Source organism: Aliivibrio sp. EL58, assembly GCF_900312675.1.
In the GTDB taxonomy this organism is placed as follows: domain Bacteria; phylum Pseudomonadota; class Gammaproteobacteria; order Enterobacterales; family Vibrionaceae; genus Aliivibrio.
The window spans coordinates 1-57,164 of record NZ_OMPC01000005.1 but is presented as its reverse complement, the minus strand read 5'-3'; the positions used below and the strand labels follow the sequence as shown (position 1 = coordinate 57,164).

Here is a 57,164-nt window from a genome sequence, read left to right as displayed (position 1 = left end):
AAGGCCTCTGATCTAATAGGCATTAGTGCAAAAACGCTTCGTGAAAAAGCAAACGCTGGAGTCTACCCTACAACAATTATCAAAAAGGTAGGCGGTTCTTGGATGGTAGACTCAGAGGAATGGGACAGATGGCATCGAATTCAATAAATAAACTACCACGAGGCGTTGAGCTTCACGGTAAGTATCTTCGAATTTCGTTTACTTACAAAGGTTCTAGACGGAGAGAATCATTAAAGCTTGAGCCTACTAAGCAAAATATTAAGTTTGCAAAAAGTAAGCTCGGTGCTATCAAGTACGAAGTGTTAGCTGGAAGTTTTAACTACTCTCATCACTTCCCTGATTCAAATGTTACTATTGGTAAGCCTTCTCATAAACCTATTGTTAGCTTAATTAATCAATATCTTAAAGTTAAAGAACAACAAATTCGTCGTTCTACTTTTGATAAGTATGTTTCAATGCTAAATATCTTCTCTGAGCTTTATGGAAAAGAACGTAGCAGTGAAACAATTAACCCTCGTAGCATTTCAGAGGTTAGGACGTTATTGATTCAAGGTCGTACAGCTAAAACTGCTAATACTTATTTAAGTACAGTACGAACGTTCTTTACCTGGTTACACGCAATGGAATATCTAGACCGTAATTATCTGGAGTTTTTGTCTAATGTAAAAGTTCCTGAGCGTGAAATTGAACCGTTTACGATTGCTGAATTTAAGATGGCAATTGATGCGTGCCTTCAAGATCAACATAAAAATATTATTACTCTGCTTGCTTATTCTGGCTTACGAACTGGTGAGATGTGTGCGCTTTCTTGGGAGGATATTAATTTTGAAGAACGTACAATGCTTATTCGTCGCTCTACTTTTGATAAACGAGGCTTAAAGACGACTAAAACAGATAAAGAAAGAACGGTTGATATTCTACCCCCTGCTTTTGATGCTCTTGAAGCTCAATTTAAATTAACCGGGCATTATGAAGCGAAAGAACATCCAGTAGAGTTAGCGGATAAGACAAATCGAATAGAGTCATTAAGGTTTGTGTTTAGTCCTCATGCGATTACAGGCATTTACTCAAATCGTCCGTATGATTACTTGGGTAAGACTGTTACTAATAAAATGTGGCAAAGTATTTCTCTTCGTGCCGGTATTAAGTACAGAACCGTTTACCAGTTCCGTCATACTTACGCTTCATGGATGCTTTCAGCTGGAGTAAACATGGCCTATCTAGCAGAACAGATGGGCCATGCTAATTTTCTTATGATCGCTCAGGTTTATGGTAAGTGGATGAATAATCCGAACCAGAAAGAGAGCGATAAAGCTTGGAAGGCTTTAGAGAAGAGGCATAAGTAATTTTTAATTCTATTAAATATGCCTTTATTTATTCTATCTTTGCATTAAACCCAAATATTATTTATTGATTTGTTCTAACTTAGATTGAATGTCACTTAATTGATTTTTAATCACAGTTAAATCATCATCTGTATTTGGGTGAGACTCTTCAGAGAGACCATTAGATAGAATTGCTATTACCATATTAAGAAAAGCAAATGCTGTAAGAAAAATAAAGATAATAAAGTATAACCACCCAATACTATAAACCTCCATAACTTCATACATCACATCAGTCCAATCTTCAAATGTCATAACTCTAAATAGGGTTAACATACTAATACCAATATTACCCCATAGCTCTTCATTGATTTGACTAAAGTAATGACTACCAAAAGCTGCAAAAACATAGAAAATAATAAACATCATTACCCCAACATACGACAATTGAGGAATAGATTTTGTTAATGACGAAAACAAAACTCTTAACTTTGGTATAATTACGAGTAAGCGCAGCACTCTGAATACCCGAATAATTCTAAATATCAATATGTTACCCATAGCACTTGATGGTAATAAACAAAAAGCAATTATTACAGCATCAATGCAATTCCAGGGACTTCTGAAAAAATCTAACTTATTTTCAAAGCTAAATATTCTGATTATCATCTCAAGTACAAACCAAATAATAATTACATTATCGATTAAAATAATTGATGTATATATATCTATAGGTAAATCGTAAGTTTGCGCACCATCAATAATCGCTGTAGCTAATATAGACATTACAACCATTATATTAAATATTTTTGAACATTTAAGTTTATCGAAAACTTTTTCCATAATTATATTCTTATTTTGTATTTGATAGATAATTCAGTTAATCACTAAACAATATTTAATTTACATCATCATGAAATCATCTAGTTCTGATGTAGATTTAATTATCAATTCTTCTGGTACATTATGCTCACGAGCAAGTTGTACACTCAAGTTTAGTAATGTTTCATTATTTTCAAAATTGAAAGCTGCTGTTGTTATATTGGCTAAATGAATATATCTAGTTTCTATCTCATGAAGCATCTTCTTTTCTTGAGCATTCAAATTATCCGTAAACTCGTTTATTCTTTTATTGAATGCATCAAGCACCTTTTTATCGGATGATTTCAATAAATCAATACAGAACTTACCTGTCATTGAACCAATTAAAGAACCAACAATTGGAATTGGGATGAGTGTTTGACCAATCATAGATGCTAAGCCAACTGTTGCTGATTCACCACAGCTAACGAAGCTTAAATCAATAAATTCATCAAGTGTAAGTTTTCCCTCTTTATACTGAAGAGATAAACTAGCCATACTTTTTGCGGCAGTTACAACAGCACCGGCGAAAGGTGCCGCCATGCCAGCATAATTAGTTAAACCATAAAGAACACCACCAGACACACCTCCAATTAGAGCTGCTTTTCCAGTATCTATACCAAGTTCTTTCCAATCAGATTTGGTAAATTCCCCTTTAAATAAGTTCTTACCATTCTTATGTTTCTGATAAACACAAGATACAAAACTGATTCCAGCCCCAACAGCTGCACCCGCCAAGGCAGCTTTCCCTGCCTCTTCTAAACTAGCTTTATAAGAGTCATCAGCTTTAATATCTTCAAGCTTATCTTGATTGTCTGATTTTAATTCCTCGGAGTGTTCATCAAGCGTCCCATCCGCTTTATATAATTGAACTTCATCGTATGTTGACTCACCAGCTTGTACTACATCGGTGAAAGGTTTACCTGATAATTCTTCTATTTGTCGAACTTTTTCTTTTACGGCCTCAATTGTTGATGACTTTATGCCTTCAACTGATTCACCATCAATAATTTTTTGTATTTGCTCATGTGTATCTTTTGGTATGTGGTAATAAGAACCATCTCTACCAAATTGATCATATTTTTCCATATGATCAAGTACATGTTTTAGATTATTGTTTATTCCGTTAATGAATTTCGATTGAACTTCGATTCCGTCAATAAGGTAATCTTCTGGAGCTGTTCTACCTACACCATCAAAAGTAGCACTAAAATCAGTTGCAGATGTTACATCTTGGTTTAGTGCCTCTCTTGCATTTCGAATCGCAATTTCTATTTTTTCAGCAACTTCTCCATGCTTCGTGTCCATTCGGCCTAGAAAGTTTGTTGGATCTTTTAATTCTTCTTTTACTGCTTCAATTTGCTCAAGAGCCAACGCTAATGCTTTGTCTTGGTCATTCAGTGCGCTATTCATAGCTTGCAGACGGACATCTTCCATCTGCTGTGTAAGTGCAGCTAATACCTGGTCCTGTACTGCACTATTTTTATTATTAACAGCCATTAAATACGATCTTTAATCATTGTTGATAACGCAGTTATATGATTTATCAGAGCGCCAAGCTTCTGTTTATGTTCATTATTAAATTCAAGATAATTGCTAGGGGCCTCTTTTCTCAATAAACAGCAAAGTTCTAAACAACCTAACGAATGCTGCTCTGTTAGCTTTGTACAAGCATCAACTTTTGCGTTTAATGTTTTAAGTTTCGATATTTCTGAACGTATCTTTTTGATTTCTTTTTCAGCTTTATCTGCAATTTCTTGGTTTTTACTACGTTTAAATAAACTGGCACCAGCTAAGCTAACTGCACCAATTCCCCAACCAATTGGTCCCGCTAATGCTAGTAAAGTATTTCCAGCAGCCATACCTCCGCCACCAGCAACAAGTGCACCGCCACCTAACCATGCAAGTGCAGCGTTTGTTGCCGCAGCTCCACCAAGTGCTGATATAGCAGTTCCTGTTGAAGCTGTACCGAATGTAGTTGCTACTGCCATAGCCGCAGTAGGAGCAAAAGCTGCTACACCTGCGCCTGCCATTGCACCACCAGCTCCTGCTTTACCTATATTTGATTTCTCATATTCAGCATTTAATTCAATGATTTTATTTTTAAATTCTTTAATATCTGCTTGGAATATGTAGAAGGCCTTATCGAATTCTTTAGGTGAGTTAGCTAATGTGTTTATATAGTTTTCAACAGCAACTAATGTATCAGTACTGCTTTGTTGGCGAGTTTCATATAATTTAACTGAGTTAGTTTCTAGCTGTTTAGCATGAGGTTTGTACTGTTTTTCTGCTGATTCTAGTTTTGCTAATGCTTCTTTACGTAAATCATTTTTTAACATGCTGATAACTCACTCTAATATGAACAATATTTAATTTATAGAATACCATATTAGAACGACGTATTGTAGCTTTTACTCATTAAATGTCCCATTTATGCCCCATACTAAAAATACATCAGACTAACTATATGAAATTAAAGCTTTTATATACATATTTACAGAACACTCTAGATATGATGTACGTTGAAGAAGACGTTAAAGAATGGGCTGAGAAAGCACTTCTTTCTGACGGCGAAAAACCACGTGACATCAACGGCGTTGAACTTAAAAAAGGCGACGACGTAACGGTTACTAAAGACCTTCCAGTTAAAGGTACTAACCAAGTAATTAAACAAGGCACCGTTATCCGTGGCATCAGCCTTGGCGACGATCCTCGTCTAGTTTCTGGTAAAGCTAACGGCGGTCAATCTATGTATGTAATCGCAGAGTTCTGTCGTAAAAAGTAATTCGTTACTTAATAATCTACAGACTAAAAAAGACGCTTAATTGCGTCTTTTTTTATGTCTGAACGTTTTTGGTATTCACTATTTTGAGTAAGAATGCAAAAATTAAATTATAATCCCGAAGATTTTCTAACTACTGTGATTATTTATTCACATAAAGCTTAAGTTATTACTCGCTTTCTTCAAACGTTCAAATCCACGCTTATCGTATTTTTGTGTGGTAATGATACTAGCGTGCCCCATCGCATCTTTTACGGTAGAGATATCCTCGCCATTATCTAACAACATAGAAGCAAAAGTTCTTCGGCAATCATGCGGAGAAAATGCATTTACCCCAGCCTGTTTTCGTCTTTCATTCAGTATATGCAAGATAGCTTGTGAGGTCAGTTTATCATCGGTTACTGCATCAAAACGTCTTATACGGGTAAACAGAGCTCGCTCATTATCGCCACTGACGGTGGTTAGCCATAAATCTAATAACGTTAAAGACTGTTGAGGTAAATAGCACATACGCTCTTTATTACCTTTTCCGAGTACTCGCAATGACCCTTCTTCTGCATTAAAGCTACCAACAGAACAATCCACAATTTCTGAACGTCTTAAACCACAGCCTAATAACACACCTAAAATAGCACTATCTCTAATGCCTTTTATGGTTTGGTCATTACAAGAAGAAAACAACAATTGGATCTCATTGCTGGATAAAGCGCGGCCTTTAGCTAATCGAGAGCCTTTCATTTGTTTAATGTGCTTTATTAATTGGTAGTTTTCAGTCGTGATTTTTTTCGATAACCATAGTTCTTGAGCCACACCTTTGATTGCCGCTATGTACGTATTGATGGTTGCCGATTCTAATTTTTCAGATTTTAATGCCTCAATAACACCAAGTACGTAATCACGATTTATCTGATGCCATGGGCAGTTGTTTAAATTAAAAGATCCAAGAAGATGCGCGATCTTATTTAAATTTGATCTCATCGTTGATCGGCTATTTTCAGAGTTTAGAGATAACAAATATGCCTGAGCTGCATTTAAGCTACTCACTTTAGGCATGGTTAGTCCTACTGAAATATCATTACTTAAAAGTGTTACGCCGTCACTACTCATTGATTTACAACTTATTTATTACTCTGTCCCTAGTATATGATCATTCTCTACTTTTCCAAAGGTACATTTTAATAAGTAGAGATCCATTTTGGATCCTTTAAGTGGATATTGATGATAAATACACCATGAAGATCTGTTTTATGCTGATTGTTGTCACTGTCTAAAATAAGAGTTAGTAGATTATATATAACAAAGAAGAGATTTTAAGAAGACTGTAATCAGTATTACTACTATTGGAAAATAGATGAAAAAAAACCGAGTACTAAATACTCGGTTTAATCTATTTAATAAACACGTTTAACTAAAGATGTTTACTGATCTCAACACATGTTTCTTTAGCGTCACCAAAAAGCATTTCAGTGTTTTCTTTAAAGAACAATGGGTTTTGAACACCAGCATAACCTGTGTTCATAGAGCGTTTAAATACGATTACGTTTTTCGCATTCCAGACTTCAAGAACTGGCATACCTGCGATTGGACTATTTGGATCTTCCATCGCTGCAGGGTTAACTGTATCGTTTGCACCAATCACTAGAACCGTATCTGTTTCAGATAAGTCATCATTAATTTCGTCCATTTCAAGAACGATATCATACGGTACTTTTGCTTCAGCAAGCAGTACGTTCATGTGGCCTGGTAGACGACCCGCAACTGGGTGAATACCAAAACGAACGTTAATGCCCTGTGCTCGCAGTTTTTCAGTAATTTCGTAAACTGGATATTGAGCTTGAGCTACTGCCATGCCGTACCCTGGAGTGATAACTACTGACTTAGAGTCTTTAAGCATTTCTGCTACTTCTTCAGCCGTTGTTTCACGGTGTTCACCTTGCTCTTCATCACCAGATGATGCAACAACATCTTGACCGAAACCACCAGCAATAACACTGATGAAAGAACGGTTCATTGCTTTACACATGATGTAAGAAAGGATCGCGCCTGAAGAACCAACTAACGCACCAGTCACAATCAGAAGATCATTTGATAGCATGAAACCTGCTGCTGCTGCTGCCCAACCAGAATATGAATTCAACATTGAAACAACCACTGGCATATCAGCGCCACCGATTGAAGCAACCAAATGGTAACCAAATGCGAAAGCAATTAGTGTTACTAAGATAATTGCAAACATGCTGCCTTCAACACTAACAAAATAGTAAAGAAGAGCGGCAGAAGCAACTAACGCTAATAGGTTTAGCTTGTGGCGATGTGGTAATTGAAGTGCTGATGAACTAATCACACCACGCAATTTACCAAACGCAACAAGTGAACCCGTAAATGTAACGGCACCAATGAAGACACCCAAGAACACTTCTACTAAATGGATATTTAGTAGCGCGCCAGTTAATTCACCGTGATCGATATAGCTGTTATAACCAACTAATACTGCTGCCATACCAACAAAGCTGTGAAGAATTGCCACAAGTTCAGGCATTTCAGTCATTTCAACTTTCTTTGCATAGAAGATACCAATTGCAGCACCGATTGCCATAGCAACGATGATCCAACTTGTACCTGCAGAGTCAGGACCAAAGATGGTCGCGATCAGTGCGATGGCCATACCTGTCATTCCGTAGTAGTTACCAGAACGAGCGGTTTCTTGTTTAGACAAACCGGCTAAACTCATAATAAATAAAACGGCAGATACAATATATGCTGCTTGAACTAATCCTGCTGACATTATCCTACCCCTTACTTATCTTTACGGAACATTTCAAGCATACGCTTAGTTACAGCAAAACCGCCAAATATATTAATACTCGCGATTAGAACTGCAATAAATGCTAAAAATGAAACAATGGCACTACCCTGTCCAACTTGCAGCAATGCACCCACAATGATGATCCCTGAAATGGCATTCGTTACTGACATTAACGGAGTATGTAATGAATGACTTACATTCCATACCACATAATAACCAACAACACAGGCAAGAACGAAAACAGTAAAGTGTGCTAAGAATTCAGCAGGAGCAACAGATGCCACCCAACCAAAAGCGGCAATACCAGCACCGATCATTCCGAACTTTTTAACTGGAGACATAGGCTCTTCAACTTTCGGAGCGACCTTAGCTTTTGGTGCTGCTTTTGCTTGAGGTTGAGCTGAAACTTGAATTGGTGGCGCAGGCCATGTGACTTCACCTTCTTTAACAACGGTTACACCGCGAAGAACAACGTCTTCAAAATCGATGTTTATGTTGCCGTCTTTCTCTTTGCATAGAAGCTTAAGAAGGTTAACTAAGTTTGTGCCGTAAAGTTGTGATGATTGAGTTGGAAGACGACCAACCATATCTGTATAACCCACAATTTTTACGCCATTGTCTGTTGTGATAACTTGATCTTTTACTGTGTATTCACAGTTACCGCCATTAGCAGCCGCCAAATCAACAATCACACTACCCGCTTGCATGCTATCAACCATTGCTTTAGTAATCAGCTTTGGTGCAGGACGACCAGGGATAAGTGCAGTTGTAATAATGATATCAACATCTTTAGCTTGAGCAGCATACAACTCTTCTGCTTTTTTGTTGAACTCATCAGACATTTCTTTTGCGTAGCCATCACCAGAACCAGAGTTTTCTTTGAAATCAACTTCAAGGAATTCTGCACCCATTGATTGGACTTGTTCTTTTACTTCTGGACGAACATCGAATGCACGAACAATAGCACCAAGGCTACCCGCGGCACCAATAGCAGCAAGACCAGCAACACCCGCACCCGCAACAAGTACTTTCGCTGGTGGAACTTTACCCGCAGCCGTAATTTGACCTGTGAAGAAACGACCAAATTCATGGGCCGCTTCTACAACAGCACGATAACCTGCAATGTTTGCCATTGAGCTTAATGCATCTAATGCTTGGGCGCGTGAAATACGAGGAACAGAATCCATCGCCAGAACATTGATATTTTTTGTGGCTAATTTAGCTAGTAATTCTTCATTTTGAGCTGGCCAAATAAAGCTAACTAAACTTGCGCCATCTTGAAGCAGCTCAAATTCATCAACACCGGTTTCGGCGTTAACTTGAGGCGCATTTACTTTGAGGATAAGTTCTGATTTCCAAACATCATCGGCAGAAACAATGGTAGCGCCTGCTTTTTCAAATGCGGAGTCATCAAAACTGGCTAAGATACCGGCTTTAGATTCTACAGCGACGGTAAAACCGAGTTTTAATAGCTGCTCAACTGTTTTTGGAGTGGCAGCAACACGGGTCTCTCCCGCGAGTACTTCTCTAGGTACACCAACTTGCATAGTTATTCCTTTACTATTGGCTTGAATTGATACCTTTGTTGTATCGAACATAAGATACTAATTCAAGTATTTTGTAATAAAACGACATCATTTTATTACAAAAAATAAATGTCAGCTTATTCTCACCCCTATTTGGTAAATAAACAACATAATGATGATTATAAAATAGAGGTCAAACCACTTAGCGTTACTGATTGATTTTAAACAATAAGTATAGAGCGTAAAACCAATGCTGCCGTAATCTATATCAATTAATTTACATTTATTTAAAAATTGATTCAGCCATTTGATCAATCAACATTTTTGATTTTCTTACCATCAATTCGTCAGCATCACTCTTCAATGAAATAACATCAGATCGAATAAAGCGATGCTCTTTGAGTTCGCCATTAATCTCTTTTGTTATTTTACCTGCGATACGAAACTGACTTCCATCTCGCTCAGAGTTTGGGTAGATAAGAAAGGATTTGTATTCGATTGGTTCGATGACTGGTTCTTGTTTAGGGGAAGAGCCAAATAGACGTGAAAAAAGTCCCATTTCATTTTCCTTTTTGAAATAAGACTAATTATACCTCAAAAGCCCTATCGTGAAGTAGTGACTCTTGAGATTGTGCAACCGGTTTAGTATCACCAAGAGCACAAAGGGGAATTAATATTCTATTTTCGTTTACTTATAAATAAACATAAGCCGTATATTAAGCATAAGCCATAAAGCCCTAGCATATTAGATAAGACCCTGTTTAATTCTGCGCCTTGCTGATTCAATGTAAGAAAACCATTAATAGCAAAACCACTTGGCAGTAAATGCATAACATCGGTAAGTACCGTTGGAATAAGTTCGGTTGGCCAGATAAAACCAGCACTAAAAACAATTGGCATTGAACTAAATAAAACGACTAACAAAATGCTTTCAGGGGTTGGAAACCATCGAGCTAATAACATGCCGAGTAAGATCACCGCAGATATAAAAGGAACGAGTAAGGTGATTAAATCAATAGGATTTGAGAAGCGTCCTATGTGATAAAAATCAAAAACATAACCAAAATAGAAACAGGCCAACACTAATTCTGATAGTAAGAATATTCCAAATCGCACCACTAGCTGAGTTGCTGAATTTTCGCTTATTTTAGTTGCTTTTTGTCTCACCCCGACAGCCATTAACAACGTTTGTTGTAAGATAAGCACAAAGACGGCAGGCACGACATATTGCACGTAACCCATATTGTGATTAAACACTGGAATGTAATTTGACTTAAACGGCTGAAATGTATTTATCGCTGCATTAATAGGTACTCCATCTATGGCCATATGAGCGATACGATATTGCGCTGCAATGGTGCCACCCGCCTTCATTAAGCCTTCAACAATAGTGCCGTAAATTAAGAAATAAGAGGCATCACCTGCGTATGCAACTGTTGGTGCTTGTCCAAGTTGTAGGTTTTTTGAAAATTGATATGGGATAACCAGAAATCCACTAACGGTGTTATCAAGGAACTGCTGCTTAGCTTCAGTTACACTCTCTGCTTGTTCAACTACATCGACTTGCTGTGATGCGTTAACCATACGAATAAAACGACGACTTAAATCAGATTTATTTAGATCAACAACCGTAATTTTTTGCTCTTCAGGACTTTGCTGTAGATAAGGAAGTGGATATAAAAAGGCGTAAAATAATACACCTCCTATCATCGCCATTAAAATAGTGCTGTTAGTAAAAATAGCCTTTGCTTCATTTTTTATGATAGATATTAATGACATTAGCTACTTCCTTAAACGGGCCATAAGCAACAATAATGGTAATGTAAATAACAATAACGCACCTAAATTTGGTGTGGTTTGTATAAAAGTATAACCATAATTAGCTTGTTCTATTTGAGATCGTACAAAATGGCTTGCTGGTAAAATAGAGTGCCAGAATGTGGCAAGGCCATTCATATCAGAAACAGGAAAAGTCACACCAAGAAAGGCAAAACTTGGCGCCGTGTAAGCACCTGAAATACTCATTGCTCTGACAATATCATTCGTCGCATAGCCTATTGCACAACCTAAGCTGATGCATGCGAGTACCATCACGCTCATCGTTAATAAAAAGGATGAAATTTGGCCATCGAATGGGAAGCGTAAAATACCATATAAAAAGTAAAAAAGCAGACAACCTAATACCATCGCCACCACAAAATAAACTGAGATAAATTGAAGTATTTGCTTGATGCTTTGTGAATCAAACCATGTTCTTAAATCGTGATTATTTGAGCGAACCATTTCATTCTTCATTGCCCAGATCATGCCAACAATGATCGCCATTTGCCAAATTGCAGGTAAAACAGCAGAAACCAAGAATTGATTGTAATTACTACCAAGATTAAACAAGGGAGTGATCTGAACGTTAATAGGCACTGCAGAGTTAATTGCTTGAGTCCATGCGGTCTCTTTAGTGCTCAGTGCTTTTACGGTCGATAATTTAGCTTGAGTCGTCATATCTGTTTGCATTAACGCGGAGTTAATTTGTTTAGCAATTAGAATGAATTGTCCGTTATAAAAACCAGAGACTTGAGGGCTCTTACCAAGTAAGACATCGCGCTCAAAGTAACTTGGGATAACGATATAGCCATAGTTGTCACCACGTTTTAATGCTTGATTTGCAATCTCATTATTAGGTTGAATAAATCGTACAGCAAGCGTCGGCGTTGCATCATAATCACGAATGATCATTCTTGATAAACTAGACTGATCAAGATCCACCACATCAATAGGCAGTTCTCGCACGACAGAGGCTGAAAATACCCACCAAATAATGAGAGATAATACCAAAGGTAAAGCAAAGGTAACCGCTATTAACCAAGGATTTGAACAATAAGAGCGCCAAAACATTTTCATAACGATCCAACTATAGCCAAGTGATGTACATTATTTATCTATTCTTACTACGGCACTCATGCCTACGCGTAGATTCGGAATGTCGTTCACTGGATGAGCTTCAACCTCAAAGGTTTTTAGATCAAATCCCTGACTGTTATCGGTTGCTCGCCACGTTGCATAATCACCCATTACCGCAATATGCGTGATCGTAAATGGAACGGTTTGATCGAGTGCAGGCAAGTAAACATCAATTGTCTGATTTTTCTTATACGCTTTTAATTTATCTTCACGAACATGGAACACTGCCCACGCTTGTTTTATGTCTATTACGCTAACAACAGGAAAACCTTGAGGCGCAATTTCACCGGCATTAAGCATGACTTGTGATACTTCACCATTGTACCAACTATTGATTTTTGTATCGGCAACATAGGCTTCAACCTCAGCAACTGAGCCCATCGCCATTTTTACTTTTTCATTAGCAGCACGTTTGGTTTCTGAGCGAGCACCCTCTTTAGCCATTTGATACATTTGGTATGCAGCACTTTCAGTGTATTTCGCCGCTTGCCATTGAGTGTACGTCTCATCTTTTTTCTGCTCTGCAACAACGCCGTCTTTATAAAGGTTATTAACACGGGCATACGTTTTCTCAAGTAACTGACTGGCTGCTTTAGCTTTGCGCCATTGATCTTTTGCTGCGGCAACTTGTTGAGTTCGAGCACCTTGTTCTGCTTGATCGGCTAATGCACTTGCAGCAGCTTCTCCAGCTTTAGCTTGTGCTAGTTTAGCTTCTATCTCAGGACTATATAATGAAAAAACAGGTTGGCCTTTTTCTATTATATCCCCTTTTTTTACAAATACATTTTCAATACGTCCTGGAACCTTTGAGGATATATTATATTGTTCAGCCTCTATTTGACCTTGAAGTAATTCAGGGCGAGGTTGATACGCTGCCCAAAAACTATAACCAACCCAGCTAACCACACTAACAACGGCAAGAGAGCCGATAACTTTTTTTAACTGACTCATATTATTTTCCTTCTCTTGCTTGAAGTTGGTATTGAACAAACGTATCTGTTTGATCGCTTAATGCCAGTAATTTAACGAGTGAGATTACATAGTTAAAAGACGCTAAAGAACGTTGAGTTTTAATACTAGCCAAATACAACTCAGCATCGACCACATCTAATGATGTAGATAAACCTTGTTTAAACGCTTTTTCACGCAGTAATACATTCTCTGACGCGAGCTCTAGACTTGAAGCTAATCCTTCATATTCATCGATGGCTTGAAGCGCTTCTCGATACGTTTTTTCTACCAATAATGCGAGATCTTGTTGAGCTTGTTTTTTCAAATATTGAACTTGCTGAATCGCATTATGTGCAGCGACGACTTTATCTGAACGGCCTTTATTATCAATCAGAGGCACATTTACACCAATCCCCACCATCCAATCAGGGGCTATTTCTGCAGATAAACTGTCTCCCTCATATAGATTGTAGTTACCATATAAATAAACTTCAGGATAATAACGTCCTTTTTCTGCTTTAATTAAACTGCTTGCTTGGCGCTCTTTAGCGTCTAATAAATCAAGACCAGGGTAAGTATTTAATGTGTTATCTATGAAAGCACTTAGCTGAGGTAAAGAAGGATTAGTAAAAAGTTCAGTCTCAGGGGTAATGGTTTCTTTTGATTGCAACATACTCGCTAATGCAGCTTTCGCAATATCAGAATCTTGCTGCGCTTTACGTAAATCTACTCGTGCCTTATCGTACGATGCATCGGCTTGAAGGCGTTCAACTTTGGCGATCTGCCCTTGTTGCTGCAGTTTAATAGCATTGTCTCTGTGTTTTGCTAATCCTTGTTCTACTTCGCTATAGGTTTTAACTACTTCATTAGCGAGAACAACACTAAAATAGTATTTAGCTAGATCTTCATAAGAGGCTTGTTGTTTCATTTTCAGTTTACTGCGTGCTTCGTCTGTTTTTCCTTCAGCGGCATTTTCAGCAGCAGAAATTCGTCCACCTGTAAATATAGGCCAGATAGCACGAATTGAACTGGTAAAAATATCACGTTCGGTTAATGTAGAAGTTAAATTAGGTAGTGGTATCGGCAATGGTGGCAAAGATGCACCAGTACTATCTAATAGCTGACTAGCTGAAACCGTTACATCATCATCAAGATACGTATAATTTGCACTTAGTGTAACTGAAGGTAAATTAAGATCAGAAGTGCCTGAAGCTAATGACTCTTGACGTTGAACATTCATACGCTCAGCGGCAATACCATTATGATTATTGAGTACATTTTTCCATGCACTATCGAAATCTACTGATTTAGCGCAAACAGACAGAGACATAAATGTGGTTAATAAAGCAGATAGACGTGTAATTTTTAGCATAACCCCTCCAATAGCTAGAGTATAAGCTCTAATTGGTTTTGAATGCAAAAAAAAAGCTTATCGATAGTAATACCGATAAGCTTTCATACTAAATAATATAATTACTTAGACATACGAATTAGAGAAAGGCCAATTAGCCATTCAAGATCTTTACGGCTTTCTTCGCCATATAGGTCTTCAACCATTCCGTATAAACGCTCAATGCCATTATGAGCAAATTCATGTGCATTTGCAGAAGTAACGATATGGTGGAATAAAAGACGTAGAATTGCACGGAATTGCTCGTCTTCTAAAGAAGAAATCCAGCTATCAATAAATGCTTGTTTATCACCTTGCATTTCAAGACGTTCAGCAAATAGACGGAAAATACGACCATCTAAAGCAGCAGTAAAGTCAGTTTTCTTTGGAAAGTGGTGGCTGATACCTGTTCTAGATACACCAGTCTGTTGGCTTAATGTCGTGTATGACATTTTGTCATAGCCTAAGCGTAATAGTTGATCAATAACCGCATCCATGATCTTCTGGATGGTGATTTCAGTATCTTCTTTACTTCTTTTTGGCATAATAAAACTCTTCTAATGTAGTTAGTCCATTAAGAAATTAATCGTAAAAATTAACTAAATGATTTAATTAAGCTAATTTATAGGATTCAAGTCCATTTGTATAATTTTTTTATGATATTTTGCACGTTAAACATATTATCGCAATCTAGCCGTTAAAGCATTCTCAAGTATAAGAATCACATTTTTAACGAAATATCTGTTTGCTGCTTAACCCTGCCCTATGTTCAGTCAGTATTCTGTATTATACAGTACGGAATTACAATACACTGCTCTGAATTCTGACAAAGATTTGTCATAAAGGTTCATATTTTGAGGTCTTAGTCCCAAGTTGTAATACTGTTGTGGAATTCTTAATAATTTGTTACTACGGAAAGTTTTTGCATATGCCTGTTATAAATACTAGTTTTCTAATATGAACAAGCATAGTATACCCCATAGATAACTATTATGAGGAAACAAACGATGACTTCTGAAGTTGAGCAAAATGTACCATGTGATTCATGTGGCTGTAGTGCAGAAATGGGTTTTGTGATTAAAGAAGGTGATGATGTTGCTGAAGTAAGCATCTTCGCTAATAATAAAGCACAGTTAGAAGCAGAATTTGCTAATTACCTATCTCTAGCAAAAGAAGTATGCGAAGACGTTGAGCACAATATTGAGCTGGCTAACGATGAAAAAGAACTTCATGCACGCTTAAAATTCTCTTGTAGTGCAGAAAAACTGATTTACGAATTAAAGACCCGCTCTCTTAGAAAATAATCAGTTATAGATAACAAAGAAAAAAGGCTCTCACATTGAGAGCCTTTTTATTAATATTCTTGGTACTAAGCAGCTTGGATATTGCTTGCTTGAGGGCCTTTAGGACCTTGCTCAACATCAAAAGTTACTGCTTGGCCTTCTTTCAACGTTTTGAAACCGTCTGATTGAATCGCGCTGAAGTGAGCAAACACGTCAGGTCCGTTTTCTTGTGCGATGAAACCAAAACCTTTCTCTTCGTTAAACCATTTTACAGTACCAGTCGCTTTAGACATTACGTCTCCTTAATGTTTGAATTACTCGCGATTCTATTTATCGCTGCGGTATTTGAATACCGGATTTCACTATACCAAATGTGTTTTAATAAAAAAAACTGAAAAACAAGACTTATATCACTGATTTGAAATTAAACATATTTCATTTATAGTCGATAACAAAGTAAGTCACTAACTTTATGTTGTCTATATTATGTCTAAATCGCACATTTCTTTGGCCTTACTAATGGTAGCAAGCCTTACTTCTTCACCTTTAATGGCTGAAATGCTTAATAAACATCGCTTAATAAATCATATTGATAGCTATGGAAATATCAATTTACGACATACAAATTACACAGAGCTCCCTGATAATCTTGAACTTAAAGGCAATGTAAATCTTGCCAACAGTTACATCAAAAAGTTACCCAAGGGCTTAATCGTCAATGGTGATCTCAATTTAGCTAATACGAAGATTAAGAACATTCCCAGAGGGACGCAAGTAAAAGGCTATTTAAATCTGGCTGGAACAACCCAACTCAAGCGATATACTCGTGGTATTAAAGTGGCAGGTTTTATCAATTTTGCAGGTTCAGGCTTAACAGAGCTTCCTCAACGATTAACGGTAAATGGCGATTTAAGTGTTATTCGAACCCCTTTAGCTAATTTGCCAAAACAATTAGTCGTAAAAGGGAACCTTTATCTTGGTTACTCTCAAATCACTACCCTACCCACTGACTTAGTCGTCAAGGGGAATATCTATCTTGGTGGACAACAAATCACTGAATTTCCAGAAACCATAAAAGTTGATGGTTATATTTTTAAGTAGCATTACAATAGAAGACTGTTTTTTCTTTAGGTTTGATAATGTTAGATAATCTGCATCAAATGGTAATCTTTGCTACGGTAGCCAATGAGTTAAACTTTACACGTGCTGCTGAAAAGTTAGGTATCTCTAAATCTCATGTATCCAAACAGATAAAAGCCTTAGAAACTCGCTTAGACTGCCAGTTAGTCCAGCGTAATAATCGATCTGTTTCGATCACTGAGCTAGGTCAGCAATACGCCGAATACAGCCAAAAGCTCATTGATATTGCTTATGAAGCTGATGCCTTGTTAGATGCACACCACGGTAGGATATCTGGCGTATTTAAGGTTGGTATTGCACAATCCTTTGGTAATCGTCATATCATTCATGCCCTTGCTGAGTTTCAAGCGCAATTTCCTGACGTTGATCTGGAAGTCACCCTATTCGATCATAAACCAAAGCTGTTAGAGGATGGCCTTGATTGCTGGATAGCCATACATGATGATTTACCCGAAGGCATGGTAGCGAGAAAAATTGCCGACTGCCGTTTTATCGTTGCAGCTGCACCAAGTTATATTAAAGAAAATGGGTTGCCTTCTCGACCGGCTGATTTAAGTAAACATAAATGTATTGCTTATCATAGTAATGAGCGCAAGTTTAATGAATGGGAATTTACTCGTGATGGCGTCCATCAAGTTGTTAAAGTGCAGAGTATTTTTAAAATAGACAATGCATCAGCGATTTTAGATGCAACTAAAGCCGGAGCCGGTATATCGTATTTGGCGAGCTACTTACTTGAAGATGAATTTGAAAATGGCACTTTGGTACGTTTATTAACGGAATGGCAAGCAGACATGGTATTACCGATTTATGCAGTCTATCCAAGACGCCAGCACTTACCTCCAAAGGTTAGAACCTTTATTGACTTTTTATCCCAACAAGTGGGTAATCCACCACATTGGGATAAAAAGCTATTCAATTAAACTTAAAGAATCAGAACTATTGTGCGTTCTTTACTGGATTAGCGTAAAGCGCACGCAGATAAGGCTGTTCTTGTAATGACAACTGCTCCAGCTTAGTCTCTAACTCTTGTTTTACTTCTTCTGTCACGGTATCAGAGTCAACATTCGCTGCTGCATAATTGATTGGGAACAGATGGTAATTTTTTGTTATCTGTTGATCCATCTCTTGTGCTAATAGATCAGCAGATTCCGGTGCAGAAGTGACAACGTCACCAAAGTGAATGTGAATGCGTTTCTTATTACCAATGATCCCTTTGATAATACTGTCGATGTCTTCAAATTCACCTTTCTCGTATGAACCTAATGTTGCTACGGCATTCAATTCTTTAGCTTTTTGAACATCTAATGGATCATTCTCATAAGAGATAGATACAGGAACTATCTTTAAGCTATTCATGTAATCAGGAAAGCTCTCTTTACGTTTACGTCCTTCAACATGAAACATCTTTAAAATTGCAGGATCGGTAAAGTCGTTACCATCCTTTGCTCGACCTTCTTTTTGCGCGATCCAAATAGAGTTATTGGTTTCTAAAGAATGCTTAATATAAGCAGACAACTGCCCTAACGCTTTAAGCATTTGACGAGGCGCTTTTGCTGAACGTTTTACAATGAAACTTTTGTTCAGCTTCATTAATTCTGTACTGCAGGCCTTTTTCAATAAGTTATCACCTATCGCGATTCTAACTGTTTGCATCTTATTATTGTATAAAACCCAATTCATTAACGCAGGGTCCATAGCAATATCACGGTGATTAGAAACAAATAAATACGCTTGATTAGGATCTAACTTATCCAATCCAGTATAGGTAATACCATTGGTTGTCTTTTTAACCGTCTTATTCAAATACGTCGCCACATTCAACTGCACATCTTCTATTGTGGTGATCTTAGATAATGAGCGACGTAACTTACAACGCAACAATGGCGCTAATAGCCAAAATAAAAACTTAGAGGCAGAAGGAAACTTGTAATGCAGAATAGCGGTAATGAATTCATCATCAGAAATTAAACGCTCAATAGCAGCAGGAACTTCATCATCATTATATGGGCGAATTTCTTGATAGATATCTTGTGTGGTCATTTTTAGACTTCTGGTTACCAAAAAGGAAATGAGGCCATATTCTACTTGATTTTACTTCACTTGTACGTGAACAATTACAGTGGTCGTACCATTTGTGAGTAAATATTACTTTTACGATAGAGAATCCGTTGATTTTTAGGTAAAAACCAGTAAAGTTACGAACTCAAATTTAGAGGTACCTATGAAAAACGCAATCACTTTTCACTCAGAGACACATTCCCATCTTTTTTATACAGCGAGAAAGAAAAAGAACCATTATGAATTCGTATCTGTTCTTACTGGTGCTGCGCTTATTCGTTTAGGTAAATGGGAATATTTGGTTCTGCCTGGAGAAGGGTTTTGGCTTCCGTTTGATGCTTTATCTTCAATCACTATTGTTCCGAACTCGAGTATCTCTACTGTTAAATTTTCGGTAAGAACTCGCGAGTTATTACAATCTCATGGTGGTTATGTTGAGATGAGTCCTTTATTACTTGCGGGATTACAAAAGCTGCAATCAAGTAATTTAACAGAACTTGCTGAACAGCGTTTATTGCAGGTAATGCAAGATGAGTTACTTACGGCCTCTTTGCATACAGAATTGTCTGTAGAATCAAAGAGTATTAATAGCTACTTATCCTCATTAACTGACGCTAAAGAGACGGTAGATTGCCAAGTGTCCCCAGACATGATGATGGCATTGAAAGTAAGAGAAGCGGATAAAATGCGTAAATCTGGCGCGAAAGATGAGATGATTGCGAAGCGTTATTTTTCAGGCAATGTACAACTACTTCAACAAGTATTTTCTTTACTAAAGTAAGCTAGCGTCATCACGATGATGCTCGATTTTTCGTTATTGGAAAGGGATTTCAAACTGCATAAACACCTGATCATCAGCGCGTTCATGCCAGCGATAATCAATACGAAAACGGGCATTTCTTCCCTGTTTTTCTCCACCAAACGCTAAGCTCAACTGTAAACCATGACTTTCAAGCCATTCGCCGTATGATTCAAATTCTTCTATTTTTTTGTCGTAATATTCTTCAGGTTGCCACACAGTAAAACCCACCGCACTGTCACTAAGGTAACCAGTTAATAATGGGTCATCTCCAGTAGTGTAAGCCCACTTATCCCAAAAGCTTTCTTCAAAAACTTCTTCTTCAATATTTTTTGTTATTTCAGTTAATTGTGAAATAAACTGATTAACTTCAAATAAAGGCACTAAACAGTGGTTGTTTGACGAATAAATTTCACGTGAATAGCTATCGTAGCTTTCTTGCAAACAAGTCGACCTCTCTTCTGCACTTGCGTACATAGATATTGCCATCGTTAAACTGATTAAGCCAACTTGTATTTTCATAGATTATTACTCGTATAATTGATGCCTAGAAATGTATTCTTGGACACCCTTTGTTGTTAAGTGGGAGATATCCTCACCACGTTGTATCGTATTTCTTATATCGGTACTTCTAATAGGTACTGTTTCTGGACAAGCCATAACACTCCAACGTTTTATTATCTCATCAGCTTTGAAAAACTTGTCAAACTTAAGGAAGTTATCTGGCCCAATGATAAAAGTAATATCGGCATTACAGTGTAATTCTTGAAGTTTTTTTAAGAGAGAAAAAGTGGTGACGCTTTGTTCTGGAATGTGGATCTCTTTTTCCAAGGTAGATAACTCAACGTTACTCAACGCTAAGTCAGAAATAAATGCATTAATCATATTAAGTCGAGTTTCATAAGGCAGCATCGCTTTACCCCATGCGTGTGAAATACTTGGTACCAGTAACACTTTGTCAAAATGCCCAAGACGTTCAATCACGCTCTTGTGACCAAATGATGGTGGATTAAAGGCGCTACCAAATACTGCAATCTTCATTTTTAATCTCGTTATTGTTGATATTATTAATCAGCATAAGTGAAATTTATGTCGATGGCTATGTGAGAACACTATTAGGCTGTTATTAATTCATTTAATTCAGTATGATTATTCTACTTAAGTGTTAATAGCCCCTCAATAAAGGGTAAAGGAATCGCAATGCAACAGCAGATTGTTGAAGAAATGAAAGTAAAAGAATCAATTGACCCCGTTCAAGAAATTACAACTCGTGTCGATTTTATTAAATCAAAACTAATTCAATCTCATTGCAAATCGCTAATCCTTGGGATCAGCGGTGGTGTCGACTCAACAACTTGCGGGCGATTAGCTCAAATTGCAATTAATGAATTAAACCAAGAGCTTGAAACGGATAAATACCAATTTATCGCGGTACGCTTACCTTATGGTATCCAAAAGGATGAAGATGAAGCTCAATTAGCCTTATCTTTTATTCAACCTTCTCAATCAATCAGCATAAACATTAAAGACGGTGTTGATGGCTTACACAAAGCGAATCATATTGCTCTTGAGCATACAGGCCTACTTCCTAGCGATTCTGCAAAGGTAGATTTTGTGAAAGGCAATGTAAAAGCACGCGCACGAATGATAGCTCAATATGAAGTTGCAGGTTATGTTGGCGGTTTAGTATTAGGAACCGATCACTCTGCCGAAAACATTACTGGGTTTTACACTAAGTTTGGTGATGGTGCGTGTGATTTGGCTCCCCTATTTGGCTTAAACAAGCGTCAGGTAAGAGAGGTTGCTGCGGCGTTAGGTGCTCCTGAGCAGCTAGTGAAAAAAGTGCCAACGGCTGATCTAGAAGAACTTGCTCCTCAAAAAGCAGATGAAGATGCACTGTCGGTTACTTACGACCAAATAGATGACTTTTTAGAAGGTAAGAAAATTGATGCTGAAGCAGAAGCTAGATTAATTACTATCTACCAACTGTCCCAGCATAAACGCCAACCGATCCCGACTATCTACGATTAGTAATTCAGAGATCAGTCAAGGCTAGGTAAACTACCTGTTTGATTGACCAAGGCTTCTTTTGAGGCCTTGGTCATTTTTTTTATACGATACTCATATTTTAACGCGTGTGATTTTGACTCTACATTGTGTGACCACACTAAAGTTAAAGGCCCTTTTCCTCGTAAATACTTCGCCCCTTTACCTGCTTTATGCATTTCTAAGCGACGTGGCAAATTATTAGTGATGCCACAATATAAACTGTTAGATCGGGTTCGTATCAAATAGAGAGTCCAGTCAGATTTAAGCTCTGTCATGTCACTAAGAGAGAACCTCATTAACCAATTGTTTTAATTCATTCAGCTCGGTACGTAACTGAGAAACTTCAATTTCTAATTGTTCAATTCGCTCATTTTTTTCGGTATTTTGTGTCGGTGCTTCTTGAATACAAGAATCAGCGACGCTGTCACTCAGCTCACCGCAAAATAAGTGCCCATATCGAGCTTCACGTTTGCCTGGTTCTTTTGATAGCTTAACGACTTTAGGAGAGAGTTCATCAGCGGCTAATTTATTTAAAACGGCCTCAACCTGCGCAACATTTTCAAATTCACATAAACGTTGCGTTCTCGTTCTTAGCTCACCCGGCGTTTGAGGCCCACGTAGAAAAAGCACACATAAAATAGCAATCTCTTGCGAAGACAATTTAAGGCTGCCAAATTCGGTATTACAAAAACGGTGTTGATATTTAGCGACTCTTGAGTTTCCGCGAGTTTCATCAGTCACTAATCGGTCTTTAATCAGTGCATTAAGCGCATCTAATACGTTTGAATCTGTCATTGAAGTGACAGGGTCACGATTACTTTTTTGATTGCATGCGTTCGTTAGTGCATTTAATGTTAATGGGTAATGTTCTGGTGTGGTGATTTCTTTTTCTATTAAACAGCCAATAACACGTATTTCTGCCTGGGTGATAATTCTCATTCTTATGATTCCTTTTACTTTATTCGATAATGCATACGATAAAAGTGTGAGCTCTGTTACTAAATACTACTGTTGACTCTATAAATAGTAGTTATCCCCTGTTCTATCCATGATAGTATTCTTTCGTTAGTTTAATATCAATTGGAGAAATACACATGGGCCTTTTTAGTAGTCGGTCTACCTCAGCCTCTTTATCTATCATTGCCAAAGGTTGCCGAGTTATAGGTAACATTGAATCTGAGCATAGCATTCAAATCGATGGTTTTGTTCAAGGTAATATCTCAACGGAAGCTGAAGTCATTATTACTCCTTCTGGTCGTGTCCAAGGTGACATTAAAGCAGGATTGGTACTGATTAATGGTTTAGTTGAAGGTACATGCCAAGGTGGTGAAGTAAATATCCAGCCTAAAGGCAAATTCAAAGGTACAATGCAAACTCAACAATTGACCATCGAGAAAGGTGGTTTACTGATCGGTGAAAATCGTGAAGTGGTTGATATTGAAAAAGTAACTAAAATTACAGAAACTAAACCTAATACAGAGAAAGAGAAGATAGCGGTTTAACTGCGTCTTAATTTATTTTTTTAGCACTGTATTGATCTTGTTATTGTTTTCAACGCTGCATTTATGATTTAATCAAGAGAGTAGCTATTAAATATTATAGGATATAAAAATGAACAACGTTTTTGAAATCATCAACCAAGCTCGTCGTAAGAATAAACTAAAACGTGAATTACAAGATAACCAAAAGAAAATTCGTGATAACCAGAAGCGTGTGACTCTTTTAGAAAACATGTTGGATTATATTCACCCAACAATGTCTACTGACGAAATCATTGCTGTTGTACAAAACATGAAAGCTGATTACGAAGACCGTGTTGATGACCACATCATCAAAAGTGCTGAAATCTCTAAATCTCGTCGTGATATCAGCCGTAAAATCCGTGATTTAACAGAAGCGGACAAAAAAGCGAATAAATAATCATCGCGCTTAGATACAAAAATGGAGGCCTATTCGCCTCCATTTTTTTATCCTACTTTTCAATTTTATATATTTGCTAACTCAGCTAATGCTTCAGTAGTCACATCTTCAACAGCTAAAAACATTGATTTAATTTCCCCTGTTGTACTTCTCATAGGATTTAACGTGACATTTTGGTACATAAATTCACTTTGCTGAGTGATTGGTCGAACATTACGGCAACGAAATAAATAAGGCCTTTGTCGCCAGATAACAAAACTGCGCGTTCCTAAATCAAACACTGGTTTTGATTTTGCTTTAAACCAAGCATCATTAATCTCAGGGAATATATCAAATAAAGATTTACCCATCACATCATGAGCTTGTTTACCACTGTGGTGCGTCATAAACCCATTCCAAAGATGAATATTAAATTCTTTATCCACAACAATTAAGCCTACATCAACATTTTGTACCATGTCGACCATCCAGTGAAACTGTTCAAACTCCGCAGGGATCCCGTTCATTATTCATCATCCAGTAAGTAAGCTAGTTTGTTATCTAAAATTGGCAGGGATTCATCTACAATCATCAATAGCATATCGCATTTAATGTCTGTTCCATCGATGTTATAACTGACTTCAAATGCCATCAAACGATTAAATGAACCATTAGTAGATTCAATTACACTATCTACAGAGATATGTTGGCCCAGTAAGACCGGAGCGCTTTGGAAAAAACGAACTTCGGCTTGTTCGCCGATTCCTTTTAAAAAAGCACCCACTAGAATATTAGAAACATCCATTAAAAGCTCTAATTCTAGACTTGCATCATCAGATTCAGGGTAATCCATTAATTTGATTAAGTCAGAGACACTTGAGTCACTCAATAATACGAGAGCTTCCCCTGCGATTCCCTCACCGCTAAAGCCCTGACAAACACCCGACATCTCTTGGTTATTTGCTAAATGGCGCAATGTCATCTGTAATTCGCTCATTTCAAACAGATTAACGTTAGGCAAAGGCATATGAACAAACACATCAAAGTGACGCGCTAATGAATCAGCGGCACGACCAATAGCGACATTGGCAACTTCTAAATAAACATCACGGCGACGCAGCTGGATCGGGGCTATCGATTGTGGCGTATAAGTCTGCTGACGTTCTGGTTGAATGCCAATAGAAATAAGGGTTGAGATTAATGTCTCTTTATCAACAGGCTTTTTAATAAATGCTTTTGCACCAAGCGCCAATACTCGTTGTTGAGCTTTTGGTTGAATATCACCAGAAACAACAACGACTTGTGTGGATATATTACGTGCATTTATCTGCTCCAATGTACCATAGCCATCTAGCTCTGGCATCGTTAAATCGAGAAACAGAAGATCATATGACGTAGCTTCAAGCTTACCAATAGCATCCCAACCATGATGAGCAAAATCTATCGTTGTCCCCCATGAAGATGGGATCACTCGCGCTAATTGTTTGCGCGCTAAAGCTGAATCGTCACAAATTAAGATGGAAATTGCCATCTAAAAACCCTTATTAACTAAAACTATCAATACTATATCAAGTAACCTTTCGCATAGATACAGTACAGCATTGTACAAAAACAAAAAAAAGGAGCTAAAAAGCTCCTTCTTATCTTTTATAAAAGTGATTCTATTACATGAGATCAGCTTTTCTATTTAGCAGAGGCTCTGAAATTTTACGATCCTTAATTTTAAACCATAGGTATGTTGCTACGATTGAAAAGAAAAGATACGAGACAGCAAAAATAAATGGAGAAGTAATCAGTTCCGCATCTACCGCCATCATAACACCGACAATGGTTACAGCCATTTTTGAGAATAAGCCAAGCATTAAAAGTAATAGCGCCATTTGTGGGTAACGGGTCGTTCTAAATGCAAACCAATGACAGCAGCCTACTGCTAAGCTCGCTATACTTAAACCTAAAAGAAAAGAATGAAAGTGCTCGGCAGCGGCAACACCACCTAGAGTTGAAACTAAAAAGATTAGTAGTAATTTCATAATATAAGACCTCGAAAATAAATTGAGAGCATCCTTTCAATTTTGGAATCTTTGTTTTCGCTGTATTCTATCGCTTTTTTATCAAATTTCAACTAGGTGAAGAATTGCAATATGTTGCGGTTTTGTTGCAAACAAATGACGTTATTTCTGATAAAATAGCTAGATTTAGTCTTTATCTTTTTATGTCTTATAGTTAATACATGCAATGTTAAAAAACAGTTACAATACACATAATACGCGAAGAATAATTATTTTTATAATTTTTGATCTGATACAAAAAAGCACTCAAAAATGAGTGCTTTTATACTAATTAATTTCATACTTAGATTATGCTTGCGACGCCGCTACATAATTTTCTAACTCTTCAACTTGTACTGTAGTGATGTAATTACCATCAAGGTAGAAAGCAACGCTGTCATCCGTTTTCTCACCGCGAAGTACTTGTTGAGTACCATCTAGTAGCGCTACGTGCATCTCTAGCGTATTCGCATCGATTTGCTCAACTGATGTGCTTTTCACATTGTTATTTACTTGAAGTGGAGCAATTGGTGCCTTCGTCATCGAAGAGTCAATTTTATCATTTACTTTAAATACTGCACCGCCAACATCTTTATCGACAAGAGCTGGACTTTTACCAGTAATGATATTTTTACCAGTCCAAAACTCAATTGAGTTAAAAATAAATAAATCCGCTGCAGCAGTGATACCGTAAACAGGAGCTAATAGGATATAAAGTCCAGCACGACCATAACGGTTATCTACTGCTTTTAAGTTACCAAAAGTCACTAATTGAGTAACCCCCATTTGGCCCATACAACCAGTAAGAGTTGTAATGCCTAATGTTACTGCCACTGCGATTTTAACTTTTTTAAAGTTCATAATTTTCTCATATTTATTAGTTATGTTTTTACCGCGGCAGATATTATCAAGCAATTAATTGTAAAAATAGACCGAAGATCATGATTTTACATAAAACTGACAATATACTGTCGCCACCAGCCAATATATTGACACTGTCAAATATGCAATGTTAGATTGAAAAAATGTGGTGTAATTTTCATACAAGCTATTCCAATACATATAAAGTGCTGATAAACTCCGCGCAGATTAACGTGACGTCTGTCATGTTTCTAAGAATCAATTATAAAAAACATACATTTAATTGTAATAAACTTTCAACTCACTGAGATTGCGATGAAAAATATCGATAAAGCAATGCGTATCCTGCTTGCAGGCTTCTGTATTAACCTATGTTTGGGAATTCTTTACGCATGGAGCGTATTCAACAAAGCTCTTGTTACTGATATGGGCTGGACGGCGTCACAAGCGTCTCAACCTTATGCAACTGCAACAATCACTTTTTCTATCTGTCTTCTTGTTGCTGGCATCCTTCAAGATCGCATGGGCCCACGCCTAATCTTGATCTTCGGTACAATCTTAGTTGGCTTAGGCATGATCGCATCAAGCTTCGCTGACACTGTTTTCATGCTGAACTTAACGTTTGGTGTTATGACAGGTGCTGGTATTGGTTTTGGTTACGCTTGTCTTGCTCCATCAGCGATGAAGTGGTTCCACCCATCTAAAAAAGGCATGGTTAATGGTTTAATTGCTGCAGGTTTTGGTCTTGCTGCTATCTACCTAGCTCCTGTTACATCGGCGCTAATCTCTATGTACGGTATTCAAACAAGCTTCTTAGTGCTTGGTGTGGCAATCCTTGCTATCGCAGTACCATTAGCAACGACAATTACTAACCCACCTGAAGGTTACACGCCAGAGCTACCAAAAGTAAAAGCGGGTAAAGCCCCTATTTCTACTCGCCAACCACTTGATCTTAACTGGAAAGCAATGCTTAAAACGCCACAATTCTACTCGTTATGGATTATGTACGCGTTTGCTGCTTCTGCAGGTCTTATGATCATCGGTAACATTACAACGATTGCAAGCATGCAAGCTAATCTGCCTAACGCGGTTTACCTAGCTTCAATCCTAGCTGTATTCAATTCAGGCGGTCGTGTTGCTGCTGGTATGCTTTCAGACAAAATTGGTGGCGTTAAGACACTGCTTATCGCGTTTGTTTTACAAGCTGCAAACATGGCTATGTTCGGTACATTTGATAGCGAAGTTATGCTAATCGTTGGTACTGCAATCGCTGCTGTTGGTTACGGTACTCTACTTGCTGTATTCCCATCGTTAACTGCTGAGTTTTACGGTCTGAAAAACTACGGCACTAACTATGGTGTACTTTACACATCATGGGGTATTGGTGGTGCTATCGGTGCTGCTGTTGTTGGTTACTCAATGACTCAAGGCGGTGACTATGTACTGGCTTACACTATCTCTGCAGTAATGGTTGGTGTTGCAATTGTTCTAGCTCTTGTTACCAAACCTATTTCTGAAGAAAAAGCACAGCAACTAAGCCCTGCTACTGTTTAATATATTCTTAATAAAATCAAGCCCGTTTACTGAAAAGTAAGCGGGCTTTTTTGTTTTTCTTTTCATTTATTATTATAATCAAAGTTCTTTTTCTTCATGGATGCGCTTATGTTTTCTAACCGCTCATTACTTATTCTTCTTGTTGTCATCTTTTCCGGCTGTGCGACCTACGCCACTTATAATTACGACCAACTTTTTGGTAAACAATCTGTACAACAACGACTTAATGAATATAACACTCCTGACAGTTTACAATATCTTAATGAGGTTAAGCCTTTAATCGATAAGCGCTGTGTCGTTTGTCATGCCTGTTATGATGCACCTTGCCAACTTAAAATGTCATCTGCTGAAGGAATGGATCGCGGCGCTCACAAATCCCCTATTTACCAAGGAACGAGGCTAGTCGCAGCAAACCCTACTCGTTTATTTGAAGACGCTCAAACCACTCAAGAGTGGCGTGATATTGGTTTCACCCCTATTTTTAATGAACGTGAACAAACACCAATAGCCAATACTGAAGCCAGTGTGATGGCTCGTATGCTAACGTTAAAACAAAATAATCCACTGGCAGACGAAAAACAATTAACCGGTTATGACTTTGCTGTCGATAGAGACCAACAATGCCCTACGATTGAGGAAATGTCTGATTATGAATCTCAATACCCTAGCTGGGGAATGCCTTATGGGATGCCAGGGTTAAATGATTTAGAGCATAATCTATTAGTAACATGGTTGGAAAAAGGAGCTCAGACAAGTGATATTGCACCACTGTCTCAGAATGAAAAAAGAAACATCGCACAATGGGAATCTTTCTTTAATGGCGACAGTTTAAAACAACAACTGACAAGCCGATATTTGTATGAACATTTATTTTTAAATCATTTATATTTTTCAAGTGACCCAGATACTTTACGTTTTTTTAAGTTGGTTCGTTCTGCAACCCCTCCAGGTGAAGAGATAGCTTTAATTGCAACTCGTCGACCATATGATGATCCAAACGTTGATCGCGTTTATTACCGTATTACTCCGGTTAGAAGTACCATTGTAGATAAAACTCACATGCCTTACTTACTCGATCAAACGCGTTTTAGTAAATGGGAGCAATGGTTTATTAAAGAAAGTTACACTGTGACTAAACTGCCTAGTTATTCTACGGAAATTGCGGCGAACCCATTGACGACGTTTGTTGATTTACCCGTTAACTCTCGCTATAACTATTTACTTGATGAGGCGCAAGACACGATTCAGGGGTTTATTAAAGGGCCTGTGTGCCGTGGACAGTTGGCTCTTAATGTGATTAACGACCATTTCTGGGTGTTTTTTGTTGATCCTAAAACCGCCGACAATCCTAACGTCGAGCAGTTTTACAGAGAGCAAAAACAAAACCTAGCATTACCGGCTGAACTAGAAAGTACAACTGTTCCTATTACGAGTTGGATACAATATTCACGTAATCAAGCACGTTATCTTAAAGATAAAAACATATATTTAAATCAAGTATTTAAAGACGGTCAACACTTAACACCTGAACTCATTTGGGATGGCGGTGATGATAATAACAATGCAGCCTTAACGATTTATCGTCATTTTGATAGCGCGTCCGTCATTAAAGGGTTAAATGGCCCTACCCCTAAAACCGCTTGGGTTATTGATTATGCCTTATTAGAAAGAATCCATTACCTTTTGGTCGCTGGCTTTGACGTCTATGGTAATTTTGGTCACCAATTGATGACCCGAATGTATATGGACTTCTTACGAATGGAAGGGGAAACTAACTTTTTAACTCTACTTCCAAGAAAAGAACGTAAAAAAGAGTGGCAGAGTTGGTATCAAGATCCATCTCCACAATTGAGCAAATACTTACAGCGTGATGTTCAGCCATTCGAACAACCTACTCGTATAAAATATGTATCGGACAATCCAAAAGATGAGTTATTTGCTCTGTTGCGTAATCATATCGGCTCAAATATATCCCAACGTTACGATGTCACAAACTCAAAGCTGATGAATACGTCGCATACATTATTGAAAACGATAGACACTATACAAGGCTCTGGTTTACAGCACCTACCACAGATTATTACGGTAAAAATTATTGCTGATACTGATAATCATAGTGAATTTTTTACTTTATTTAATACCAGTGCGCATAAAAATATTTCTTCTTTGTTTAACGAAGAGAGTAATAGAATGCCAGAACAAGATCATTTCTCTATTCTATATGGTGTTGTTGGTAGTTACCCTGCTGCATTCTTAGAGGTAAGAGAATCACAGTTAAAACTGTTTATCACTCAACTGCGTAATATTAGCTCTGAAGGCGACTATATTGCCTTTCTTGATCGCTTTGCTATTCGACGAAGTTCGGTAAAATTTTGGCCATACAGTGATGAATTAACAGAGTGGTATAAAACACATAACCCTATCGAGGCCGGGCTGCTTGATTACAATCGTTTTGAAAATCGCTAGAAAAAATAATATGCGCTAATTGTAGACAAACAACACAATAATTAGCGTTGTATTAATGTTGGTCATTGAAAAGTAGCGATTCTCGAGCGATACTGTTTTTTTTAATAAGGTATCTCTTTTTGTTAGAATCGTTATTTATCAATACACTTACCGCCTTTAGTGATGATTATAAGGCATTGTGTAAATCACATTACCCTACAATTCACAATCGAGGAATGTCGCCAGCACATCTTAGTGCCGCATTTAATCGACGATTGATCTCACTTGCTAAGTGTAATGGCAATACCATAAGTAACGAGCTGGTTTTTCATGATACCATCCACCACATCTTTGTTTATTCTATTCTTATTGATAAGCAAAAAGTATGGATTATTTATCCACAATTTTTGAATGCCAAAACAGAAGCTAAATCACAAATGCTGTCATCGATAAAACACACGATAGATAACTTGGGGTTTGAAGTAACAGACAGTCTCGCGATCTTATGCGATCACTGGTTTGATCGTACGCGCAGCAGTAAAGCTCTTTATCACTGGTGGACAGGAATTTTGCCAGCTCAAAATGATAACTACCTAAAGCAAGGTATACACAATCAGCTTTCAGAAGATAATTTCGCAGCAGTATTAGAAACCAATTATTCTATGGCATGCGTTAATCGTTCTATTTATCATCCCTTAGAATCTAATCAACAGCATGCTTTACTTAAGTATTTTCTCTGTTTTGCGCTATTTAAAAATAAAAATCCAGCTTGTCGATAATTATCCAAGTGATTCTTTACTTGGATCCTTAGCGATGTGCTCCAACTCAATCACACCTTTACAACCTAAGTTCTCAATTTGAGTTTTATGTAATTGAGTGCTTAAATAGAATCCATATTGATACAGAGTATCACCCTTCTCATTTTTGAATTCTTTTCTATAAACGATGTCACCAATCATACTAGGGAATGAGCGGATTCTAAGTTCACAGCAACCTTCTTTTAATTTCCTTTCACTGGTAAAACCAAACCCTTTTTTAGACACATCCATTAATTTAATACTAACAAACGGCATCAATCGGTGAGCCCAAAATATTTTTGCATTAACCGATTTCTTACATTCAAATCTAGGCCAACGACGTTTCAGTAAAAATTCCACATATCACCCTGAAGAAGTCTCTATGTGACTATTTTCAACAAAAAAACCAGAAAATTCAATCAAATTCTCTGACTTTAACTACAGTATGGCATAATATATTTAAGCTCAGTTAAATAATGAACAAATACATCAACTTTTTAAATGTAAATGAATTAAATGATAACAACGTATTAATTACATTCACTACCTTTTGTATTCATTTGTGGTAAATATCATGCGGCTAAACTCGCTTTTAGTGATGGATATCACACATCAACAAGTACAGTAAGCCGTACTATTAACGAGGTCATATTTTCATTTCTAATTAATATTAATATATTTGAGCTAGCTCTATTGGATAACCTCGCTCACTTGCTAACCTTTCAGCTTCAAGCTCGATTTTCTCTTCGCTGTAAATGGGCGCACTCTTTATTTTTACTTCAAGCTGCATTAAACGACCGAGCTCTTTCGCACATGTAATAGCAGAAGACGCTTTGACTATTTCAGCTCTAAAGTAACCATCAGGTGTATACGATATATTTGCCGCTCTTAATGTCACATCATCTCCTGGGATCTGTTGTGCTCCGTATAACGCCTTCCCTGCTGGTGTAGCTTGGATAAATTCTGGCATGAATTGAGAAAGATGAGCGATGGCTTTTACGGTTCTGTCTTCTTCGACTTGCTTATCCCATCCTTCTTTAATTTTTTTATTAAACTCTTCAGACAATTTTGGTTGTGCAGAAAGATGACAAGAGCCAGATAACCCATTCTTAAATAAGGTTATTTCTTCAGTCATACCATGCAGTTGAAAAAAACCATTTGGATAAGGAGTAAATTGAGCCATACCTTGTGGCGTTCCACGTTCGCCATGAAAAATAATTTCAGGCCATTTACCATAGTTATCATTATTCCAATGCGTGACATAGGCTGCTTTAAATTCAACTAATCTCTTTCTAGGTTTATTCGCAAGATCATCGATTATGCCAGTTTTAAATCCCGCACTATTAACTACATAATCAAACTTTTTTAAGTGCGTTTGCTTATCTTTTGTGTAGCTTAGTGTCCAGCCGTCATTATCTACTCTTTCTTTATGGACACCATTGACTGAACTAGAAAAATTAAGCGTGACGTTATTTTGAGAAGATAACGTTAACAGTGCCGTGGCTGCCATACGAAAGACACTTAAACCGTGTTCTTGTACAAGTACAACTGGATACTTTAATTGTTCTAAATCCACTTGATTAGAGAAACCGATTAACCACTCATCTAATGTTGTTGGGTTATTGGTTGGAGTGCGTAACGCAATTTTTTGTAATTCTTTTTTTGAATACGTTTTAAAATAATCGCAAGCAGGACCGAATACTTGATTGGTTTGATCTTCAGCGATTAGATCTGAATATGTGGTTTGAAGTAACTTTAGGCGAGGTAAGAGTGCTTCTGGCTGTCCTTTGTCTATTTTAGGAATAGCGATAATGGTTGGACGGACATTCAGTGTATGTGGAAAATAACGCACAGTATCGATAGATTCAGTGAGCAGCGTGATACATTGTTCATCAGAGATCTCTCGATATAAGTTACCTCCCGCATGAAGATGGCAGATAGGGGGACCATTAACCAAACTGGTGCCTTGTTCAAACACGTCAATATCAACGTCATACTCTGATAAATACATGGCAATACTTGAACCGGCGATTCCACCACCAATAATTGCAATTTTCTTGCGAGATTGAGATTTATCCATCTTATTCTTATCTATCCAAGGCTATTTTTTATTGACTTGTCTATTTTACTTCGCGTCACAAAAAAATAATAGGATATCATAAAAAAAAGCTTGCTACAGAATGAAAATATTTATTATTCATACAGTTAAAGGGTTATTCAAATAGTTACCCACAGAAAATGTGGATAACTAGTATCTCTAGCCCCAGAGTGTTAAATTTAGAATTCGAACCAGAACACCAATGAAAAATAAGCTCACTCCAATGCGATACCATTTGTGTTCTTGAATTGAGAGATCAATACGTTTTACAAAAAGTAAACACGCCCCACCCCAATCAGCCGTTCGTTTACCATATAGTGAAATTGCCAACAAGAGCGAGATCACTCCAGAAGCAATAAATAGGTTTTCTAAAATGGTGACCATAACATTCATGACTGTACTCCTTTACGTCTTATTAGCATTACTATGGCTTGAAAGTCTTTAGAAAGTAAATTAGCCATTGGTCGTAGAGTTATTTTTCACATCCGCATGAAAGAAGTTCTTATTATGACTGGGATTTTGTTATACTGCTCACAACTTTATTTGATAATGTGAATGTAATGGAACATCTTGAAGCCAAGCTAAAAAAATTAGAAAAAAGAAACTACCGTAGTTACACCTCTATTAAGGGGGAGTATGACTTCACCGACTTCACTTTATCTATTGATAATGTTCAATCTGACCCATATGCGCCGCCTTCTCGCCTAAGAGCGAAGCGTGCTTGGTCACTAACTCATCTCCAATGGTTGCAAGAAACGTCTCTTGATTATCAACGTGCAGCAAGAGATTTCCTTGCTCGTCACTTTAGTCAACTGCTTGAGAAAGATACGACACTTTCAATTGCGCTTTCTGGCCAAACTGTTTTAGATCATACATCGGTTATTTTTGATGATGAAGGGATTGAACTTCGTTATAACATGAACTTACCAGCTGATGGTCGTGAGATCTTAGCGAAACGCGCGATTAATATTTTGACATTCCACATGCCAAAATATATCCGTCGTACTTTATTGGCTCGTGAATTACCAATTGATGAGCTAAAAGCACACTGCCAAGTTATCGTTGATCAAGTTGCGCTGCGTCGTCAGTTAGCTGAGCATAATTTAGTGGCTTTTGTTGCTAATGGCAGTATTTTACCTCGTATTGCAGGTAATAATGATCGTCCAATGAAAGAAGCGATTGCATTTCAAAGCCCTGCGTCTCTTGAAGTTGAATTATCAACGCCTAACCGTGGCTTAATTAAAGGCATGGGGATACCTAAAGGTATTACGCTTATTGTTGGTGGTGGTTTTCATGGTAAATCAACATTACTGAATGCATTAGAGCGTTCAATTTACGATCATATTCCTGGTGATGGCCGCGAATACATTGTGACTGAGTCTTCTACAACCAAAATTCAGGCTGAAGATGGACGTTGTGTTCACAATTTGAACCTATCAAACTACATTAATCATTTGCCGATGGGTAAAGATACGACCTGTTTTTCTACACAAGATGCATCAGGTTCTACATCACAAGCGGCATGGCTTCAAGAGTCATTAGAAGCGCAAGCAAAAACGCTATTAATAGATGAAGATACTTCAGCAACTAACTTCATGATCCGTGATGAGCGCATGCAAGCATTAGTTAATAATGGTGCAGAGCCAATCACGCCATTAGTTGATCGTATTGGCCAATTACGTGATGAGTTAGATGTATCAACCATTCTAGTTATGGGTGGTTCTGGTGATTACCTTGATGTTGCCGATACGGTGATTCAAATGCATGATTACCAAGCGGTTGATGTCACTGTAAAAGCAAAAGAAGTGGTAGCGACTCATCCTACAACGCGAGTTCGTGAAGGTTCTGAACATTTATTACCAACTCAAACTCGTCAGTTGAACCGTTCTTCTCTTCAAGCTATCTTGCAAGAAGGTAAATTCCGTATTCAAGCAAGAAACAAGAATACATTACGCTTTGGTCGTGAATTAGTCGATATTACCGCTATGTCTCAGTTGCAGTCTTCAGCACAAGTTCATGCGATTGGTTGGTTGTGGTTCCAACTTTCTCAAACTCCAGGTTGGGAAACTGACCCTGTTGAATTCATTGCACAGCAATTGCATGATAACTGGCATGAGTTAATGCCAAAACATGGTGATTTAGCGAAGCCTCGTGTTATCGAAGTTATGGCGACATTAAACCGTATGCGCATCGCAGATTTCAAGTAAGTCTCTAGTTTACATATTTTTCTATAGCCTCCGCTTCGGAGGCTTTTTTTTTGTATTTTATTTCACAAATTTAACAAAAAACAATCAGATCGATTACATACCACATTGACTGTATGATATTATCCTGCCTAAAAGTGAATAAATACGTTTTTTTAATGAATAGTATTCCACTTTTAAAAAAAACAGTGTACTCTTCACAATAACTGAATGAATACGGAAGTTTAGTGAATAATAATGCTAAGGATTAGCTTTTATTAACTAGTAGTAATTTGAGAGATTTATGCAAAATTCAAGTGAGATACCCCAAATGAGCAAGAAGAAGAATCTTCTAATGTTTCTTATCCCATCGCTAATAGGTTTATTCCTATTTATGGCACCAATCACTTATAACGGTGATATCACAATACCTGTTGCTGTATTAGCAAAATCTATTCAGGCACTATTTGGTGAGCATTTGGTTGCGATAGTCACAGGCATCGTTATGTTTATGTCTGTTGTTACCATTCTAGCTAAAATCATTAAACCTAGCTTTATCACAAATAACCCCTTTTTATTTGGTTTACTTAACCCTACCCCTCTTTGGTTTGTGGTTCGCTTAATTGGTGGCGTAGCTGCTGCAATGGTTTTCTTTCAAGTTGGTCCAGAAGCGGTATGGGAACCAAATACAGGTGGCTTAGTTCTTAATGACCTTTTACCTGTTTTATTCTCTGTATTTATTTTTGCAGGTCTATTACTTCCTCTACTACTTAATTTTGGTCTATTAGAGCTATTTGGCGCTCTTTTAAGTAAAATTATGCGCCCTATTTTCAACTTACCTGGACGTTCAGCTATCGACTGTATGGCTTCTTGGTTAGGTGATGGCTCTGTTGGTATTCTCTTAACAAGCAAGCAATACGAAGAGAAGTTTTATACTCAGCGTGAAGCGGCCGTTGTTGGTACTACATTCTCTGCGGTATCAATTACTTTTAGCTTAGTGGTTATTGCACAAGTTGAATTAGAGAGTTACTTCTTACCATTCTATTTAACGGTATGTCTAGCTGGTGTTGTTGCTGCAATCATCATCCCTCGTTTGCCGCCTCTTAGCCGTAAAAAAGATTTGTTTATCGATGGTACTGAACGAGCTGCAGATGCTGAAGTTATCCCTCAAGGTTATACTACATTCTCTTGGGGTCTTGAGCAGGCAATGAATAAAGCATCAAAAGTAACCTCTATTCGTAGTGTATTTGGTGAAGGTGTTAAAAATGCAGTCGATATGGTTTTTGGTGTATTACCTGTTGTAATGGCGCTAGGTACTATTGCTTTAGTGATCGCTGAATATACATCTATATTCTCTGTATTGGGCCAACCTTTTATTCCTTTCTTAGAATTACTTGGTGTTCCTTATGCGGTAGAAGCATCTCAAACGATTGTTGTTGGTTTTGCTGATATGTTTATTCCATCAATCATTGCTGCTTCTATTGATAGTGAGATGACTCGTTTTGTTATCGCTGCAATGTCTGTAACTCAGCTTATTTATATGTCCGAAGTGGGTGCTCTATTACTTGGTAGTAAGATCCCTGTGAATATCTTTGAATTATTCGCTATCTTCATCTTACGTACATTAATTACGCTACCTGTTATTGCGGGTATGGCGCACTTGATTTTCTAAGCGATTCGTTTAATTTAGCTAACACATATAAAGGCGATCTCTGATGAGGTCGCTTTTTTTGTTCTAGTTTATGATGTTATAAAAAAGGGCCTAAATTTCTTTAGGCCCTTTTTGAGATAATGTAACTCAAGAAAATCAATTAATTACTTAATTATATGATAATTGAGTTATCTCTTTTTCTTATTTATAAAAAGCTTCAACTGTGCCTTTTAGTGTGATCATAAGAGGCTGACCACGACGATCTAGTGCTTTTGGTGAAGGAATTTTTACCCAACCTTCACTAATGCAGTATTCTTCAACATCTGTACGCTCTTTACCATTAAGACGAATACCAATGTGATGTTCAAAACACTCTGCTACATGATGCGGGCTACGAGGATTGCCAGAAAGGTGATCAGGTAGAGCTGGTTGCGATTTAATATCGTTCATGTTTGTTGCCTATAGAAAATAAAAAGTGCGCTATTGTAGTCAATATAAGCCTAAGCCTCAAGAGATACTGATTCAATTATCATAAATGTTGTAAAGCTTTGCTTGTGGCGAAATAAAAGCCTCATTAGCTTCAATAATAGTAACTATTTTTTCTTGATTCATACTCATATCTTTAAAATTACGTTGACAACTAACGCCTGCGTGGCACGTTTATTACGATATATACCGGTAAAACTCAAAGGAGACGTAAGCAAGTACGGAACATTCTCTATATGGCTATGATGTCAGCATACAATGTAACCCAGTTTTTAAGTCAACTTACAGTCGCATCGTAGCTGAAGGAAAAACACGTTAACTATTAGTCATTGACACCATATTCGTTTTCTACGATTAATTTGATATTGCCTTTGTCATTATATATTGATAAACAACAAAGGCTTTTAATCAGTGGAGTCAACTATGCTTTCTTATTTTGATATATAAAAACCCAAGTAAAAAATAGCATAAATATAAAATCATTTAGACCGTAGATACTATAGAAAAAGCCTGCAAACAAATCCTGCTCATAAACCGACCTAATATCATTACCTGAAAACCAAACTAACCATGCAATAACATATACGAGTTTCTCAAGCGCGAAAGCCAATGCTAGCCACTTGATATTTGAGTTAACAAAAGATGCTCCTAAATATGCAAGCCCCCAAACAAGGATCATTAGCAAACCAAAATTAGACATTACAACCGGATCGAAATCATTGATTACCGAGTTAGTAAAAAATCGAGAGAAAGTTAGAACTCCAACAATATTCATTAATGCTGCGGCGATAAAACCAAGTCTTAGTACTTTATTATTCATTACTCCGTTCCTATTATAAGTTAATACATCCTATACAAATTTAGTATAATAAGTAATTATAGTCTTAAATACTCGATAGATCGCATAACACGTTTGCTACTATATAAGCCTCACTGAGTGTTAACGCCTTAATCACTGAAACTAAAGGTAACCTGACAACACTGAGTGTAGCAAATCGTATTGATGCGATAGTTATATTTTTGATTTACGATTCAGCTGATTAACTAAGATTAATCCTACTCTTAAGGTTGATGTATAAAAGAGTAATTGAAAAACAAATGCAAGGATAAATCCGACTTCCTTTAGATCCTCAATATGCGAAAGCCAATAAATACACCAAACCGTTGAAACTATAAAAGATAGATAATAAGACAATTCACTTATTTTTAAGTACGTTTCAACCCCTAACGATTCTTTTTTATACACAAAATAGCTTACAACAAAAATAATAAATACCGTTAATGATGAATTTAGTTCTATGAACATTGATGTATACATCGGCTTCCTAATGAGATTATTTAAAATAGAAATAAATGTAACTCAATTAGATAGGATTAAATACCGTAAACACTTCTAATTATTGGTAATTTTGTAAGTAGACATTAGCAGAAAACAATGAGCTGAATAGTTCATAAGAAAGTATTCAAAAAAAATATAACACCTACATAACACGTTTACTATGATACAGATTTTACTGCCTTAATCACTGAAACTAAAGGCAAACTAACAACAACGAATGTAGTAAATCGTGTTGATGCCATTGTTAACTGCGCTTTTCAGCTTTAGTTACACAAACAGAAAACAGCTCTTTCATTAGTACATAATTACAATGATAACCATGGATATTTGCGGCTACCCACTGTTCAGAAGTAATACCAGCAAAATTAATATTGTAACCACAGTTGATTGCAATATGCTCAAACAACAAACGTTGGGCACGACCATTACCTTCACGGAATGGATGTAGAACATTAATATCGCAATAATACTCAGCTAACTTAGTGAGAAATTCATCGTATGGTAGATCTACTAAATACTTATCTTTTTCTAACATTGAACATAGATTATTTGCTTCTTTTTCAATCCTAGCTACATTACAGAAACGTGTATTTCCCTTTGAAATATCAATTGTTCTTAACTCACCAGCCCATTCAAATAGATCGGAAAACAAAGCATGATGAATTGAACGCAGATAGCTGAAATCGTAAGGAGGTAATTGAAACTCCACATACATCGCAGCTAACGTTGTTAAATCACGTTCAGCAGCCTCTAGCACAGTTTCATTGCTGATATTGAGCTTATTAACAAGAACCGTACTATTTTCGTACGTATAAGGATCTTGTGTTGTGCCATATTTATCAGCCATTGAGCGCCTCTAACGAATTAAGGTTTGAGTACTTGTTTAACAAAATTTGACGCTGTTGCTCTCTATCGAGAGATAAATCGAAATCACTAGCAACATCATGCCCCTCTAAACGCATACTTTCTTTAAAGTTATCCATTTTAACTTTCTCGAAATAGGCATGCTTTTCTTCGTAAGAAGAAAGCATTGAATTGCTTGGCATAACTAAATCAATATCATTAAGTTGAGATTGAATCGCTTTCCCTGATTCAAAAACACCCCAGCTACTAATAGAAAAACGGAAGGTTCGACCTTGGCGCTCTCTTTGAATATTTAAACCTAAATTTTCAACTAATGAGTTAACTACGGATTGTACTTTACGTTCAGAAATCCCAGTTGCAGCCACGATAGCTTGAGTATTTGGAGCTTCCAATCGTGTCATTGCAGCTAAAACTAATAATTCGTACTTCATGCTTACCTCGCACATTTATGCGGAAATAATATTAGTCTACTACTCAAAGAGAATTATTACCATATTTGAAAGCTAAATTTACCACTTAATACGGTAAACCAAAAGAAATCTAGAATGCCGAGTGTAGCAAATCGTGTTGATGCATTTGTATGGATAATAAACACTCAATTAGGGTAAAGTGAGACCCAGACTTTAGCTGCAACTAAAGTTGATTTATACAGTAGTTCGGTTGATGCATGGCTCCTCTATCGAGAGACCGATAACAAACGCGAACGCTGTATAAACTCCAAGCCTACACTCGAATAGTCGACTGGGTCTCGAACCCGTATTATAGCAAACAAGAGTAAGCTTATTATGAATAATCCTACATTTCAAAGCATCAATGTCGGTGTTGATACCGGTAAAACTCAACTAGACATTTTCATCAGACCTATAGGCCTGTTCTTCTCTGTTTCTAATGACGATAAAGGCATAAAAGAAGCCATTACAACTATTAAGAAACATAAACCAGAACGTATCGTTATTGAGGCAACAGGTAGACTTGAAGTCCCCTTTGTTCTTGCTTGCACAAAGGCTAAGCTTCCATACGTTGTTGCTAACCCTATTCATGTAAGGCGATTTGCTGGCGCTATTGGACAAATAGCCAAAACAGATAAATTAGACGCCCAATTAATTGCATTGTACTCGGAAAGAATTGAACCCCCACTGTCAACTCTAAAGCCTGAAAACATAAGGCTAATGAGCGATTTAGTCATTCGTAGAAATCAATTATTATCCATGCAAACTATGGAAAAGAATCGCCTTCAAATACTCCCTAAAGAACTAGCGATGACCATTAAACCAATATTGACAACCTTCAAAAATCAAATCCAAAAAATAGAAGAAAAAATCATTAAGATTATTGAATCTTGTGATGAATATAAGCATAAAAATGAAATCCTTCAGAGCGTTCCTGGCATAGGAAAAGTTGCCGCCGCATCGCTAATAAGTAATCTCCCTGAACTTGGAAGCATTAGTAATAAAAAAGCTTCTGCTTTAGTTGGAGTAGCCCCTATAAATCGGGATAGTGGCCTCTACAAAGGTCACCGAAAAACCAAAGGAGGTCGCAAGCAAGTACGGACAGTTCTCTATATGGCCATGATGTCAGCAATGCAATGTAACCCCGTTTTTAAGTCGACTTACAGTCGCCTCGTAGCTGAAGGAAAACCCAAAAAACTCGCTATTATTGCCTGTGTTAGAAAGATGGTTGTCATACTCAATTCAATGATACGAGATGGTGTCATGTGGGATGAAAACCACGCTAAAATTTAGTTATTGACACCATAGTCGTTTGTTATGTGCGTTCTAATTAAACAAATTCACTCTTAAAAGCTTAACCTAATTTATAAAATATTTTACAGCTTAATAAAAGCATTGACCTTACAGTAAGTGGAAGGTCTATGGTTAGTAAAATATTCGATGTAATTAGGAGATTATTATGGGATGTTGCAATAAGGCTCCAAAAGGTGGAGCACCTCTTGGACTATTACTAAAGGTTATCCTTGGGATTGGTCTATTTATATTTTTACTTGCTCTGTGGCAGTAGGAGTCTATATGAATAGTCAATTTATGCATGAGCACAAATGTCGACTCTTGGGAACACAACATGCTCAAGATAAGGTATTCAATTACTTAAAGCGTAATTTATATATTGACCATGTAACGTTAAAAAATAGTCTCCTTGTCGTAGAGTACGACTTCCGTTACATGGCCTTTTCACAAGTATTAGATATGATTAAGGCAAACAATTGTGTTTATACTAATGATTGGTTTACCAGACTGAAATATCAATTTATGACGAATGCAGATCTAAAAGGTCGTGAAAATCTAGCAATAGAACCATTTTGCTGTGATAAGGTTAAAATCAGAAAAGATAACCTTTAAATTCAAATATATTTAGTAACTCTTAGACAATAGTATTCAATTAGCCTCTAAAAAGATCGTTCCAAATTAGGATAGAGACTATGAAATATGACTTTTAAGCACATAACGCCTGCGTAACACGTTTGCTACCATGCAGATTAAGCTCAAATTTACCACTTAATACGGTAAACTCAAAGAAACCTAGAATGCCGAATGTAGCAAATCGTGTTGATGCATTTGTTATATGCAAACAACCATTCTTACTATGAGGTCATTACTTTGATGCCAAAAATGGTAAACAACCCACCAGTGACATAATCCATAAACCCAGAGATGCGAGCATAAACGCTTTTAGCTGATTCATGGGAAAACGCCGTAGCTAAGAATAAATGCCAACTAAGCGTAATTAGCATGATTGCTAATATCATCGTTGCACTCATGTTTTCAGGCATGGAAACACTGAATAAACTGACAACGAAGAAACCCGTTTTCGGATTTAAAATACTGGTGATAAACGCTGAAATGAAAACCTTTCTTTTCGATGGTGATACCATTTGATTGATTTCAGTTAACTCATCTAACCTCTTTATTTTTCGAGTTAGATAAATCTGACGCATTCCCAAATACAATAAATAACTGCCACCTACCACTTTCATTAAACCAAATAATTGAGGAAAATGAGAAAAGAGAATAACTAATCCGGAGCCACCAAAAAACGACCACAGTAACGTTGCACAACTAACACCGAAAGCAGAAAAAGCCGCAATTTTACGGTCATAATTAAGTGCAGTGTTAATCGTTAAAAGTACATTAGCTCCAGGAGTCGCAACAGCTAACATCCAAATTAAAGCCACATGAAGAAGAACCAATAAATATTCCATTACCTACCATTCCAATAAATTAAGCTGTGAGCTTAAAAAAGCATATAACGCCTGCATAACACGTTTGCTACTATGCAGATTAAACTCAAATTTACCACTTAATACAGTAAACTCAAAGAAACCTAGAACGCCGAATGTAGCAAATCGTGTTGATGCATTTGTTATATGCATATATACTTTGTGCAACTATGTATTACAATGTGTAACTTATTAAGGTGTAATTATGAGAAATGAAATGCTAAGTACCCGCATAGACCATGATACTAAACTTGCTTTCACTAGCATCTGCGGTGAAGTTGGCCTAAGCACATCACAAGCAATTAAACTGTTTGCTAAAGCTGTCATTAACCATGGTGGTATTCCATTTGATCTACGAGTTCCGCAACCAAATGAAGTTTCTGCTGCTGCGATGAAAGAACTTGTTGAAAATAAAGGACATAAAGTTAACTCTATAGATGAGATGTTTTCTGAGCTCACTGAAGGCAAAGTGACAAATGTATAACCTAGAATACTCAACCCAATTTAAAAAGGATTTTAAGAAGATAACTAAGATGCCAATCTCCGATATCATCGAAGTTGGCAATATCATCTCTAAATTACAAAGAAATGAAACATTAGACCCTAAAAATGTAGACCATTCTTTAACAGGAAATTGGAGTGGTTTTCGCGACTGCCATATAAAACCAGACTTAGTTCTCATTTATCGTATATTTGGTGAGCAACTACAACTAGCAAGAATTGGGTCACATAGCGATCTATTTTGAACCTGATACTGCATATAACGCCTGCATAACACGTTTGCTACCATGCAGATTAAGCCCAAATTTACCACTTAATGCGGTAAACCAAAAGAAATCTAGAATGCCGAATGTAGCAAATCGTGTTGATGCATTTGTTATAAGCACATTCTCACACGGTTCATATGAACAAATTGAGCATCTTCTGATGTTACTTGGAAACCAAATTTACGATATAAACCGCCTACTCGATTGCCTTGCAAATAACACAATTTCACTGGTTTATTCTCGCTATCAGCAAACTCTAAACATTGGCTTAAAACCTGACTTCCTATTCCTTTCCCGTGAAAGCTTGGTAATAAAAAGAAACGGCAAAAATAGAAATGGTCGCCTTTGTTTTGAAGTAAATAGCTACCTACGGCTTCACCTGACATTTCAATGATGGTTGGTTTTTCCTCATCCCATTCATCTTGATGCATTTCACGTTGGATTTTATCGTCCCAACCAAACACAGCCTTAATTGGCTCAAATTCAGCCGCCTTTTTAAGTTCAAATAAGAACTCAAAATCACTATCTTTCGCTAAACGCGTAGAAAATTTCAAACCTTTACCTCTGGCTCAAATAACCTTAATAAATCGGTGCTTATAACGCCTGCATAACACGTTTGCTACTATGCAGATTAAGTCTAAATTTACCACTTAACGCGGTAAACCAAAAGAAACCTAGAATGCCGAATGTAGCAAATCGTGTTGATGCATTTGTTATGTGTTTGAATTCATTGTGTATTCCATATGCCCTGTATGTTCACACACTTTCTCACTGACTGCAGTAAAACCTTGAGATAAATAGAACTGATAGCTTGCTACATTTTCAGTATATACATTTAGAGTAAGTACCGGACATTGCTCTTTGGCATGGGCAATTAACTGTTTACCAATCCCTTTACCTTGATACTCTGGTGATACAAAAATTGCAGCTAACATATTTTCATACAAGGAATAGAATCCAACGACTTTTGAGTCTAACTCGGCCACGTAAGTTTTAGATGCAGGAATGTAAATATCACGCATATTATCAACTTGTGACACCCAGAATTCAGCTGGCACGAAATCATGTGCTTTAATTGAAGAGGTAAGCCAAATATCTAAAACTGAATTGATATCTTGCGAAGTATACTGTCGGATCATTTCACTCTCAACTAATTGTTTAATCTAATAATAAGTCTGAATTGTTACATATTAAGCAATCAACGTATTGAAGATTTACGACAAAACAAGCCTATTTCCATCGGAAACACATAACGCTGGCATAACACGTTTGCTACTATACAATTATACTTAAAATTGACGCCCTAAAACGAGAAACACCCGACAACCTGAGATGCCGAGTGTAGTAAATCGTGTTGATGCATTTGTTATACGATTAAAAAATATTTTATTGTTAATCTTGGTATTTACATTCATCACTTGTAGAGCTTTCAGATATACACATAACTAGCAAGCTTTCTTCATTCTCTTCGTATAGCTCGATATTAATAAAATAGTTAGGAAGCGATAAATCTACAACGCTACCTATGTGAGGTAAGCTGCTACCTACACCAATAAAATCAGTTACAGAGTCAGCACTATTTGTTACTGTACCTTCATCAAATTTGACTTTAATCATTGAACTAGAGTTTTCATATCCTGATATTACTGCCATTGTGAACTGGCGATTGTCTATACTAATAGTCAGATAACCGTACGCCCACGGCCACGGTGTATTAGATATTGTAAAAATTGACTGCTTTTTTACATCAGAATTTGGTACTCGTTTAATAGTTTGATTAGTCCAATAACTATCAACATTAACATCTAGCTCAATCGATTTATTTTTAACAACAAACTTTATAACCCCTGACTTCTGAAGGAACAAGTTATCGATAGGCACATCAATACTTGCCGTAGTCAAAAAAGGAATTAAAAAAAATAAAATAGCCCAAGTAGTCTTTAACAACATATCACCCTCATATACAAAATTAATTAATAATATATATCTTTTTTGTATATTTAAGCCGCAATATTTTACAGTGTAAAATACCAACACGAATACTTCATCGTATAACGCCTGCATAACACGTTTGCTACCATGCAGATTAAGCTTAAATTTACCACTTAACTCGGTAAACTAAAAGAAACCTAGAATGCCGAATGTAGCAAATCGTGTTGATGCATTTGTTATACCTTTTATATCATTGGTGAAAAGTCTAACCCGCAATAATTTACAGTAATAACATAACTAAAATTGTAATAAGCTCATTATCAATCATTAAATATGAATAGATAAATGAAATATCTGACCTCTTAATTTGTCATTAAAATTTTAATTAACTATTATATGGGATTTGTAGTAATGAAGCTTAATCAATATTCACTAACTAGTAAATTTGGATCTCCTACGGAACGTGTCGAACAAGCAATAAAGTCCGTTCAACAAGGTAATGGCGTTTTATTACTTGATGATGAGTCTCGTGAAAATGAGGGAGACCTTATATATTCAGTAGATCACCTAACTTCAGAACAAATGGCTTTAATGATCCGTTCTTGTAGCGGTATTGTATGTTTGTGTCTTACCAGAGGATAAAGCTGATTACCTTGAACTTCCACCAATGGTTGAACATAATGAAAGTGTAAATCAAACTGCATTTACAATTTCAATAGAGGCTAAAAAAGGAGTTACTACAGGTGTATCAGCCACAGATAGAGTAACAACGATTAAAACGGCTTGTAAAAATGGCGCCCTTCCACATGAACTTGCAAAACCTGGACATGTTTTCCCTTTAAGGGCAAAAAATGGTGGCGTTTTAACTAGACGAGGACATACAGAAGGTACAGTCGACTTAATGCGACTAGCAGAGTTAACTCCTGCTGGCGTTTTATGCGAAGTAACCAATTTTGATGGTTCAATGGCTAAAACCCCAGAAATAATTACTTTTGCTGAACAACATCATTTACCAGTATTGACTGTTAATGATATCGCTTTATATCGACAAGAAATGAGCAACTAAATTCCATCTAGGGCATCACTTCAAGATCGCCTTAGGTATAACGCCTGCATAACACGTTTGCTACTATGCAAACCAAGCTGAATTTTAACGCCTTAATCACTGAAACTAAAGGTAAACTGACAACGCCGAATGTAGCAAATCGTGTTGATGCATTTGTTATGTGCTTTATTCTGATTCAGCTAATTTCTTCTTACGTTGCATATAGGAAATCAATAACGGTGCTACGATAGCAGTAAAAATTGTTATCGCTAAGGTGATCGTAGTTGTAACGAAAAAGTTAAGTCGCGACTCGAGCTTTTCTATGCTCTTTTCAAGTCTTAGCATTTCTTTTTCAGAAACTAATTTGTAGTTTTTCAAATCATTTCTGATTAAAGGAACAGATAATACTTTGACTGGATCACCTTCTATAGAGTCTTCTAAAGCCTCTACTTTCTGAATAACTCTAGAATTATTTATTCTACGTACATCTGCTTCTAATGACGAGTATCTTGTGGTTAACTTAGCTAACTCTTTAGACACATTAGCATTTTCCTTGTTAACATTATCCTTATCTAGCGTCTCCAAAGCTAACTTTTGAGCATCCAGATCCTCGATTAAATTCTTTAAAATAGTTTGAGCTTTTTCTGATTCATTTCTGATATCTTCAGATTGAAATGATATTTGCTTTTCAACAGCAGATGTCAACGATATTCTATTATTGTCTTTGACATAGAATGAATATATTGCAGCAACTATGGTAAATAAGGCAGCAGTTGCCGTTATTGAGCTAAGTACGTTTTTAACTGACTGAGCCTGTTCTTCTCTTTTCATTGCGCTAAACTTATGTTTCAATTCTGCTCGAATAGAAGCCTCACGTTCAGATTCAAGTCTATCTAACTCTGCCATTAATTCTTCTCTAAGAACTCTCTCCTCTTCATTCATATTTTCCTCTTTATTATAACCTTGAACCATGTTCATATTTTACTCTCAATAAATTCACTATACCGCTACACTCGAGCACATAACGCCTGCATAACACGTTTGCTACCATGCAAATTAAGCTCAAATTTACCACTTAATACGGTAAACTCAAAGAAATCTAGAATGCCGAGTGTAGCAAATCGTGTTGATGCATTTGTTATCTGCATATACAGCCCCTTACACTTTCTTGGCTAAACTTGCGACTTGTTTCACCCAGCTATCTCTTTGTTTCTCTGATGAATTAATTATAGAGCCAATATATGTAGCTGATACTTTATTAAAACCGCAAAACCTAAGAATGGTGCGCTTAAGTTGTCTATAAACTGGATCCCCTTGAATCCAGCGATGATAAAATGGAATGGCGTCCATAGTTAAAATTATATCTGCGCTTTTATTTTTAAGTAATTTTTCAGGCATAGGATTATTCGATTTATATTTAAAAGCAAAGTCAGGTAAAAAAGTACGGTCAATTAAACCCTTAAGCTTTGCTGGCATACCTCCCCACCAAACTGGAAAAATGAAAACAACATGTTCAGCCCACGCTACAGATTGCTGAAAATAAATTAAATCAGCTTCTAGAGCATGCTCACTGCTATAACCAAAATTTAAATTAAGGTCAAACTCAAGGCTATTTATTGAAATAAGCCTAACGTCATTACCTTGCTCACTTGATTTGATATAGTGGCTTGCCAATACTTTACAAAAGCTTTCAGATTTTGGGTTACCATTTATAACTAAAACATTTTTATTCATAACTTTACCTCCCTAGAAAAAAGAAAGGATAAACCCTTCCCTATAGGACAGAGTCAACTATTACTTAAACATTTTTTTATACTATCGCGGTAAACTTCAATTTTATTATTTTGTAAAATCAAGCTATTAATCTGAGAATCAATTTCATCCTGCTTTTTAGATAATAGTTCAATGACACTTTGCCAATTAAGTTCATTACGGCTTATTAACAATTGTTTTAATTCAGAAAGAGTTACACCTAATGTTTGCGCATCTTTAATTAATTTTACAAATTTAACATCTTTATTATTATAGACGCGATACTTCCCTCGCCTCTCTATATCCAAAAGAAGGCCACGAGATTCGTATAACCTAATCGCTTTTGGGGATGCTCCTGAAAGCTTCGATAACTCGCCTATATACAAACCTTGTTACTCCATTGTTGAAAAATGCACATAACGCCTGCATAACACGTTTGCTACTATACAGACTTACCTGAATTTTACTGCCTTAATCACTGAAACTAAAGGCAAACTGACAACGCCGAGTGTAGCAAATCGTGTTGATGCATTTGTTAGCAAGCTGATAAACCGTTTTTTTGAATTGATGATAAATAAGACAATTTCCCTGTACCTAAAGCACCTTTATACTCAAGTGACTTTTCCATGGTGAGCTTTACACTAGATAACAAACCACCAATAGCAAAAGCTCCCATTTTTGATATTGGATCATCAAAAACAGTTGAAAGCGCAAGAGCCCCTCCGAAAGATGCTCCACTCAACTCTAGAGATACTTTGCGACTAGCCAAATGACAAAAACCAAAACTTTCATGGCTAGCAGAATTTAAATCTCTTACTGCTTGCGAAAGTTGTTTGACATAAAAATCTTGTGCTGTTTGTAAATCTTGTGATTGAACTATTTTGAGGTAGAGCTCTGTTAATGTCGTATGTAAACCCTCAAGTTCATCAGATCGGTTCAGTTTAAAGTCTAATACTTTATCAAGCGAAATATCTCCTCTAGGAACTGGTAAGCAATTAGTCAGTTGCATTTTGGCAGTTAACTGTTCGACTCGATGTTCTTTAGGTAGGATCAACTGACTACCATTCTGATGAATTGTCCACTTCCCTGGCTCTTCTTGCATCAAACGTCCAACTTCCTCAGCGAATAGCGGGAAGTGTCGAGTCATAACATATTTAGTTAATTGCTTACCAAACGTTTTAGGATCTCGAATGCTAGTTGGCTCCCAATCAGGGTTAAATGCCGACCTCACTGATAATATACCAGCGTCTTTCAGTATTTCTTTTTCTTGACCTCCGCCATAAGAAATAGGTGGAGCATCTAACAGCATGATTCGATCCCAATACAAACAGAAATATCTCATATATTCTGGTGACATATCTGGACTTACTTTTACTTCTTTTTCAGCAATATCAACGCTATAAGCTGACATTACGATTCCTGTTTCACTCAACTTTTATTCCTATGCTAGATAAGCTTGCTAACGCTTGCATAACACGTTTACTACCATGCAATTATACTTAAAATTGATGCCCTAAAGCGAGAAACACCCGACAACCTGAGATGCCGAATGTAGTAAATCGTGTTGATGCATTTGTTGTGCGTGCTTACTTTCGGCTTGGCAAACTTGGTAAAGAACTGCCCTGCCAAGATTTTCTAAGCCTAGATTTTAATTTACCGGTAGCAATTAAGCGAACAAAATGTTCTTAAATTGCGAGATAAAGTTAATGGAAAACAGATACATTTTTTACGACATTTGAACGGCTTAGTTTCAGCTAGTTTGGAACTGATAAACTAAATATACTCGCCACAATTGGGATTAAAAATGTGGCGAGGAAAACACGGATGCAGGCTAAAATGAGGCAACACCAAAGAACCATTGAAGCGTGAAAATGCCTCTGAAACGCCTGAATTTAGGCCGACAATGCTTAATTGCCGAACCTGATAATACGAATACTAAAAGGCAACAAAGAAGAGAATTTGTGATAGCTAAATAGCGTTTAAAAAAGTCTCGTTTCTATTGATGAACCGTGCAAAAAATTTCGGACTCAGTACGCACAACGCCTGCATAACACGTTTGCTACCATGCAGATTAAGCTCAAATTTACCACTTAACACGGTAAACTAAAAGAAACCTAGAATGCCGAATGTAGCAAATCGTGTCGATGCATTTGTTATGCGCTATCTCAAATTAGCCTAGTTAACGGTCAACTTTTGAAGAGATACCATTTTTTCTTCGCTGTGCTTTAATAATTCCAACTCTTTAAAACCCATTTTTTTATGGAATAACAAAGACGCTTCATTTGGTGGCATAACGTCGATTTCAGCAAATACGCAAGGGATTGAATTATCAATGGCTGAACCTAAAGCATATTGGTATAACTTTGAGGCTATGCCTTTTCCTTGGGATTTTTCCGAAATTACAATTCTATCGATGTATAAAAATGAACCATAATTTTCATTGAACCATTGATAATTAATACTTTCATATTCCACATTTTCAATTAGTGCTATCAGAAAACCAACAACATGGCTCTCGTCTTCAATTACAACTGATAATGCAGATATTTCAATTAGCCTCAATAACTTACTTTTATCCATCGGACTTAATACGTCTACGAACTTCTCGTTTAACTCTAAAATCGTATCAATGTCTTTACTTAAAATTTCTCTAATTATCATCATTATCCTTTTTGCGCATAACGCCTGCATAACACGTTTACTACGATACAGACTTAGCTGAATTTTACTGCCTTAATCACTAAAACCAAAGGCAAACTGACAACGCCGAATGTAGTAAATCGTGTTGATGCATTTGTTATGTGCTTATAGCCATTTAGGTTGCTTGCTACTAAGAGCACATGCTCGGCTATACAATTCATCAAAGGTGATTATTTCAATATCAGAAATAGATCTCCTAAACAGCTCAAATGAGCTGAACTTAGATTCATTTATGAAGCCTTTTTCATTCTTAAATTCCTCCAAAGAACCTATGACCAAAAATGCTTTTGGCTTATAAAGGTAAATTGGATCTTGTTGTCGATATCCTTCATCATCATTAATTATTAATTGTTCTGATATGTTCATTAACGATTTCTGCACAGTTCGTTGAACCTGAGCTATGCCACCAGCAAATTCATCTGAAATGGCCCACGAATCAGCTCGATATGGAGCAGATACCCTTTTTAATACGTTTGTTCTATGAGTTTTAATTTCACCAAAAGACAGCGACTGAATTATACCAGTTGTTCGCAATAGAGCATCAGCTCTCTTACCGCTCCCTAATACACTTGTTCCAACCACAGTTGTTTCAAGTTTTTTTCCATCCAAAGGTGCGTTAAAGATATAATTTAATCCCAAGCCAAAAATCCATTTATTTTCTTCGAAAAACTCTTGCCAATCCCTTTCTGATATTTTTCCTTCAACATCTTTTAACATATCTTCAAAAACAATTAGTTGCTCGACTCTATGAGACATTTCTAGAAGCTCTTCTTTTTTCAGAGTTCCATTTAAAAACTTAGCTAATGCTTTTTGAAAGGCCAAATTCTCTTGTTTAAGATTGTTAACTTCATTTTGAAGTGATCTTTTTATTTCTGCTGAAAATAGCTCATCCTCACGAATATTTTTTATCATATCGTCTAGATGAACTATATTTTGATCTTTCAGTTCTTTTTGAATATTAAGAAACGAACCATCTTGAATCGATTGTTCATAAGAATAACGATAAACCAATTTAAATTTCTTGGCTAATTCAGAATGCATAATTTGACCAAAAACAACTTTGAAGCAATTAAAGTAGGTTAGAGCCTTTTCATAAAGTGAAACATCTGGATTAGTCACATCAAACTCATCAAACTCATCAAATATGATGATATCAAAACGGTCTTTATTTACATCATTATTAGTAATAGCTTCAATCAATTCAGAATAGGTATAAGTAACAATAGAGTATTCTTTGCTCTCCAACTTACTTTCAAAAATTTGGTTAGCCTGAATGGATATAGCCTTCATAGCAGACACGTGAGCTATGTTTTTAATATTATGCCTATCGATTAGATAATCTAAAACTTTAATCCCAATAACTGTTTTACCTGACCCTGTAGGCATTAGCACTAAAGCAGAACTTCCACCATGCTCATATTCCTTAACCACAGCTTCGAAAGCCGCTAATTGATAATTAAATAAACTAAAATCACGCACCATCTCTCCATCTCTCTTTTATTGATTAAATTTTTCATACCAAGAGCACATAACGCCTGCATAACACGTTTACTACTATGCAGATCAAACTGAATTTTACCGCCATAAACACAAAAACCAAAGACAAACCTACAATGCCGAATGTAGTAAATCGTGTTGATGCATTTGTTATGTGTTTGAACTTAAAGTAAATTCCATTTCTATTAGCCCATTCACTTCCACGGTTTGCGTAAACCCTTTTTCTTTATATAACTTGATTACTGGATTTTCGCTGAACACACGAAGAAGTAACTTTTTTGATTGGTGCTGTCTAGCGTGATTTATAATCATATCGAGACTTTTCGCGCCGATACCCTTCCCGTGAAATTCTGGGCTTAACTGTAAATCTCGGAGAAAAGTAGTCGATTCGTTATAGCTAAAACGAACAATACCAACTCGATGATTATCCGCGAATATTTCAAAGTTATCCAAGATAGCCCAATTGTTGATAAACAGATTGCTGTCCCAAACGATATTCCGAGTTAAATAATAACTAGCCATATTGGATTGAGTTAGTGATTCAGCATATTTTAGATCAGAAGCTCTTTTAAACTGGATATCCATACTTACCCCTTGGGAACACATAACGCCTGCATAACACGTTTGCTACCATGCAGATTAAGTTCAAATTTACCACTTAATACGGTAAACCCAAAGAAAATCTAGAATGCCGAATGTAGCAAATCGTGTTGATGCATTTGTTATATTTTTTCACCCACAAATATCCCATATTGGTCATTGCATACCCTTACTTTATAGATATTAGTATTGGGGTAATTGTTTTCAATGATGTTTAGTAATAAATTTTCCTCACTTAACGGCATCTTTTCACCAATATAAACACTATCTAGGTCACCTGAATCAAAAGACATTAACCCTTGGTTATTACTTAATAATCGGCACTCACATTCATAATCCCACTGTTCATGTTTTTGTTGTAACGCTGCAATATAATCAAAACCACTTTTTTTAAAAAATTGATATTGATGGATTTCAAATGGTTCATTTGAATAAGTCATTTTTGTACTTGCAAATTTAGAATCTGGATTATTTTTAATAAGAGATTGAAGAAAACTCTTAGCTTTGAATTTAAGACAAAAACCTTTTAGGCCATTGGCATAATGGGACCATAGAAGCATATTTGCCACATGAGAAAGGTCATTACCTGGAATATCTGAAGCAGTTGAAAAAACACCAATGCAATCCGCACTTGCTTTACACTCATCATGTAGTGTTTTTACTTGAGATCTTGTATATTCAATAAAACCTCTAGGATCTGCTAAATATTTATCTCGAACTATTTTCTCAATATTTTCAGGAATACTCTCTGAATGCTCACTCAGAACTTCAATCACAAATTTTATTGCATCGGCGACTTCATTTTTTTCCATTGGAACAATTAATTTAGTTAACCCTTCAAATGGGTCATTAAGTGAACTCATAGACGAAAACCATACCTGCTTATTAGCTAAAGCTGCAATACTATTAATGTTTACCGATTGAAATTTATAGATATTATCAAATATCACTTTAAACTTTCCTTAAAAAATATAACGCCTGCATAACACGTTTGCTACGATACAGACATATCTGAATTTTACTGCCTTAATCACTAAAACTAAAGGCAAACTGACAACGCCGAGTGTAGCAAATCGTGTTGATGCATTTGTTACACGATCTTTGTCAACGCTCCTATTAACTTGGTAAGGAATTGATTTACCAAGATTTACTGTAAACTGAGTTTAATTAGACTGGCTCAATTTAGCGAGCAAAATATCATTTCAACAGCAATAACTGTGAAACGAAACAATCCTTTTTCTTACACCATTTGTACGATTTGGTTTCAGCCAGTTTGGAACTGATAAACCAAATATCATTACCGCAATTGGGATTGAAAATGCTGAGAGCAAAACACTGATGCAAACTGAAATGAGGCAAAACCGAGAACAATTGAAGCGTGAATTGGTTTCTGAAATCCATGAACTTTTGGCAATAATAGTAAATTGCCGAACCTGATGAAATGGAAACTAAAAGGAAACAAAGAAGAAGGAAAACCACCCACTTTCACACCTAAAAAACTAACGGCTCAATCGCTAAACTGAGCCAAAAAACTGCAATCTTAGAGTTCGTGTAACGCCTGCATAACACGTTTACTACTATGCAGATTAAGCTGAATTTTACCGCCATAAATACAAAAACCAAAGACAAACCTACAATGCCGAATGTAGTAAATCGTGTTGATGCATTTGTTATGTGCTAATTTTAGCTCCGAGCTACTCTTCAAATAGATCCATTTCTTGGTTAACCAAATCCATTATTTGATCATAGGTAAACTCATCTATTTTCCCTGCTATCACGAAACAAATTAAATAAGATGATACGAAATGGAACTTATAATGAAGTTTAGAGTTAGGATTATATAACCTATCAGACTTAACCTGTTCATCAATTTCATGATTCATAGCCTCAAACAATGAGCTATTATTCATATGATTGCGCTTTGAGTAGAAAAGTGATGCTAACTGATATAGATTTTCTTGTGGTATATCGCCATTTGAAATAGCTTTCAGTGCTTCACTTAATGCTTCTTTTACCTCTATTAGCCACTTTTCCATATATCATTTCTCCATACTTTCCTAATTTGCACATAACGCCGCAATAACACGTTTATTACTACGACGACTTAGCTGAATTTTACCGCCTTAAACACCGAAACCAAAGACAAACCTATAACGCCGAATGTAATAAATCGTGTTGATTGCTTTGTTATGCGCCTTATCTAGTGTTGAATTTGGGCTTGTTTTGTTTTGGGCAATATTTTTTAAATAATGAGAAAGCTTCATATTCCATATAGCTAACTGCTCCCATTAATTTTAAATCTTTAATTGAACGTTTAGCTACATTACAAATTACCGGACAAACCGCCACATATAAGTCTAAATTGTCTTCCCAAAAATCATATACGCCATGATATTTTCTAATCGAGTTTCCGCCACTATGCCCCGATAAACCAGTTATTGAACGATTAAGTTGGTATAGTCTTCCCTTAACCCCAGACAACGAGTTAGACATGCCAATATAAACAACTTGGCTATATTCGACTGGTTTATTCGTTAAATCTTCAGAAGTAATCGCTAGTACATAAATCCCAGGGAAACTTATATTATCTATTGCATCCCTATCAGCCCAATAAACCCATTGACCAAACTTTAACTCTGGTATCTCAAGAGCTCTCATTATATTTCCCTCGGTCTAAAAAAGCGCATAACGCTGGCATAACACGTTTATTACCATACAAACCAACCTGAATTTAACTGCCTTAATCACGAAACCCAAGACAAACCCAGAACGCCGAATGTAATAAATCGTGTTGATGCGATTGTTGTGCGTGCTTACTTTCGGCTTGGCTAACTTGGTAAAGAACTGCTCTGCCAAGATTTTCTAAGCCCTGATTCTAATTTACCGATGGCAATTAAGCGAACAGAATGTTCTTAAATTGCGAGATAAAGTAAATGGAAAACAGATACATTTTTTACACCATTTGAACGGCTTAGTCTCAGCTAGTTTGGAACTGATAAACCAAATATCCTTGCCACAACTGGGATTGAAAATGCTACGAGGAAAACACTGATGCAGACTAAAATGAGGCATAACCAAAGAACAATTGAAGCGTAAATTAGCCTCTGAAACGCCTGAACTTAGAGAAATAAGGGCTAATTTGCCGAACCTGACGATACGAAAACCAAAAGGCAACAAAGAAGAAAAGGACGCTTACTAAGCCGAAACTACGAAAGCCGCGATCCTTTTGATGAACCGTGCAAAAAAATTTCGGACTCAGTACGCACAACGCCTGCATAACACGTTTACTACCAAGCAATTATACTTAAAATTGACGCCTTAAAACGAGAAACACCCGACAACCTGAGATGCCGAGTGTAGTAAATCGTGTTGATGCATTTGTTATATGCTTACAAACTTAGTTAGCTTGATTTAGCTGCAATAAGTCCCATTTTGTACCGTATAAATCTTTAAATACAACAACTGTACCGTACTCTTCAATAC

64 protein-coding genes and 3 pseudogenes (1 of these 67 running past the window's edge) are annotated in these 57,164 nt (G+C 36.7%); 20 read left to right on the top strand and 47 right to left on the bottom strand.

All coding sequences use genetic code 11. From position 1 onward, the window contains the following. Together ED622_RS07250 and ED622_RS07245 are read left to right on the top strand one after the other, a co-directional pair. On the top strand, positions 1–147 hold the 3' portion of the coding sequence (locus ED622_RS07250; RefSeq protein ID WP_122033246.1) for a hypothetical protein. The gene continues 36 nt to the left of window position 1, outside the view; 147 of the gene's 183 nt are visible here — the last part of the coding sequence; its start codon lies beyond the left edge, outside the window; the stop codon is at positions 145–147. Next, positions 129–1,346, top strand: coding sequence for a tyrosine-type recombinase/integrase (locus ED622_RS07245; RefSeq protein WP_122033245.1), 1,218 nt, complete (start codon positions 129–131; stop codon positions 1,344–1,346). Before ED622_RS07250 ends, ED622_RS07245 begins: the two co-directional genes overlap by 19 nt. Positions 1,347–1,403: 57 nt before the next feature. Here the strand turns inward: ED622_RS07245 and ED622_RS07240 are convergent, their stop codons facing one another. Genes ED622_RS07240 through ED622_RS07230 form a run of 3 tightly spaced genes read right to left on the bottom strand, consistent with a single transcriptional unit; the run spans position 1,404 to position 4,525 of the window. Then, positions 1,404–2,168, bottom strand: coding sequence for an ion transporter (locus ED622_RS07240; protein ID WP_122033244.1), 765 nt, complete (start codon positions 2,166–2,168; stop codon positions 1,404–1,406). 60 nt (positions 2,169–2,228) lie between these two features. Next, positions 2,229–3,686: a hypothetical protein gene (locus tag ED622_RS07235; protein WP_122033243.1), complete on the bottom strand. Its 1,458-nt coding sequence runs from the start codon at positions 3,684–3,686 to the stop codon at positions 2,229–2,231. Next, a complete protein-coding gene (locus ED622_RS07230; RefSeq protein ID WP_122033242.1) occupies positions 3,686–4,525 on the bottom strand; it encodes a hypothetical protein in 840 nt (279 codons plus the stop codon). Before ED622_RS07230 ends, ED622_RS07235 begins: the two co-directional genes overlap by 1 nt. A 149-nt stretch (positions 4,526–4,674) precedes the next feature. On the opposite strand from ED622_RS07230, the pseudogene ED622_RS07225 reads away from it, so the two are divergent. After that, a pseudogene (locus ED622_RS07225) lies at positions 4,675–4,971 on the top strand (alkylphosphonate utilization protein); the annotation flags it as partial. A 147-nt stretch (positions 4,972–5,118) separates the two neighbouring features. Here the strand turns inward: ED622_RS07225 and ED622_RS07220 are convergent. From ED622_RS07220 to ED622_RS07180, 9 genes are all read right to left on the bottom strand, one after another. Further along, on the bottom strand, positions 5,119–6,075 hold the full coding sequence (locus ED622_RS07220; RefSeq protein WP_122033241.1) for a tyrosine-type recombinase/integrase: 957 nt from the start codon (positions 6,073–6,075) through the stop codon (positions 5,119–5,121). A 301-nt stretch (positions 6,076–6,376) separates the two neighbouring features. Next, positions 6,377–7,753: a Re/Si-specific NAD(P)(+) transhydrogenase subunit beta gene (gene pntB / locus ED622_RS07215; RefSeq protein WP_122033240.1), complete on the bottom strand. Its 1,377-nt coding sequence runs from the start codon at positions 7,751–7,753 to the stop codon at positions 6,377–6,379. Positions 7,754–7,764: 11 nt separating this feature from the next. After that, positions 7,765–9,321, bottom strand: a complete 1,557-nt coding sequence (gene pntA / locus ED622_RS07210; protein ID WP_122033239.1) for a Re/Si-specific NAD(P)(+) transhydrogenase subunit alpha — start codon at positions 9,319–9,321, stop codon at positions 7,765–7,767. A 262-nt stretch (positions 9,322–9,583) separates the two neighbouring features. Then, positions 9,584–9,859 carry an HlyU family transcriptional regulator gene (locus ED622_RS07205; RefSeq protein WP_122033238.1) on the bottom strand — a complete coding sequence of 92 codons (276 nt, stop codon included), beginning with the start codon at positions 9,857–9,859 and terminating at the stop codon, positions 9,584–9,586. A 119-nt stretch (positions 9,860–9,978) separates the two neighbouring features. Next, positions 9,979–11,079 carry an ABC transporter permease gene (locus ED622_RS07200; RefSeq protein ID WP_122033237.1) on the bottom strand — a complete coding sequence of 367 codons (1,101 nt, stop codon included), beginning with the start codon at positions 11,077–11,079 and terminating at the stop codon, positions 9,979–9,981. Between the two features lie 3 nt (positions 11,080–11,082). Continuing rightward, the gene (locus ED622_RS07195) at positions 11,083–12,198 is read right to left on the bottom strand and encodes an ABC transporter permease (protein ID WP_122033236.1); all 1,116 of its coding nucleotides are present in this window, start codon (positions 12,196–12,198) and stop codon (positions 11,083–11,085) included. A 30-nt stretch (positions 12,199–12,228) separates the two neighbouring features. Continuing rightward, entirely contained in the window at positions 12,229–13,209 is a 981-nt protein-coding gene (locus ED622_RS07190; RefSeq protein ID WP_122033235.1) for an HlyD family secretion protein, read from the bottom strand. Between the two features lies 1 nt (position 13,210). Next, positions 13,211–14,581: a TolC family protein gene (locus tag ED622_RS07185; protein ID WP_122033234.1), complete on the bottom strand. Its 1,371-nt coding sequence runs from the start codon at positions 14,579–14,581 to the stop codon at positions 13,211–13,213. 101 nt (positions 14,582–14,682) lie between these two features. Beyond that, the gene (locus ED622_RS07180; protein WP_122033233.1) at positions 14,683–15,144 is read right to left on the bottom strand and encodes a TetR/AcrR family transcriptional regulator; all 462 of its coding nucleotides are present in this window, start codon (positions 15,142–15,144) and stop codon (positions 14,683–14,685) included. Positions 15,145–15,606: 462 nt separating this feature from the next. Here ED622_RS07180 and ED622_RS07175 point away from each other — a divergent pair, with 462 nt between their 5' ends. Then, entirely contained in the window at positions 15,607–15,903 is a 297-nt protein-coding gene (locus ED622_RS07175) for a YfcZ/YiiS family protein (RefSeq protein ID WP_122033232.1), read from the top strand. A 65-nt stretch (positions 15,904–15,968) separates the two neighbouring features. Here the strand turns inward: ED622_RS07175 and ED622_RS07170 are convergent, their stop codons facing one another. Further along, positions 15,969–16,175 (bottom strand): cold-shock protein, encoded by a 207-nt coding sequence (locus tag ED622_RS07170; protein WP_122033231.1) that lies wholly within the window; start codon positions 16,173–16,175, stop codon positions 15,969–15,971. A 193-nt stretch (positions 16,176–16,368) separates the two neighbouring features. On the opposite strand from ED622_RS07170, the gene ED622_RS07165 reads away from it, so the two are divergent. Beyond that, positions 16,369–16,983: a hypothetical protein gene (locus tag ED622_RS07165; protein ID WP_122033230.1), complete on the top strand. Its 615-nt coding sequence runs from the start codon at positions 16,369–16,371 to the stop codon at positions 16,981–16,983. Positions 16,984–17,021: 38 nt separating this feature from the next. Then, positions 17,022–17,945, top strand: coding sequence for a LysR family transcriptional regulator (locus ED622_RS07160; RefSeq protein ID WP_122033229.1), 924 nt, complete (start codon positions 17,022–17,024; stop codon positions 17,943–17,945). A 16-nt stretch (positions 17,946–17,961) separates the two neighbouring features. Here the strand turns inward: ED622_RS07160 and ED622_RS07155 are convergent, their stop codons facing one another. Next, entirely contained in the window at positions 17,962–19,065 is a 1,104-nt protein-coding gene (locus tag ED622_RS07155; protein ID WP_122033228.1) for a 1-acyl-sn-glycerol-3-phosphate acyltransferase, read from the bottom strand. A gap of 181 nt (positions 19,066–19,246) precedes the next feature. Here ED622_RS07155 and ED622_RS07150 point away from each other — a divergent pair, with 181 nt between their 5' ends. After that, complete coding sequence (locus ED622_RS07150) at positions 19,247–19,864, top strand: AraC family ligand binding domain-containing protein (RefSeq protein ID WP_122033227.1); 618 nt, start codon at positions 19,247–19,249, stop codon at positions 19,862–19,864. A 33-nt stretch (positions 19,865–19,897) separates the two neighbouring features. On the opposite strand, the gene ED622_RS07145 is transcribed toward ED622_RS07150, so the two are convergent. Both ED622_RS07145 and ED622_RS07140 read right to left on the bottom strand, forming a co-directional pair. Then, positions 19,898–20,404, bottom strand: a complete 507-nt coding sequence (locus tag ED622_RS07145) for a hypothetical protein (protein ID WP_122033226.1) — start codon at positions 20,402–20,404, stop codon at positions 19,898–19,900. A 6-nt stretch (positions 20,405–20,410) separates the two neighbouring features. Further along, positions 20,411–20,923 carry a nicotinate-nicotinamide nucleotide adenylyltransferase gene (locus ED622_RS07140; protein ID WP_122033225.1) on the bottom strand — a complete coding sequence of 171 codons (513 nt, stop codon included), beginning with the start codon at positions 20,921–20,923 and terminating at the stop codon, positions 20,411–20,413. 159 nt (positions 20,924–21,082) lie between these two features. On the opposite strand from ED622_RS07140, the gene nadE reads away from it, so the two are divergent. Continuing rightward, positions 21,083–21,913: an ammonia-dependent NAD(+) synthetase gene (gene nadE / locus ED622_RS07135; RefSeq protein WP_122033224.1), complete on the top strand. Its 831-nt coding sequence runs from the start codon at positions 21,083–21,085 to the stop codon at positions 21,911–21,913. 11 nt (positions 21,914–21,924) lie between these two features. Here nadE and ED622_RS07130 read toward each other — a convergent pair whose 3' ends face one another. Together ED622_RS07130 and ED622_RS07125 are read right to left on the bottom strand one after the other, a co-directional pair. Continuing rightward, positions 21,925–22,206: a GIY-YIG nuclease family protein gene (locus tag ED622_RS07130; RefSeq protein ID WP_122033223.1), complete on the bottom strand. Its 282-nt coding sequence runs from the start codon at positions 22,204–22,206 to the stop codon at positions 21,925–21,927. 4 nt (positions 22,207–22,210) lie between these two features. Continuing rightward, complete coding sequence (locus ED622_RS07125; RefSeq protein WP_122033222.1) at positions 22,211–22,870, bottom strand: YceH family protein; 660 nt, start codon at positions 22,868–22,870, stop codon at positions 22,211–22,213. Between the two features lie 155 nt (positions 22,871–23,025). On the opposite strand from ED622_RS07125, the gene ED622_RS07120 reads away from it, so the two are divergent. Continuing rightward, the gene (locus ED622_RS07120) at positions 23,026–23,433 is read left to right on the top strand and encodes a polymer-forming cytoskeletal protein (RefSeq protein WP_122033221.1); all 408 of its coding nucleotides are present in this window, start codon (positions 23,026–23,028) and stop codon (positions 23,431–23,433) included. A 109-nt stretch (positions 23,434–23,542) separates the two neighbouring features. Next, entirely contained in the window at positions 23,543–23,851 is a 309-nt protein-coding gene (locus tag ED622_RS07115) for a DUF496 family protein (protein ID WP_060993732.1), read from the top strand. Between the two features lie 65 nt (positions 23,852–23,916). Here the strand turns inward: ED622_RS07115 and ED622_RS07110 are convergent, their stop codons facing one another. From ED622_RS07110 to ED622_RS07095, 4 genes are all read right to left on the bottom strand, one after another. After that, the gene (locus ED622_RS07110) at positions 23,917–24,357 is read right to left on the bottom strand and encodes a PAS domain-containing protein (RefSeq protein WP_122033220.1); all 441 of its coding nucleotides are present in this window, start codon (positions 24,355–24,357) and stop codon (positions 23,917–23,919) included. Further along, positions 24,357–25,361, bottom strand: coding sequence for a response regulator (locus ED622_RS07105; RefSeq protein ID WP_122033219.1), 1,005 nt, complete (start codon positions 25,359–25,361; stop codon positions 24,357–24,359). The genes ED622_RS07110 and ED622_RS07105 overlap by 1 nt, the downstream gene beginning before the upstream one ends. Positions 25,362–25,494: 133 nt before the next feature. Beyond that, positions 25,495–25,860: an NADH:ubiquinone oxidoreductase gene (locus ED622_RS07100; RefSeq protein WP_122033218.1), complete on the bottom strand. Its 366-nt coding sequence runs from the start codon at positions 25,858–25,860 to the stop codon at positions 25,495–25,497. Between the two features lie 327 nt (positions 25,861–26,187). Continuing rightward, positions 26,188–26,739 carry a DUF3332 domain-containing protein gene (locus ED622_RS07095; protein ID WP_122033217.1) on the bottom strand — a complete coding sequence of 184 codons (552 nt, stop codon included), beginning with the start codon at positions 26,737–26,739 and terminating at the stop codon, positions 26,188–26,190. A 315-nt stretch (positions 26,740–27,054) separates the two neighbouring features. On the opposite strand from ED622_RS07095, the gene ED622_RS07090 reads away from it, so the two are divergent. The 3 genes from ED622_RS07090 (at position 27,055) to ED622_RS07080 (ending at position 31,517) form a co-directional block, all read left to right on the top strand. Next, on the top strand, positions 27,055–28,293 hold the full coding sequence (locus ED622_RS07090) for an OFA family MFS transporter (protein WP_122033216.1): 1,239 nt from the start codon (positions 27,055–27,057) through the stop codon (positions 28,291–28,293). Positions 28,294–28,401: 108 nt separating this feature from the next. Beyond that, a complete protein-coding gene (locus ED622_RS07085; RefSeq protein WP_122033215.1) occupies positions 28,402–30,759 on the top strand; it encodes a fatty acid cis/trans isomerase in 2,358 nt (785 codons plus the stop codon). A gap of 119 nt (positions 30,760–30,878) precedes the next feature. Beyond that, on the top strand, positions 30,879–31,517 hold the full coding sequence (locus tag ED622_RS07080; RefSeq protein ID WP_122033214.1) for a hypothetical protein: 639 nt from the start codon (positions 30,879–30,881) through the stop codon (positions 31,515–31,517). On the opposite strand, the gene ED622_RS07075 is transcribed toward ED622_RS07080, so the two are convergent. The 3 genes from ED622_RS07075 to ED622_RS07065 form a co-directional block, all read right to left on the bottom strand. Continuing rightward, positions 31,518–31,895: a hypothetical protein gene (locus ED622_RS07075; protein WP_122033213.1), complete on the bottom strand. Its 378-nt coding sequence runs from the start codon at positions 31,893–31,895 to the stop codon at positions 31,518–31,520. A gap of 310 nt (positions 31,896–32,205) precedes the next feature. Beyond that, entirely contained in the window at positions 32,206–33,615 is a 1,410-nt protein-coding gene (locus ED622_RS07070; RefSeq protein ID WP_122033212.1) for an FAD-dependent oxidoreductase, read from the bottom strand. Between the two features lie 177 nt (positions 33,616–33,792). Next, complete coding sequence (locus ED622_RS07065) at positions 33,793–34,026, bottom strand: hypothetical protein (RefSeq protein ID WP_122033211.1); 234 nt, start codon at positions 34,024–34,026, stop codon at positions 33,793–33,795. A gap of 167 nt (positions 34,027–34,193) precedes the next feature. Here ED622_RS07065 and ED622_RS07060 point away from each other — a divergent pair, with 167 nt between their 5' ends. Further along, a complete protein-coding gene (locus ED622_RS07060; protein WP_122033210.1) occupies positions 34,194–35,840 on the top strand; it encodes an ABC-ATPase domain-containing protein in 1,647 nt (548 codons plus the stop codon). A gap of 280 nt (positions 35,841–36,120) precedes the next feature. Continuing rightward, complete coding sequence (locus tag ED622_RS07055) at positions 36,121–37,488, top strand: YjiH family protein (RefSeq protein WP_162922482.1); 1,368 nt, start codon at positions 36,121–36,123, stop codon at positions 37,486–37,488. A 180-nt stretch (positions 37,489–37,668) separates the two neighbouring features. Here the strand turns inward: ED622_RS07055 and ED622_RS07050 are convergent, their stop codons facing one another. From ED622_RS07050 to ED622_RS07025, 4 genes are all read right to left on the bottom strand, one after another. Continuing rightward, positions 37,669–37,917 (bottom strand): DUF3297 family protein, encoded by a 249-nt coding sequence (locus ED622_RS07050; RefSeq protein WP_105055996.1) that lies wholly within the window; start codon positions 37,915–37,917, stop codon positions 37,669–37,671. 457 nt (positions 37,918–38,374) lie between these two features. Further along, on the bottom strand, positions 38,375–38,773 hold the full coding sequence (locus ED622_RS07040) for a hypothetical protein (protein WP_122033208.1): 399 nt from the start codon (positions 38,771–38,773) through the stop codon (positions 38,375–38,377). Between the two features lie 763 nt (positions 38,774–39,536). Next, positions 39,537–40,139, bottom strand: a complete 603-nt coding sequence (locus ED622_RS07030; RefSeq protein ID WP_122033206.1) for a putative adenosine monophosphate-protein transferase Fic — start codon at positions 40,137–40,139, stop codon at positions 39,537–39,539. Beyond that, positions 40,132–40,587, bottom strand: coding sequence for a YhfG family protein (locus tag ED622_RS07025; RefSeq protein ID WP_254052606.1), 456 nt, complete (start codon positions 40,585–40,587; stop codon positions 40,132–40,134). The genes ED622_RS07030 and ED622_RS07025 overlap by 8 nt, the downstream gene beginning before the upstream one ends. A gap of 354 nt (positions 40,588–40,941) precedes the next feature. Between ED622_RS07025 and ED622_RS07020 the strand changes: the two genes are divergently transcribed. After that, positions 40,942–41,898 carry an IS110 family transposase gene (locus ED622_RS07020; RefSeq protein ID WP_122033204.1) on the top strand — a complete coding sequence of 319 codons (957 nt, stop codon included), beginning with the start codon at positions 40,942–40,944 and terminating at the stop codon, positions 41,896–41,898. 282 nt (positions 41,899–42,180) lie between these two features. Continuing rightward, positions 42,181–42,510, top strand: a complete 330-nt coding sequence (locus ED622_RS07015) for a hypothetical protein (protein WP_122033203.1) — start codon at positions 42,181–42,183, stop codon at positions 42,508–42,510. Between the two features lie 94 nt (positions 42,511–42,604). Here the strand turns inward: ED622_RS07015 and ED622_RS20080 are convergent, their stop codons facing one another. Next, positions 42,605–42,739: a hypothetical protein gene (locus ED622_RS20080; RefSeq protein WP_256372590.1), complete on the bottom strand. Its 135-nt coding sequence runs from the start codon at positions 42,737–42,739 to the stop codon at positions 42,605–42,607. A gap of 13 nt (positions 42,740–42,752) precedes the next feature. Beyond that, positions 42,753–43,370, bottom strand: a complete 618-nt coding sequence (locus ED622_RS07010) for a LysE family translocator (RefSeq protein WP_122033202.1) — start codon at positions 43,368–43,370, stop codon at positions 42,753–42,755. Positions 43,371–43,593: 223 nt separating this feature from the next. Between ED622_RS07010 and ED622_RS07005 the strand changes: the two genes are divergently transcribed. Continuing rightward, positions 43,594–43,872, top strand: coding sequence for a type II toxin-antitoxin system RelB/DinJ family antitoxin (locus ED622_RS07005; protein ID WP_017020218.1), 279 nt, complete (start codon positions 43,594–43,596; stop codon positions 43,870–43,872). Then, positions 43,865–44,134, top strand: coding sequence for a type II toxin-antitoxin system YafQ family toxin (locus ED622_RS07000; RefSeq protein ID WP_122033201.1), 270 nt, complete (start codon positions 43,865–43,867; stop codon positions 44,132–44,134). The genes ED622_RS07005 and ED622_RS07000 overlap by 8 nt, the downstream gene beginning before the upstream one ends. Here the strand turns inward: ED622_RS07000 and ED622_RS19940 are convergent. The 4 genes from ED622_RS19940 to ED622_RS06985 all read right to left on the bottom strand — a co-directional run bounded on the left by ED622_RS19940 (position 44,126) and on the right by ED622_RS06985 (position 46,219). Then, on the bottom strand, positions 44,126–44,275 hold the full coding sequence (locus ED622_RS19940; protein WP_162922481.1) for a hypothetical protein: 150 nt from the start codon (positions 44,273–44,275) through the stop codon (positions 44,126–44,128). The genes ED622_RS07000 and ED622_RS19940 overlap by 9 nt on opposite strands. Beyond that, the gene (locus ED622_RS06995) at positions 44,266–44,709 is read right to left on the bottom strand and encodes a GNAT family N-acetyltransferase (protein ID WP_065598008.1); all 444 of its coding nucleotides are present in this window, start codon (positions 44,707–44,709) and stop codon (positions 44,266–44,268) included. The genes ED622_RS19940 and ED622_RS06995 overlap by 10 nt, the downstream gene beginning before the upstream one ends. A gap of 159 nt (positions 44,710–44,868) precedes the next feature. Continuing rightward, positions 44,869–45,294, bottom strand: a complete 426-nt coding sequence (locus ED622_RS06990) for an N-acetyltransferase (RefSeq protein WP_122033200.1) — start codon at positions 45,292–45,294, stop codon at positions 44,869–44,871. 253 nt (positions 45,295–45,547) lie between these two features. Next, positions 45,548–46,219 carry a thermostable direct hemolysin-family toxin gene (locus tag ED622_RS06985; RefSeq protein WP_122033262.1) on the bottom strand — a complete coding sequence of 224 codons (672 nt, stop codon included), beginning with the start codon at positions 46,217–46,219 and terminating at the stop codon, positions 45,548–45,550. Between the two features lie 279 nt (positions 46,220–46,498). Here ED622_RS06985 and ribB point away from each other — a divergent pair. After that, positions 46,499–47,153, top strand: a pseudogene (ribB, locus tag ED622_RS06980) (3,4-dihydroxy-2-butanone-4-phosphate synthase). Between the two features lie 165 nt (positions 47,154–47,318). Here the strand turns inward: ribB and ED622_RS06975 are convergent. The 12 genes and pseudogenes from ED622_RS06975 to ED622_RS06910 all read right to left on the bottom strand — a co-directional run. Then, complete coding sequence (locus ED622_RS06975) at positions 47,319–48,110, bottom strand: hypothetical protein (protein ID WP_122033199.1); 792 nt, start codon at positions 48,108–48,110, stop codon at positions 47,319–47,321. Positions 48,111–48,139: 29 nt separating this feature from the next. Continuing rightward, the gene (locus ED622_RS19935) at positions 48,140–48,280 is read right to left on the bottom strand and encodes a hypothetical protein (protein ID WP_162922480.1); all 141 of its coding nucleotides are present in this window, start codon (positions 48,278–48,280) and stop codon (positions 48,140–48,142) included. Positions 48,281–48,290: 10 nt separating this feature from the next. Next, a complete protein-coding gene (locus tag ED622_RS06970; RefSeq protein WP_122033198.1) occupies positions 48,291–48,866 on the bottom strand; it encodes an NAD(P)H-dependent oxidoreductase in 576 nt (191 codons plus the stop codon). A gap of 53 nt (positions 48,867–48,919) precedes the next feature. Continuing rightward, the gene (locus ED622_RS06965; protein WP_122033197.1) at positions 48,920–49,270 is read right to left on the bottom strand and encodes a MerR family transcriptional regulator; all 351 of its coding nucleotides are present in this window, start codon (positions 49,268–49,270) and stop codon (positions 48,920–48,922) included. Positions 49,271–49,419: 149 nt separating this feature from the next. After that, positions 49,420–50,295 carry a DUF6236 family protein gene (locus ED622_RS06960; protein ID WP_122033196.1) on the bottom strand — a complete coding sequence of 292 codons (876 nt, stop codon included), beginning with the start codon at positions 50,293–50,295 and terminating at the stop codon, positions 49,420–49,422. Between the two features lie 764 nt (positions 50,296–51,059). Beyond that, positions 51,060–51,575, bottom strand: coding sequence for a GNAT family N-acetyltransferase (locus ED622_RS06950; RefSeq protein ID WP_254052605.1), 516 nt, complete (start codon positions 51,573–51,575; stop codon positions 51,060–51,062). A gap of 114 nt (positions 51,576–51,689) precedes the next feature. Continuing rightward, positions 51,690–53,066, bottom strand: coding sequence for a Shedu anti-phage system protein SduA domain-containing protein (locus tag ED622_RS06945; protein ID WP_122033195.1), 1,377 nt, complete (start codon positions 53,064–53,066; stop codon positions 51,690–51,692). Between the two features lie 165 nt (positions 53,067–53,231). Beyond that, on the bottom strand, positions 53,232–53,666 hold the full coding sequence (locus ED622_RS06940) for an N-acetyltransferase (RefSeq protein ID WP_122033194.1): 435 nt from the start codon (positions 53,664–53,666) through the stop codon (positions 53,232–53,234). A gap of 137 nt (positions 53,667–53,803) precedes the next feature. Beyond that, positions 53,804–54,631: a DUF2971 domain-containing protein gene (locus ED622_RS06935; protein WP_122033193.1), complete on the bottom strand. Its 828-nt coding sequence runs from the start codon at positions 54,629–54,631 to the stop codon at positions 53,804–53,806. A gap of 744 nt (positions 54,632–55,375) precedes the next feature. Continuing rightward, positions 55,376–55,717 (bottom strand): hypothetical protein, encoded by a 342-nt coding sequence (locus ED622_RS06925; protein ID WP_122033191.1) that lies wholly within the window; start codon positions 55,715–55,717, stop codon positions 55,376–55,378. A 160-nt stretch (positions 55,718–55,877) separates the two neighbouring features. Then, entirely contained in the window at positions 55,878–56,339 is a 462-nt protein-coding gene (locus ED622_RS06920) for a hypothetical protein (RefSeq protein ID WP_122033190.1), read from the bottom strand. Positions 56,340–57,078: 739 nt separating this feature from the next. Continuing rightward, a pseudogene (locus ED622_RS06910) lies at positions 57,079–57,164 on the bottom strand (VOC family protein); the annotation flags it as partial.

What these genes read in the sequence shown, in the direction of transcription:
- ED622_RS07120 (WP_122033221.1), top strand. Translation starts at nt 23,026, where the DNA reads ATGGGCCTTTTTAGTAGTCGGTCTACCTCAGCCTCTTTATCTATCATT.
- ED622_RS07125 (WP_122033222.1), bottom strand. Translation starts at nt 22,870, where the DNA reads ATGAGAATTATCACCCAGGCAGAAATACGTGTTATTGGCTGTTTAATA.
- ED622_RS07030 (WP_122033206.1), bottom strand. Translation starts at nt 40,139, where the DNA reads ATGGCTGATAAATATGGCACAACACAAGATCCTTATACGTACGAAAAT.
- ED622_RS07200 (WP_122033237.1), bottom strand. Translation starts at nt 11,079, where the DNA reads ATGTCATTAATATCTATCATAAAAAATGAAGCAAAGGCTATTTTTACT.
- ED622_RS07185 (WP_122033234.1), bottom strand. Translation starts at nt 14,581, where the DNA reads ATGCTAAAAATTACACGTCTATCTGCTTTATTAACCACATTTATGTCT.
- ED622_RS07070 (WP_122033212.1), bottom strand. Translation starts at nt 33,615, where the DNA reads ATGGATAAATCTCAATCTCGCAAGAAAATTGCAATTATTGGTGGTGGA.
- ED622_RS07220 (WP_122033241.1), bottom strand. Translation starts at nt 6,075, where the DNA reads ATGAGTAGTGACGGCGTAACACTTTTAAGTAATGATATTTCAGTAGGA.
- ED622_RS19935 (WP_162922480.1), bottom strand. Translation starts at nt 48,280, where the DNA reads ATGCAGATAACAAATGCATCAACACGATTTGCTACACTCGGCATTCTA.
- pntB (WP_122033240.1), bottom strand. Translation starts at nt 7,753, where the DNA reads ATGTCAGCAGGATTAGTTCAAGCAGCATATATTGTATCTGCCGTTTTA.
- ED622_RS06970 (WP_122033198.1), bottom strand. Translation starts at nt 48,866, where the DNA reads ATGAATAAAAATGTTTTAGTTATAAATGGTAACCCAAAATCTGAAAGC.
- ED622_RS07150 (WP_122033227.1), top strand. Translation starts at nt 19,247, where the DNA reads ATGAAAAACGCAATCACTTTTCACTCAGAGACACATTCCCATCTTTTT.
- nadE (WP_122033224.1), top strand. Translation starts at nt 21,083, where the DNA reads ATGCAACAGCAGATTGTTGAAGAAATGAAAGTAAAAGAATCAATTGAC.
- ED622_RS07130 (WP_122033223.1), bottom strand. Translation starts at nt 22,206, where the DNA reads ATGACAGAGCTTAAATCTGACTGGACTCTCTATTTGATACGAACCCGA.
- ED622_RS07085 (WP_122033215.1), top strand. Translation starts at nt 28,402, where the DNA reads ATGTTTTCTAACCGCTCATTACTTATTCTTCTTGTTGTCATCTTTTCC.
- ED622_RS07205 (WP_122033238.1), bottom strand. Translation starts at nt 9,859, where the DNA reads ATGGGACTTTTTTCACGTCTATTTGGCTCTTCCCCTAAACAAGAACCA.
- ED622_RS07050 (WP_105055996.1), bottom strand. Translation starts at nt 37,917, where the DNA reads ATGAACGATATTAAATCGCAACCAGCTCTACCTGATCACCTTTCTGGC.
- ED622_RS07110 (WP_122033220.1), bottom strand. Translation starts at nt 24,357, where the DNA reads ATGAACGGGATCCCTGCGGAGTTTGAACAGTTTCACTGGATGGTCGAC.
- ED622_RS06960 (WP_122033196.1), bottom strand. Translation starts at nt 50,295, where the DNA reads ATGTCAGCTTATAGCGTTGATATTGCTGAAAAAGAAGTAAAAGTAAGT.
- ED622_RS06940 (WP_122033194.1), bottom strand. Translation starts at nt 53,666, where the DNA reads ATGGATATCCAGTTTAAAAGAGCTTCTGATCTAAAATATGCTGAATCA.
- ED622_RS06985 (WP_122033262.1), bottom strand. Translation starts at nt 46,219, where the DNA reads ATGCAGGCGTTATACGATGAAGTATTCGTGTTGGTATTTTACACTGTA.
- ED622_RS07015 (WP_122033203.1), top strand. Translation starts at nt 42,181, where the DNA reads ATGAATAGTCAATTTATGCATGAGCACAAATGTCGACTCTTGGGAACA.
- ED622_RS06950 (WP_254052605.1), bottom strand. Translation starts at nt 51,575, where the DNA reads ATGCAGGCGTTATGCGCAAAAAGGATAATGATGATAATTAGAGAAATT.
- ED622_RS07025 (WP_254052606.1), bottom strand. Translation starts at nt 40,587, where the DNA reads ATGAAGTACGAATTATTAGTTTTAGCTGCAATGACACGATTGGAAGCT.
- ED622_RS07190 (WP_122033235.1), bottom strand. Translation starts at nt 13,209, where the DNA reads ATGAGTCAGTTAAAAAAAGTTATCGGCTCTCTTGCCGTTGTTAGTGTG.
- ED622_RS07140 (WP_122033225.1), bottom strand. Translation starts at nt 20,923, where the DNA reads ATGAAGATTGCAGTATTTGGTAGCGCCTTTAATCCACCATCATTTGGT.
- ED622_RS07155 (WP_122033228.1), bottom strand. Translation starts at nt 19,065, where the DNA reads ATGACCACACAAGATATCTATCAAGAAATTCGCCCATATAATGATGAT.
- ED622_RS07095 (WP_122033217.1), bottom strand. Translation starts at nt 26,739, where the DNA reads ATGAACTTTAAAAAAGTTAAAATCGCAGTGGCAGTAACATTAGGCATT.
- ED622_RS07145 (WP_122033226.1), bottom strand. Translation starts at nt 20,404, where the DNA reads ATGAAAATACAAGTTGGCTTAATCAGTTTAACGATGGCAATATCTATG.
- ED622_RS06975 (WP_122033199.1), bottom strand. Translation starts at nt 48,110, where the DNA reads ATGAACATGGTTCAAGGTTATAATAAAGAGGAAAATATGAATGAAGAG.
- ED622_RS07005 (WP_017020218.1), top strand. Translation starts at nt 43,594, where the DNA reads ATGAGAAATGAAATGCTAAGTACCCGCATAGACCATGATACTAAACTT.
- ED622_RS07160 (WP_122033229.1), top strand. Translation starts at nt 17,022, where the DNA reads ATGTTAGATAATCTGCATCAAATGGTAATCTTTGCTACGGTAGCCAAT.
- ED622_RS07055 (WP_162922482.1), top strand. Translation starts at nt 36,121, where the DNA reads ATGCAAAATTCAAGTGAGATACCCCAAATGAGCAAGAAGAAGAATCTT.
- ED622_RS07065 (WP_122033211.1), bottom strand. Translation starts at nt 34,026, where the DNA reads ATGAATGTTATGGTCACCATTTTAGAAAACCTATTTATTGCTTCTGGA.
- ED622_RS07105 (WP_122033219.1), bottom strand. Translation starts at nt 25,361, where the DNA reads ATGGCAATTTCCATCTTAATTTGTGACGATTCAGCTTTAGCGCGCAAA.
- ED622_RS07165 (WP_122033230.1), top strand. Translation starts at nt 16,369, where the DNA reads ATGTCTAAATCGCACATTTCTTTGGCCTTACTAATGGTAGCAAGCCTT.
- ED622_RS07245 (WP_122033245.1), top strand. Translation starts at nt 129, where the DNA reads ATGGCATCGAATTCAATAAATAAACTACCACGAGGCGTTGAGCTTCAC.
- ED622_RS07230 (WP_122033242.1), bottom strand. Translation starts at nt 4,525, where the DNA reads ATGTTAAAAAATGATTTACGTAAAGAAGCATTAGCAAAACTAGAATCA.
- ED622_RS07175 (WP_122033232.1), top strand. Translation starts at nt 15,607, where the DNA reads ATGACTTCTGAAGTTGAGCAAAATGTACCATGTGATTCATGTGGCTGT.
- ED622_RS07000 (WP_122033201.1), top strand. Translation starts at nt 43,865, where the DNA reads ATGTATAACCTAGAATACTCAACCCAATTTAAAAAGGATTTTAAGAAG.
- ED622_RS07100 (WP_122033218.1), bottom strand. Translation starts at nt 25,860, where the DNA reads ATGAAATTACTACTAATCTTTTTAGTTTCAACTCTAGGTGGTGTTGCC.
- ED622_RS06945 (WP_122033195.1), bottom strand. Translation starts at nt 53,066, where the DNA reads ATGGTGCGTGATTTTAGTTTATTTAATTATCAATTAGCGGCTTTCGAA.
- pntA (WP_122033239.1), bottom strand. Translation starts at nt 9,321, where the DNA reads ATGCAAGTTGGTGTACCTAGAGAAGTACTCGCGGGAGAGACCCGTGTT.
- ED622_RS06920 (WP_122033190.1), bottom strand. Translation starts at nt 56,339, where the DNA reads ATGAGAGCTCTTGAGATACCAGAGTTAAAGTTTGGTCAATGGGTTTAT.
- ED622_RS07115 (WP_060993732.1), top strand. Translation starts at nt 23,543, where the DNA reads ATGAACAACGTTTTTGAAATCATCAACCAAGCTCGTCGTAAGAATAAA.
- ED622_RS07010 (WP_122033202.1), bottom strand. Translation starts at nt 43,370, where the DNA reads ATGGAATATTTATTGGTTCTTCTTCATGTGGCTTTAATTTGGATGTTA.
- ED622_RS07195 (WP_122033236.1), bottom strand. Translation starts at nt 12,198, where the DNA reads ATGAAAATGTTTTGGCGCTCTTATTGTTCAAATCCTTGGTTAATAGCG.
- ED622_RS07170 (WP_122033231.1), bottom strand. Translation starts at nt 16,175, where the DNA reads ATGTCTAAAGCGACTGGTACTGTAAAATGGTTTAACGAAGAGAAAGGT.
- ED622_RS07180 (WP_122033233.1), bottom strand. Translation starts at nt 15,144, where the DNA reads ATGCCAAAAAGAAGTAAAGAAGATACTGAAATCACCATCCAGAAGATC.
- ED622_RS07235 (WP_122033243.1), bottom strand. Translation starts at nt 3,686, where the DNA reads ATGGCTGTTAATAATAAAAATAGTGCAGTACAGGACCAGGTATTAGCT.
- ED622_RS06990 (WP_122033200.1), bottom strand. Translation starts at nt 45,294, where the DNA reads ATGATCCGACAGTATACTTCGCAAGATATCAATTCAGTTTTAGATATT.
- ED622_RS07090 (WP_122033216.1), top strand. Translation starts at nt 27,055, where the DNA reads ATGAAAAATATCGATAAAGCAATGCGTATCCTGCTTGCAGGCTTCTGT.
- ED622_RS07040 (WP_122033208.1), bottom strand. Translation starts at nt 38,773, where the DNA reads ATGAATAATAAAGTACTAAGACTTGGTTTTATCGCCGCAGCATTAATG.
- ED622_RS07240 (WP_122033244.1), bottom strand. Translation starts at nt 2,168, where the DNA reads ATGGAAAAAGTTTTCGATAAACTTAAATGTTCAAAAATATTTAATATA.
- ED622_RS07020 (WP_122033204.1), top strand. Translation starts at nt 40,942, where the DNA reads ATGAATAATCCTACATTTCAAAGCATCAATGTCGGTGTTGATACCGGT.
- ED622_RS07060 (WP_122033210.1), top strand. Translation starts at nt 34,194, where the DNA reads ATGGAACATCTTGAAGCCAAGCTAAAAAAATTAGAAAAAAGAAACTAC.
- ED622_RS06925 (WP_122033191.1), bottom strand. Translation starts at nt 55,717, where the DNA reads ATGGAAAAGTGGCTAATAGAGGTAAAAGAAGCATTAAGTGAAGCACTG.